Source organism: Cronbergia sp. UHCC 0137 (assembly GCF_034932285.1).
GTDB lineage: Bacteria > Cyanobacteriota > Cyanobacteriia > Cyanobacteriales > Nostocaceae > Cronbergia.
The window spans coordinates 1-55,683 of the sequence record NZ_JAYGHC010000022.1; the positions used below are offsets into that span (position 1 = coordinate 1).

Consider the following 55,683-nt stretch of genomic DNA (forward strand, 5'->3'; position numbering starts at 1 on the left):
GGGGGATGCCCTCTGGGCTTTTGTCAGTTCGCTTTTGGGATGTTGGGGTGCGATCAGATTTATCTATTAACTATTCTTTTCTTCAAGGCAAAATCTCAAAACAATCACAATGCTGCGGTCGAAATAATCTAAAATCTCGCTGATCTAAAGTCAATATTTTTTTAATATCAAAACGTTCAGCTATAGCCATAACACTTGCATCTACAAAATCAATCCGACTATCTGCATATTCATCCAAAATTTCTGCAACACGGACTAAATCTTGATCTATCAAAGCTACTAAAATAAATCTACTTGCAGATAGTCCTTTTAAGAAAGCTACTAATGTTGCTGAACCTGCATTACGTCCTACTAAATAAGCCACTTCTGCTAATACTGTTTGTGGCAATAAAATTTGTTTTTGTTGTGTATATACTGGTCTTACACTATTGTGCATTGTATCCGAACGATTCAACAATGCTACAACAAAGCCAGTATCAGCTACTGCTGGGGTTCTTTCCATGTCCAACCTGATTTTTCTGTCACTTCATTTTGGAGAATATCTTCGGAATTAATAGCTAAATCAGGTGTTGCTGCAAATAAGCCAATTAACGGATCAGATACAGCATCATTAACCGTTTCTTGTAATTGGGTTTCCAGGTATGATCTGACAGCTTCACTAATAATTGATTCTGGTGATTGACCACGTTTACTAGCCAGATTTATCAGTTTTTCCAGTAAAGTCTGTTCTGGATTCCAGTTAAATGTAGATTTCACAAGATAATTTCTCTCTTATTAACCACAAATAATATTATAACAAATAAGTGCAATTTTATTAACTAATTATTTGCTTAGTGTCTTAATGAAGAAGCGATAGCCCGACCTAGTAATCGCTATTTACGAATAAGTTGGTAGAGCGATAGCGCAAGTGCTGTTTCTTGGATGCCCGGAGGGCTTTTGTCAGTTCGTTTAAGATTGGGGTGGTTGTATGCGATCGCAAAAATACACTAATTAGGGCTTGCTTAATAAAGCTAAAACTTAGATATATCAAGAGTTTGAAGGTTGAAAAGGTGAGTCTGGTGCAAGAAATAAGCGTTGAAACTACCAAAAATCTATCACTTGACCAGATTCAAGTATATTCTTCTCTTCTTCTAATTCTTCCTCCTGACTCCTGACTCCTGACTCCTAGCCCTAATGAAAAGACTTTTTCCGCAACCCCTAATTATCTTTTATATGGTTGTATTGTTATTAAACCTGGAAGAACAGCATAATGCTTAACATTAAATGTATGTAATGGTAAACCCAAGGAGATTGATGTCTGACCGATCAAAGCATCAATTAACCCAAGATTATGACTGAGATTATAATCTGCAAATGTTTCTAATGTTTGATCACAAGTTTCAGGTGTTGGCCAAATTACTTCAACATTAGCAATAAATTTGCGAATTTCCTGCAATTCCAGCTTATTCTTACATCCTTGCATCAATTCCATCGCTACATAACCAGGTAAAGCAATTTCTTCGTCTCCCAAAGAACTTAACCAACTAATAGCAGGTGAATATTTACGAAGAAAGTCAATCATAATATCACTATCTAGGAGAATCATAACCTCTCCTTTGTGACTGTTCACGCAACTGACGAGCGTAAGCAAGACTATCTGTAATATCGTCGCGTTCTTCCCATAAACCTATCAAGCTCGAATCAAGTAATTCACGAGCAGTTAATACCTTTTTCCTTGCAGCAAGAACGGATAATAAAACAATTACTTCTACCTCTTGTCCTGCTACCACAGGTAAATTTTGAAAAGAGATTTCACCATTTTTCTCTATGGTTTTTTGTAACCTAATTGCTTCCATAATTTTATCATCCTTACAATATTAATATAATTCTGGTGTTTAATTAAGTACATCTCTAATTATAGAATATCACAAAAAGAGATCGCTGTGTGGGATGTTGGGAGTGCGATAGCGAAGCGCTGTTTCTTGGATGCCCTCTGGGCTTTTGTCAGTTCGTTTTTGGGGTGTTGGGGTGCGATCGCATTTACATTAATCATAATGATATTTACAGGAAATGATAATTAATACATCTTCTTCAACTTTATAAACCAGTCTATGTTCATCCGTAATCCTCCTTGACCAGTAACCCTGTAATTCATATTTTAAAGGTTCTGGTTTTCCTATTCCTGAAAATGGATCTCTTTGGATATCTTTAATGAGTGACAATATTTTTTTAAAGACTTTTTTATCCTCTGTTCCCCATTCTCCCAATTCTTCAAAAGCTTTTAGTTCAAATGCTACTTTTTTCATATTCATCTAAATCAACATAAATTAAATTTCCTTTTGCTACATTTTCCATGGCTTTTAGTAAATGCTTTTTATTAGATTCTGACTTTAAAAGATAATTTGTTTCATCTTCTACCGTTTCTTGATCAACTAACACAATTACTTCTACAATTGTTCCCTCTGGTAACTCAGTTGTAGATAATTCAATCTTGCCATTTTTACCAACAGTTGCTTTTTGTTTAATTCCACTAATCATAGTCTATATTGAGTTACTTCTTTTTTCTCATCATAACATCTATACTTAAATAGATTCATTGGAGCAGACAATTATGAAACCCAACAGATTCTCGTTTATCCACCGATCTTACTTCAGCGATTGAGGTGGCGATAGCGCAAGCGCTGTTTCTTGGATGCCCTCTGGGCTTTTGTCAGTTCGCTATTGGGATGTTGGGGGGGCGATCGTCCCTAAGTTTAAATAAAATAGAATGAGATAACTAAAAAACCTTACTATGACTCCACAACTCGAAGCGGTGATCGCTGCTATCCAACAGCTATCATCTACAGAACGTCAACAACTGTTGCAAATCTTTACCCAAAGCAATTCATCCTCAAACTCTCAAGCCGATCTTAAAAATCTCAGTCATCAGTGGCAAGATACCACACTCAAGGAACTACTCGCCACACAGACCCCTACCACCGTACATAACCTCAAACATCTTGCTGCTGACTTTTGGCCTGAAGAAGACTCCATCGAAGATTTTCTCATTTTCCTACGACAACAACGCCAAGAAGTGATCTAACCAAACGCCATGAGTTTTTACCTCATTGATACTGATATCGCTTCTTTCATCTTCAAAGGTAGTGATTATGCTGACCCTTACTTACCTTATGTAACTGTCCAACAATTAGCAATGTCATTCATGACCGTAGCTGAACTGTTTCAATGGGCAATTTTGCGCCAGTGGGGCAGTCGCCGTTTCACACAACTAGAACAATATCTATCTAACTACTTAATTATTCCAGTAGATCAATCACTTTGTCGAGAATGGGCGTATATTCGTGCCAAACAACAAAACGCAGGACGACCAATATCTCCACAAGATGCTTGGATTGCTGCAACAGCTTTACGCTATGACTTACCGCTAGTTACTCACAACATCAAAGACTTTCTCGATATTCCCAATCTCCGGCTTATTATTCCTTCATCCTAATGGTGAAGATCATCGGGTGATTTTATTAGCTAGGAGAATGGGCGATCGCTATCGCTGTTGGGATGTTGGGAGTGCGATAGCGCAAGCGCTGTTTCTTGAATGCCCTCTGGGCTTTTGTCAGTTCGTTTTGGGATGTTGGAGAGCGATCGCTTTTTAAACTGTCCAATCTTCGAGTAATAATCCGGTCGCCTTACCAAAATCTTGATGATTGCGAGTTAATAAAACCAATCCACGAAAGAGGGCAATTGAAGCAATTCGCGCATCCATCTTGGCCAGTTGAATACGTTGTGATTGTAATTGATTAAATGCCTGGGCTGCTCCCGTATCAAATGAGACTAAAGGTAATACCTTGAAATCGTTAAGGAGTCGCGTCATCATTTCATACCCTTTGACTACATCATTGGCATTACGCGCACGATTAATATAAGCATGACAACCCAGCATCTGCTCATGAAATGTTACTGTTGATACAGCAAAATCTGACAATGGATAGCGATTCATCCGCGTTGAAAGATTGCTGTAATCGTTTCCTGTTTGTCGTTGAAGAATGCTCAGATGATCTGTATCTAATAAATATTTCATAATTCTTCTGGCGTTTCCAGGATGGATTCATCACCTTGACGAATTATTCTCCCATAAGCAAGCACTTCTTCAAAAGCTGAGTCATTCTTAAAAGAACCTGTAATTTGTTCTAGCCAATTCATTGGTTGAGGAGCTACAATTTGCCTTTGTAACTGTGTAAGTGCAATCTCCACTGCTGAAAGTCGTTCTTCTATAGATGTATTGATTGTCATTTGAGTTTTCCGTTAATCATTCATTTCTATCTGAAGCATAATGATTTCAAGAGGATTTGACAACCATTGCTGTTTAGGGGTGTTGGAATGCGATAGCGCAAGCGCTGTTTCTTGGATGCCCTCTGGGCTTTTGTCAGTTCGTTTTTGGGATGTGGGAGGGCGATCGTTTAAAATTGGAGTGGTTGTGGGCGATCGCTCTCCCAAACAGCAATCATCGTCATCTTGTTCATTAAACTTTAAAACTGCCTTATGCCCACCCTATCAAGTTTCTATGGAATAAAAATCACAATGAACTACAACGATCACAATCCGCCTCACATCCACGTTGAGTATCAAGATTGTGAAGCGATTATAATGATTCAAACAGGTGAAGTTTGTGGTCAAATGCCCAAAAGAGGACTAAACTTAATATGGGAGTGGCTTGATCTGCACCAATCTGAACTATTGGAGAACTGGGAAAATGCATGTCAAAGAAAACCTCTTAACAGAATCGATCCCCTTCCATAAAAAGGATATATGGCTTCATGTTGTCTCTGTGAAATATCTAGATAACTATCAATTAAAGCTAATGTTTAATAATGGAATAGAAGGAACTGTAGATTTAGAACAAGAATTGTATGGAGAAATCTTTGAACCCTTGAAAGATAAAAGGTTATTTCAAAAAGTATTTTTGACTAGTCGGACTATAGAATGGCCAAACGGAGCAGACTTTGCCCCTGAGTTTTTATTTGAAATTGCTCTCGATAAAAAATCTGTTAGTAAGTCCGATCTGTAATCCAGATAGTTGTTAACTAGAGCTTGCAATGTTTATTAATCTTTTGCGATCGCTATTGGGATGTTGGAGAGCGATTGCTGTTGGGATGTTGGGTGCGATCGCAGTATGAATGAAATCAATAACCTAGAGTGCGCTACCATTTATTTAGTCATTTTTAGGATCATAATTGATTGTGACTACATCGCTCAACATCAACGAAGCCTTACTAAAAGAGGCATTGGCACTTGACAATCAGGTGAACATTGATTCTTTAGTAGAAACAGCACTGCGCGAATATATTCAACGTCGTAAGCGGCTCAAAGTATTAGACCTCTTTGGGACTATTGAGTATGACGAAAGCTATAACTATAAGCAGCAACGTCATCAAGCATGAGCATTATTGTTGATACTTCCGTTTGGTCACTGGCTCTACGTCGGAGAACATCTGGGCTTTTGTCAGTTCGCTTTTGGGGTGTTAGGAGAGCGATAGCGCAAGCGCTGACTTTTCGGTTCGCTGTTTGGGAATGAATATTAAAAAATTAGTTTATTAAACGATATAATATAAATAAGACTTAAATTTTTCCAACCTAAAGAGAGAGTAAATACCATGCAAGAACAATTAACAGATTATGAAAAAGAACTAACAGAACGCATTTCTGATGTTGTAGATAAACTAGTTCGAGGTAGTAGCTTTTACATGGTGAAATTAGATCAACATGAAATGACTGAAATGTTAATAAAATTATTCAGTAGATTTTCCCCAGAAGAAATGAGAGCAATTAAAGAGCATGATTTAACCAGAAGAATTAGTAAAATATTAACATTAGAGGCTGTTGCTGGGACATTAAACGATTTAACACCAGAAGAAATGGCGATTTTTGATGCAGCAGTAGCCAGAAAATAAAACCATGAATTACTTGCTAGACTCAAATATCGTTAGCTATGCGTTAAAGAAAAATATAACTATAAATAATAAATTAAAAGAGTTAAGTTTTCTCGGTTCAGAAATATTTATCAGTTGTATAACTTACTATGAAATTAAACGAGGTTTGATATCTCTTAATGCTACTAAACAATTAGTAGCTTTTCATGGATTTTGTAATGATTATCCTGTATTATTTTTAGATAATTTAGAAATTATTGAAAAATCTTGTGAAATTCATGCCAAATTAAAAGCCAAAGGTACTCCTATCCAAGATGCTGATGTTTTAATAGCAGCTACAGCAATTATCCACGATTTAATTCTTGTTTCTAATGATTCTGATTTATTAAGAATTGAAAGGCTTAAATTAGAAAATTGGTTATTATAAAATCAGATCCACAATTTATGAGCGATAGCGCAAGCGCTGTTTCTTGGATGCTCAAAGGGCTTTTGTCAGTTCGCTGTTTTGGGGATGTTGGGGTGCGATCGTTTTTTGCGATGTTGAAGAGCGATCATTTTTTGGGATGTAGGAGAGCGATAGCGCAAGCGCTGACTTGTCAGTTCGTTGTTTGGGATGTGGGAGTGCGATAGCGCAAGCGCTGACTTGTCAGTTCGTTTTTTGGATGTTGGGGTGCGATAGCGCAAGCGCTGACTTGTCAGTTCGCTTTTGGGATGTTGGGAGAGCGATCGCCTTAATAATCCGTAACTTGTGGCATAATCATAATGTAAATTTTAGGAATAGAAATTAAAAATTTAGTATAATAATGAATAACTTAGAATTTACTTGGGATGCACAAAAAGCTGAGAGTAATATTCAAAAACATGGAATTTCTTTTGAAGAAGCAAAATCTGCCTTTATTGATGATAATGCTCGTTTAATTTATGATCCCGATCATTCTCAAGAAGAAGATAGATTTATTTTATTAGGAATTAGTGTTTATTATCGCCTTTTAGTTGTTTGTCATTGTTATCGAGAAAATGATTCAATAGTTAGGATTATTTCAGCCAGAAAAGCAAATAAACTAGAACAAAAACAATATCAGGAGTTCCTATGAGAGAAAATTATGATTTTTCTAAATCCGTTAAAAATCCCTATTCTAAACAGTTAAAAGAACAAGTTACAGTTGATTTAGAAAAGGATGTTATTCAATACTTTGAAGAAATAGCTCAAGAAACAGGTATTTCTTATTTGAATTTAATTAATCTTTATTTGCGTGAATGTATGGAAAACAAACGGAAGTTATCTTTAATAAAAAGTAACAATTAAATCTGTATTTCCGTGTGCGATCGTTTTTTGGGATGTTGAGGTGCGATAGCGCAAGCGCTGACTTGTCAGTTCGCTGTTTGGGGTGTTAGGAGAGCGATCGTTTAAAATTAGGGGTTGTGTGCGATCGTTTTTGGGATGTTGGAGAGCGATAGCGCAAGCGCTGACTTGTCAGTTCGTTTTTTGGGAATGTGGGAGTGCGATAGCGAAGCGCTGACTTGTCAGTTCGTTTTGTGGATGTTGGGTGCGATAGCGCAAGCGCTGACTTGTCAGTTCGTTTTTGGGATGTGGGAGAGCGATCGTTTTTGGGATGTAGGGAGAGCGATAGCGCAAGCGCTGACTTGTCAGTTCGTTTTTGGGATGTAGGGGTGCGATAGCTTAAAATTGGAGTAGTGCGGTAGCGTCTTGTAGAGAAGCACTCCGTAGAAATCGCAATTAAACATAGGGAATAATAAAAAAGGCGATCCATATTGTGATATTTTGGTTTTGAGTTGGGCGATCGAGCAAGCGATACCTTTGCTTAGTGCTTGCCTTTTAATTAGTCCGTTGACCGTAGCACATATACATCTCAATGACTCTATAGTAATTATGTTAAAATAAATACCATAACCATAGTTAGCTAAAGATGAAATGTATAAAACAATTGATTTATTTGCTGGCATAGGTGGAATTAGACTCGGTTTTGAAGCCTATCGTTGTGAAAATGTATTTACTTCCGAATGGGATAAAGATGCTCAAATAATGTATGAAGCAAATTTTGGAGAGAAACCTCATGGTGATATTAATTTAATATCGCCTTCTGATATTCCAAACCATGATATTTTATTGGCGGGGTTTCCTTGTCAGCCCTTTAGTATTGCAGGAAAAGGTCTAGGTTTTACTGATACGAGAGGGACTTTATTTTTTAATATCGAAAAAATCCTGGAAGTTAAAAAACCACGGGCTTTTTTATTGGAAAATGTAAAACGACTGACCACTCACGATAACGGTAAAACTTTTTCAATAATTTTAGATAAATTGAAAGCACTAGGTTATACCGTTTATTATAAAGTTCTTAATTCTTTAGATTTTGGCTTGCCTCAAAAAAGAGAGAGAATTTATATAGTTGGTTTTTCAGAGTTTATTGATTTCAATTTTCCAAAACCATTAGGTTATTACCAACCACTTAGTACAATTTTGGAAAATGACGACAATGTACCTCGAAGTTATTTTTTATCAGAAAAAATAAAGAATAAACGGTTAAATGCAGTAAAAAATAATCCTCCTTTTCCTTCTATTTGGCATGAAAATATTGGCGGTAATATTTCTGCATTACCCTATTCATGTGCTTTAAGAGCAGGAGGTAGTTATAATTATCTTGTGGTTAACGGTGTTAGACGTTTAACCGATAGAGAAATGCTGCGATTACAAGGTTTTCCCGATGAATTTAAAATTGTGTCACCTTATTCTGTAGTGCGTAAATTAGCAGGTAATTCCGTCTCTGTTCCTGTTATTAAAGCAATAGCTAGAGAAATGCTCAAGGCTTTAGAAGCTCAAAAAATAGCTACACAATATCCTATCCAAATATCATTATTCAAGTAAAAAAATGAATTTAGAAGAAGCTAAAAAAGCATTAGATAAAGTGATTGATAAAGCAAGAGTTCATCTTTATAAGCCGATACAAATTGCTGAAATACTCTACCGTGATAGAGTGGAACAAGATATTAAGCTTTTAGATATTACTACTTACCGCAATCAATCAAAAAAATGGCGTGATATCATTTGTATTCAGTTTTTAGGAAGAACTAGCACATCCTCTGCGCGTTATCAGGATGATATATTCAATGAAAATGCAATCCCTCCCACTACTTTAGAAGTTTTAGGAAAGGAGAATAGAAATACAAATGGTGGTGTTGAAGCCTATATTTATCGTAAATTCCTACAACGCTTTAGCCAAATGTCTACAGGTCTAGATTATTGCATTACACATAATAAATCAGATTTTGAATTAAATGAATTCTTAGCCTTATTTTGGCGTGAACCAGGATTACGTCGTAGTATTGATAAAATTTATGAAATAATAGTTTATGCCTTATTCTCTGCTTTAGTTGAAGCACTTGAAGTGTCTATTGAAATTAGCATGAATTTTGAGAAAATAGATATTCTTAGAGAATTTGAAGATTTTGCTAAAAGCGTTATTCAATTAACTCCTGAACAAACTACAGTTAAACTGAAAGCAAGAATTAATCGTGTGGGTGTAACCAATGCCGCAGATAGAGGTTTGGATATGTGGGCTAATTTTGGGCTTGCTATACAAATAAAGCATCTTTCTCTGACTGAAGAACGTGCAGAAAATATTGTTTCTTCCGTATCTGCCGACCGCATTGTTATAGTTTGCAAAGCCGCTGAACAGAAAATAATTGTTTCTTTGCTTAATCAAATGGGATGGAAATCTAAAATACAAAGTATTGTTACTGAAGTAGATTTATTAAATTGGTATGAAAAGGCATTGCGTGGTAAATTCTCTAATTCTTTAGGTGATACGGTTTTGCAAAAATTAGCTGACGAAATACAATTGGAATTTCCAACTACTGATAAAAGGGAGTTTTTGCAATTTATAGAAAAACGTGGCTACACTACATTAGTGAATAATGTTTGGATGTAACTATGAAGCACAACATTTCATTGTAATGCGATCGCGTTTAGGGATGTAGGGAGAGTGATAGCGCAAGCACTGACTTGTCAGTTCGCTGTTGGGATGTGTGAGAGCGATCATTTTTTGGGATGTGGGAGTGCGATAGCGCAAGCGCTGACTTGTCAGTTCGCGTTTGGGATGTAGGGAGAGCGATCGCTGTTTAGGAATAAGTTGGGAGTGCGATCGCTAACATAGACTTCATTTACAAACTACCAAACAATAGCAACCAAAGCCGAAGCAGTTATATTTTGATCGCACGTCAATAACCGTACAATTTCACCTTTACTTGCTAAAACTAACGCAGTTGCCGCAATTTGTCTATCGTGCATTTCATTAATACCAGATAAACTCATAGTCATTTCAATAACATCTTGATCAAGGGGATAAATTACTACACGAGGATCAGCTTCTACTGCTAAAATTACATCTTTAGGAGCAGGAATAGACGTTCTACCTCTTTCTACAATCCAAACAGCTTCAGCTAAAGTAATCGCAGGAATAACTAATTGTGAATTAGGATCACAAAGGATATTTTTAGCATTTACACCTAACTTTAAATTACCTTCAAGAAACCAGATTAAAGCATGAGTATCTAGGACATATTTCATAATTTATTATCACCAGTCTAAACCCTCCTCATTACCCCCATGAAATTCAGCAATTTCAAAATCTGCTTCCGTTGACTGCTGATTTCCAGAAAACATACCAAACTGCATTATTTGATCTTTTATGTGATTTTTCTTCGATTTAAAAAAAGTGACAATAACAAGACTTTCTGAAATATCAGATGGTAATTCTTTAAGTTCTACCTTACCATCTTTGTAAATTCCTTCAATTGCTTGTAGCATATTTTTTACTATGAGCAAATTTGGCTGATGTTCTTACTTTAACTATACACTATACATAAGCGATAGCGCAATTGCTGACTTCTCAGTTCGGTGTCTTGGGATGCGATAGCGAAGCTGACCAAAGGTATCGCTGTAGTGAGATGTTAGGAAGTGCGATAGCGTTCACGTAGTGTTCCGCAGGAAAGCGCTGACTTGTCAGTTCGCTATTTGGGGGTTTGGAGGGTGCGATCGCTTGAATATGAAGATAGTCGTTACAATTATTCAGAATCTAAATATTCTTTGTTAACTAAATATTCATCAATATTTTCTAAAATTTGTCTAAGATATTTGATAACTCTTTCACTTATTTTAACAAGATTTTCCGCAGATGTATTTCTACCAACATCTTTAAAAGACATAACACCATGAGCTAAATCATTTCTATGCTCTCTAATTGAAAGTAGATCAGATCCATCTCTTGTATCAAGATCAGTTGTAGCAGAAAATCCATATTGTTTTGCTATTCTCTTGATTTCTTTTGCATCCACATTACCAGAAAACAACTTATCTTGATTAAATCCTGATTGAATAATATCATTGAAAATGGTTTCTATTTTTTCTACAACATCATTAACACCAGATTCTTGCACATTCTTTTTGACATTTTGCAAAATTATCTTTTTAATTTCTTTCTTCAGTTGAATGAAAGCAACTCCTTTCTCACTCATTTCGTCAAAAATACTCTGAATAGCATTTCTCATAGTAGATTCTACAAGATTGTAAAGCAATAAAAATCCGGTAGCTTTTAAACTTTTATCTAATTCAGTATCTATTTTAGAAATAACACCATCGTGACTTAATAGAATTTTCTCCTGTTCTAAATCTCTCAGAAAACAAAGATAATTACTAACATCGTTAGCACGTTCATCAAAATCCTCTAAATTTAATACTCTGTTCACTATACTTAACCTAAAATCTGATCACGGACATATTCAATACGACGAATAACTTTATTTCTAGAACTACTAGCATCGCTGCTAGTGTATTCTCTAAATTCTTTTGAATTTAGGAAATCTACTGATACAGCTTCGAGGTTTTTTTGCTGTCTTAAAGCTAAAGTTACACCAGCAGCAAGAGATTCAAATTTAATTCGAGTTGTAGTTCTATCTTTTTTATTCCCTTGTCTAAAACCTGTTGGAAAGTGTGTTTCAACAAAATCAATCATTGTATAAAATTCATTTTTCATGCTTTGTAAAGTATTTGAATCAGCTTTATTCATATCATCTAAATAATCATCGAGAAATTCATTAATATTTTTATTGAAATCTTGATAATTATTGAGGAATGCGAAAAATCGTAAAACAAATTCTTGGGGTTCTACTCTCTTAATTGACGGTTTTGTAAAATCACAAAGATGGATGAATTTTTTATACTTTGCTAGTTCATCTATTAAATCAAGAAAAGCACCTCTTCTAATACCCCGGCGTTTTTCCATTGGGTTTAATTCAACGCTACCTGTATTAATTCTTTCAAACAAATCTCTACGAGTTTCTTCATCAGCATCTTCTGTTAGTTGAATCATTCTTATGGTTGTTCGCTGAAAACGCCTTTGACGTGCAATAGGTAGATTGGAAAATCGAAACCCTTCCAGCTTATTTAACTTCTCTAAATTTTGTAGTTCTAATTCATTATTAAGAAAATTTGCTAAAGTACGAATTCGTTGTGTTCCATCTATAAGTTCTAAACGAGCTAGATCCTTTGGAGACAAAGGATTTTCGTCTGTTTCTTCCCCTGAAGTATCTGCAACATAAATATAGGGAATAGGTAAACCTAACAAAATAGATTCAATAAATTTAGATTGTCTTTTATCATCCCAAATCATCGCTCTTTGGTAATCTGGAATAAATAATTCATTAGAATCATCATCAAGCCCAGTGAGATATTTTTGAACTATAACTTCAATAGGGTATTCAATTGTGTTATAGTCAACAACTTTTTTCTTTGCACGGATTTGCATTTCTGCTTCTTCCTGCATTTGTTCTGTAATTTTTTCAATTAATAAATTGTTACTCATATTAGATTGGCATATCTAAAGTAATTACAATATTATCTTATTTTGCACTCTTTAGCCATTCTTGTGCTGAAAATGCTGACTTGTCAGTTCATGTGGAGATGTGGGAGAGCGATAGCGCAAGCGCTCCGTAGGAATCGTGTTTGGGGATGTGGAGGTGCGATCGCGTTTGGGGATGTGGGGGTGCGATCGCTGTTTGGGAGATGTTGGGATGCGATCGCTTTTTGGGGGTGTTTGCGTTTGGGGATGTGTGGGATGAGCGATCGCTTTTTGTGGGTGTAGCGAAACTCTCCTTATGAATCGCGTTAGTGATAAAATAACCACTTATCTTTGACTCTTTAGGAGAAAACTTGATTCCAATTAGTATTGAGCAAATCTACAAACTTAAAGAAATTATTGCCAAATATAAGAATCTGGAATGTGTTGAATGCGCTCAAGCTATCCAAGATTACTTGATATCACAGAGAATTTCGGGAAAGCGGCTAAAACTTTATACAGGTTCAGGAATAGGACGCGATAGTTATATCTATGATGAAAGTGTTTCTGGGGATGCAGTCTCTATTAATGGTCGTCATCAAGGCATTATGATTATAATAGATGGAGTAGAAATGATATTTGATAATCATCATCCTGATGGAATTACTAGAAATCAATGGTTAGCCAACTTACTGTTTTATAATAAACTGTATAACGGGCAGCAGTTCCAAATCACAGAAGAAACTTTTTAGGTGTTAAAGATTATGGAAAACAATCATCATAGTATTACTCTAATTCCCGATGAATATTTCTATGAAATGCTCCAAAGAATTAAACAAAGACCAGGAATGTTTCTAGGTCAATGTTCAATTACTCGACTAAGAGCTTTTTTAGATGGATATATGGGTTCTAGGTCAGATTTAGGTTTACCACCAACTCAACAAGAGCTAGAATTTAATCAATTTCAAGAATGGGTACAGACAAGATTTAAAATTAGTTCTTCACATGGATGGGATAGTATTATTCTTTTTTATTCTGCGGATGAAAGAGATGCACTAAATAACTTTTTTGAATTATTTGAGCAATTTTGTAATAGTGAAAGTGCTACAAGAGAGGAGATGAATAAAGAAAAATTTACTGAATCAAATCCTCCACTAACACAGGAAAGAGTTACTGTATAATTACTTGAGGTATCGCTGTTTTGAGGATGTTGGGAGTGCGATAGCGCAAGCGCTCCGTAGGAATCGCTTTTTGGGGTTTGGAGGGTGCGATCACTGTTTAGGGGTTTGGGGGAGTGCGATAGCGAAGCGCTGTTTCTTGGATGCCCAAAGGGCTTTTGTCAGTTCGCTGTTTTAGAGATGTGGAGGTAGTGCGATAGCGAAGCGCTGACTTGTCAGTTCGCTGTTTTGGGGATGTTGGGATGCGATAGCGCAAGCGCTGACTTGTCAGTTCGCTGTTTTGGTGAGGTTGGGAGAGCGATAGCGTAAGCGCTCCGCAGGAATCGCTGTTTTGGGATGTTGGGAGAGCGATAGCGAAGCGCTGACCGAAGGTATCGCTTTTGGAGATGTGGAGGTAGTGCGATAGCGAAGCGCTCCGTAGGAATCGCGTTTGGGGATGTGGGGATGAGATCACGTTTGGAGGTTTGGAGGGTGCGATCGCTTTTTAGACGAGTAACTGTAGATTATTTGTTGACATGATATCATAATGTGATATCTTATATATTAGCTTCTGTTAAAAGTAAAAAAGGATGAATCTTAATAATAAACAGCAAAAGATTTTAGAATTAATTTTTACAAATCCTGTACCAGCAAATATTATTTGGCAAGATATAGAAAATTTATTTACAGCTTTAGGTGCTGATATTAGTCAAGGTAGCGGTTCACGAGTAAGAGTTAAATTAAATGATGTTAGAGGTTATTTCCATGAACCACATCCAGAAAAAGAAACCGATAAAGGAGCAGTGAAATCAGTGAGAGAATTTTTGATAAAAGCAGGAATTGAACCATAAATAGTCTGTTGTAAAATCAATCACAAAAAAACTAAGTGAGGATTATTAAAATTATGTTGACTTACAAAGGATATACAGCATCAATTGAAGTAGATGTAGAAGCAGGAATACTTTTTGGAAGAGTTATTGATATTAATGATGTTATTACTTTTAAAGCTAAAACTGTCGAAGAAGCACGTCAAGAATTTGAAACTTCTATTGATGGTTATCTAGCTTTTTGTGAAGAATTAGGAGAAGAACCTGAGAAACCTTTTTCTGGAAAATTGCCATTTAGAACTACTCCAGAACATCACAGAAAAATTTTTATAGCAGCTAAAAAAGCTGGAAAAAGTATCAATGCCTGGATGGATGAAATACTAATTAATGCTGCTGAAAAATCAGTCAAAGCATAGATTATTATATGGATAATATAATGTTGTATCTACCTCCATCAATTCAAATAACAGATAATCAATTTTTTGAATTATGTCTTTGGTAATGTTTACAATTATTAAATCTATCTATCTCTAAATAGTGATACACTCGATCTAAATTAGTCATATATGGGCAACTTCTTTATACATCTCATTATATAACTATTGATTTTAATAATTGTTGGGAACAAGCATGATAGATGGTAAAGCTATTTCAATTTCCTTATTTACAGGTGCTTTTGGTCTAGACTTGGGTATGGAACAAGCAGGATTTCATACAGTAAGTGTAGTAGAAAAAGACCGTGATGCTACAAAAACAATTGCTCTTAATCGTCCATTTCTGCAAGAAAGTGCTATTCCCAGAGAAATACAAAATGTCAGTTCTCAAGAATTACTTGAAGAAGGGGGAATAGTTTTGAATTTAGGACGTGCTTTACAACCAGGAGAAGTAGATTTAGTAACAGGTGGTCCACCTTGTCAGCCATTTAGTACCGCAGGAAAAAGAGGTTCAGTTATGGACCCTCGCGGTAGTTTATTCATGGACTTTATTCGCATTGTTAAAGAAGTCCAACCCCGTTTTTTCTTAATGGAAAATGTCAAAGGTTTACTTTCTGCTCCTCTTCGTCACAGACCAATTAATCAAAGGGGAAAAGATTACCCACCTTTAGAAGCTGATGAAATAGCTGGTGCTGCTTTGAAAGTAGTATTATCAGAAATGAAGGAAATAGGCTACAACGTCGTTTATAATCTTTTAGAAGCAGCAGATTATGGTGTTCCACAAAATAGAGAGCGTGTAGTATTTATTGGTTCTAGAGATGGTGAATCTGCTACATTTCCTATTCCCAAATATTGTAAAGATGGAAAAAATTTACCTAAATGGCGGACTTTAGGAGATGCTATAACAGATTTAGTTGATACAGAACGAGAATTTATGGCTTATCCAGAAAGTCGCTTAAAATATTTAAGATTATTGGAAGCTGGACAAAACTGGAAACACTTACCGGAAGAATTAAAAAAAGAAGCTATGGGAGGTGCTTATAATTCGGGAGGTGGAAAAGTAGGTTTTTATAGAAGATTATCTTGGAATAAACCTTCTCCAACAATAACAACAAGTCCACATCAAAAAGCTACAGATATGTGTCATCCTGTAGAATTGCGTTCTTTAACTGTACGTGAATCTGCGAAAATTCAAACTTTTCCTGATGATTGGATGTTTTATGGTTCTGTTAGTTCTAAATATAAACAAATTGGTAATGCAGTTCCTGTATTACTTGCTAAAGAACTTGGTAGTTATCTTCTCAACTTAATTCAAGGAAAGAAAGAAAAAGGTAAAGAGATATCCGAACAACTTTCACTTTTTTCTCTATAGAATTTTCACTATTTATTTTGTGGCTAATTCAGCAAATGCTTGATCAATTTTCTGTAACATATCTCGGATATGATTTTCAACTAGATCATAATCCATACAAATCATATTCCAAAATTGTTTACCAGCAATACGAGGAATGTTACTTCTGTTTGAAAAAGTCCATTTACCTAAATCAAAAGCTGCTATAAACAAAGGGCTTTGATGGATACTCAATTCTTTTTTTGCTCTTGGTACTTGAGAACCAGTCAATGTTCCTTTTAGAGTTTTTAGTTGCGCAAACTTAACTGTTTCTTCCGAAAAAACTAGAATATCAATTCCAGTAATTTTAATTCCAAATTCAAATTCCGGGTTAATAATATAAGGACTAATATTAGATATCTTTTCCCAGAGACTTCCCATTGTTGTACTCAGACTTCTTGTCACTGAGTTGCTGGTAACTAGCAATTTAGCTCCGCAGAGTTCAAAAAGATTGGATGGGTGAGGATGATGATCAAGTATTGCACTTTTCTTTTCAAAGTCGAGTTTTAACCACTCAATAAAATCATCTGCAAATTTTTCAGTTTTACTACCAATGAGTTGAGATTGTCTATCTAATTCTAAAACAGATCCATTCTGCTTGTCTTGTGCAATTTGGTATTGAAAGTAAGCTGGTGCTATTGAGGAAATAATTTTTCCATATTTATATGCTATGTGTAAATCTTCATCTGCGATGTGAGTCACATCAATTAATGAAGCATGATGTAAAATTAGTGCTTTCCGTTCGTGGACAGAAAGTGGGATTAAAGTTTCAGCAGTTAATTCAGTAGACATACAAAGCTATATTTAACTTATTGAGTTTTCTTAGTATTACTCAAAATTACCCACTAAATTGTCATATTTACTGAAATTTTATTTAATTGTTGGTGTAAAATCTTAATTAGTATAAAAATACTATACAATAGCGAAGGGCTGTTTCTTGGATGCCCGAAGGGCTTTTGTCAGTTCGCTTGTTGGGTGATGAGGGGATGAGCGATAGCGCAAGCGCTCCATAGGAATCGCTGTTTGGGGGTTTGGAGGGTGCGATAGCGAAGCTGACCGAAGGTATCGCTTTTGGGGTTGGGGATGCGATAGCGCAAGCGCTGACTTGTCAGTTCGCTATTTTGAGGATGTGGGGTGCGATAGCGAAGCGCTGACTTGTCAGTTCGCTGTTTGGGGGTTTGGAGGATGTGCGATCGCTGTTTTGCATTTTGGGTAATTTGTTTGTTATATTGTGGGTAATTTGTTACAAATTACATAACCCACATTTTTATAAATAACAATTTTTCACATTATATGTCAGCAAGGGATACTTACCATGAAGCAATTAAAAATGCCTTAATTAAGGATGCTTGGACGATTATTCGTGATCCTTATACAATTAAGTATGAAGAAATACAGTTATTTGCTAATTTATTGGCTGATCGAACTTTAGAAATTGAACGCAATGGACAACAAATTATTGTGGAAATTAAAAGTTTTATTGGTCGTTCAGCTATGCGTGAATTTGAAACAGCTTTAGGACAGTATATTATTTATCGTATTCTCTTAAAAGATGTACTTCCTCAATCTAAAGTTTATTTAGCTATTAGTCGCAGTATTTATCAAGCATTTTTCTTACAAAAGGCTATTTCTAAAATCATAGCAGAAACAAATTTACTTTTAATTGTTGTTGATTTAAACAAGGAGGAAATTGTCAAAAGGTGTGCGGGAACTTTCTAAACGGTTAGTAAATACCACTGGTTGGAGTGCGACTGCTGGCGCTGTGGATAATTGGATTTATGAGGACACGAATGAGACTTTCATCAAAGACGAGGAAATGCAAAAGCGTCTCATGAATCTCAATCCTCATTCTTTCCGCAAGATTGTTTCTACTTTGTTGGAAATGAATGGACGCGGTTATTGGGAGACTAGCGAAGAAAATTTAGACAAGTTACGTGAGTTGTATCAGCAGGTGGAAAATCGGATTGAGGGTATAGAATAGGATTACATAGGCAGATTTTATACCTGCATATTTTTGATTTTTTTGCACGCAGAGGCGCAGAGAAAGAGAGAGATTGGTTTATGATTTGAGTAAAGTGATAATTTTTGTAATTATGGGATGTGGTTATGAATGCTTTAACATGGACTTTGTTCGCATTGTTAAAGAAGTCCAACCCCGTTTTTTCTTAATGGAAAATGTGAAAGGGTTACTTTCTGCTCTACTGTGTCACTGTGTCACAGACCAATTAACCAAAGAGGAAAAGATTACCCACCCTTAGAAACTGATGAAATAGCTGGTGCTGCTTTAAAAATAGCGAAGCACTGCTGCAAGCAGTTCGCCAGTCCGAAATATCCAAACGACCAATTTTCCTTGTGTGACAGTTTAGGGTGCGGAAGGTGGGATAAATCAAAAGGTAAAGAAATGGCTTAACAATTATCGCTTTTTTCTATAGCAAGCACTTCTTCAAAAGCTGGTTCATTTTTGAAATAACCCGTGATTTGTTCTAGTCAGTTTGTTTGTTGAGGAGCTAGGATTTAATAATCATCTGAGCTACTTTATCGATGACTTTACTAATAGGATGATCGCCAAAACGCAAACAGAAAAGATCACTACTTCCTAATTGAATCATTTCTTCTGAAAGAGGCATAATTCCTGCCACAGGGGCATTGTAAAGTTTTTCTACCTGTTCCTGTAAAGCACCAAAATCTACGGCTGGTAGTGCTTTATTAATTAATAACAACATTTTTGCCACTTCCAACCTCCGCACTACCTCAACTGTTACCGCTGTCCCTTGAAAATCTTGGCGATCAGGACGTAAAATCAGTAATACAACATCTGACATAGCGATAGAAAGCAAAGTCTCTTCATTTAGTCCCGGATGGGTATCAATAAACAAAAAATCTAAATCTCGAGCATCAATTAATTCTTGAAAGCCCTCATTCAAAAGATTAAAGTCCAATCCTTCCCTGAGAACTCTAGTAATGTCTTTGGCTTTAATACTAGCAGGAATCAAGTAAATCTTACTACTAGGCTTTCCGGTTTTACCCAAAACTGAACTAACATCATAGGCAGTTTGTTCAATGGGAAAGTTTCCCCAAAGATAATCATTGAGCGTGTATTGAACTTTCTTATCATCAAAACCGAACAGGACGTGAATTCCTGGTGATTGAATATCAGTATCAACTATCCCAACTTTATACCCATAACGCGCTACAATGGCAGCTAGGTTAGCGGTTAAATTTGATTTCCCTGTACCACCCCGGAATGAGTGAATAGATACAATTTTTTTGGACATGATGGTGATGGCAAAAACTTCAAACGTATAAAGTAAAAAGCAAAATCAAGGTCTAACTAGATATCAAAATTGTAACATACCCTGCATAGTTAAAGAAATCTTGAACCTTCAACCCAAACAAGGAAAAGCCAAAGCATATCAAGTTAAACAAGTCCGTGAAATGTTACTTAAATATCAGCTAGGAGGTTAAGATGACTCTGCGCTATGAAATTAATCTCTATTGGAGTGAAGAAGACCAATCATTTATCGCAGAAGTTCCAGATTTACCGGGATGTGTTGCTGATGGAGAAACTTATCAAGAAGCACTGCAAAATATAGAAATTATTATGCAGGAATGGATAGAAACTGCTCAAGAGTTAGGTCGAAAAATTCCTGAACCTACACAGCGTTTAATGTCTGCTTAATTGATGCTTTTGAGGATGTGCGATAGCGAAGTGCTCCGTAGGAATCGCTGTTTGGGGATGTTGGGAGTGCGATAGCGCAAGCGCTGTTTCTTGGATGCCCGGAGGGCTTTTGTCAGTTCGCTATTTGGGGATGTTGGGGGTGCGATAGCGCAAGCGCTGTTTCTTGGATGCCCGGAGGGCTTTTGTCAGTTCGCTATTTGGGATGTGGGAATGTGATAGCGCAAGCGCTCCGTAGGAATCGCTGTTTGGGATTTTGGGAGGGCGATCGCTTTTACTGAATGCTTTCAATTAATTTAATATTATTTCTCAACCATTCATTGACTAAAATTTGCACATCAATGTTTTTTTCATGAGCAATTTTTTTGAAAAAATTATCAACATCTGGTTCAAGGTAAATCGGATAATGAAAAGTTGCATCAGAATGATAAAATTTACCTTGTTCAGCTTGTGAAAAATCATATTCTACTTTCATAGCTTTCTTCCTTGATAATACTGTTGTTCATTAAAAGTTGCTTTTCGTGCTGAAATAATACGAATCAAACATGAATCTTCATCTGTTTGTTCAAAAGTATGAATAACAACCCTTAAAATACCCGTTTCATCTAAACCTATAGTAATCCATCTGTCTTCATAATCACTATGTTCTTCATCATATAAACTTAATTGATATTGATCACGAAAAACAGTTGATGCTAAACGAAAATTGATTTGATGTTTACGAATATTCTGTTTTTCTTTTGCTGGATTCCAATCAAAATTATAACGCAAATTTATAAAATACAAGAGATTAAAGAAGTTGACATCATAATTATACCATAATTTTATACTTCTACAGTGTTAGCGTTAGTTTAACGTTCACGTAGTGTCTCCGATAGGAGAAGGTATCGCTTTTGGAGATGTTGGGAGTGCGATAGCGAAGCTGACCGAAGGTATCGCTATTTGGGGTTTCGAGGGTGCGATAGCGAAGCGCTCCGTAGGAATTGCTGTTTGGGATGTGTAGAGTGCGATAGCGAAGCTGACCGAAGGTATCGCTGTTTGGGGTGTGGGAGAGCGATAGCGAAGCGCTCCGTAGGAATCGCTTTTGGGATGTGTAGAGTGCGATAGCGCAAGCGCTCCGTAGGAATCGCTGTTATGTTAGAAGATATGGAGGAGATTGTGGTGTAATTAATGATGTTATTCAGGCATAATAACGGGAATAACCTGATTTTTATATTGACGATAAATCCTAAAATCACTATCTAAAGTTAAGACACTACTTCCTCTAATTAATTCACTCATTCTTACTAAACAAGCATCAGCTAAAGACATAGGAACGGATTGATATTGTTTCATTAATTGCTTAATTACTGTTACTTCTTCACTTAAATTAAAAGGTATTTTAATTACTTCTGCTTCCAATAAAGATAAAATAGCACTTTCTCCTCCATGAACATTTTGTAATAAAAAACAAGATTCCGCAATAACCGCTTCACAAGTAAATAAAGGAGGGCGTGAATTTTTCCATTTTTCTACTGTCCATTCATGAAAATTATCACTTTTATCAATAAAAGCAACTAAAGGAGAAGTATCTATAATAATTTCTGATTTCATTATTTACCAAATCCTTGAAGATACCTTTTATTAGTAGATAAATCACCAATACCACTTTCTACAGATCCAGCCCACTCTTTAGCTAAATCATAAACTGAAACTTCTTGATTGTCTTGTGACTTTGGTTTTTTACTGTGCATAAATTCCACAAAATCTAAGATAGTTTGTTGCTGTTCAATAGTTAGATTCCTAAATTTCTCTAACAGTGTATTTTCTTGAATTATAGGTTTATCAATTGCTTGAGACATAGTTTTTCTACAACAATTAAACAATTTTCATTAACATTATATCAATTTTTTAAACCTTCTACAACTTATTTTGTGCGATAGCGCAAGCGCTCCGTAGGAATCGCTGTTTTAGGGGTGTGGGGATGCGATAGCGCAAGCGTTCCGTAGGAATCACTTTTTGAGGGTGTTGGGAGTGCGATAGCGCAAGTGCTGTTTCTTGGATGCCCGGAGGGCTTTTGTCAGTTCGCTTTTGGGGATGTGATCGCTAAATTCAAAAATAATCAACTTATTAAATTATTTAAAACCAAAACCGTTAACCCTGGTAAAGAAGGTAAACGAATATCATTTGTCAAGAAAAAAGATGCACCTCCATAAATAGCAGTAGCCATTTGAATAGCATCTAAAGAATGTAAATTATACACGGCTCTTAATTGTGCAGCTATTTCCGCTATATCTGGAGAAAGTTCTATAACCTTTAAAATTTCTTCATCCTCAAAGAGAATATCACGATATTGTTGAGATAATATTATATCTCCACGTCGCAAAGGATAAACTAATACTTCCAGTAAAGTTACAACAGATGTAATTACCTTAAATTCACGATTATTTAATGCTCTAAAAAACAGCCTTACTCTTTCTATATATTCAGGATTTTGCTCAATAAAGTAAATCAGTAGTGCAGTGTCTAAAGCAACCGTTTGACCCTGTAACTGTTCTATCCATTGCATTTTCCACGTTCCTGATTAACATATTCTTGAGCATCAATACCTTGCCAAATTTCCTTACCTAAACCTTCTAAATCTAGGATACTACGCTTTTTTGATTTATCTATAACACGATTACGAACCACTGAGATTAATTCAGCTACTAATTTAAGTTGTTCTTCAGCACTTAAATTTTTAGCTTGTTGTAACAATTCTTGATAATTAGACATACATTTTTTGCTTATTTTATAGTTATAGTTTTTACCCGAATTGAACTATACATAATAGTACCACTGATTATATCATAATTTTATATCGCTTTTGGGGTATGGGAGTGCGATAGCGTAAGCGCTCCGTAGGAATCGCTATTTGGGATTTTGGGAGAGCGATCGCGTAACTGTAGGCAGAAATTTTGTATAATCTACATAATGATATAAAATTCAAGATGATTCAAACATTTAAAAGTAAAGCATTACAAAATCTATTCAGAGAAAATTTTAATAAAGGAGTTCCTGCAAATTTAGAAAAGAAAATTAGAATTAGGCTTGAAGTTATAGACTCAGCTTTAATAGTAGACGATATAAAATTACCGGGATATGATTTGCATGAATTAAAAGGAGACAGAAAAGGAACTTGGTCAATTAAGGTATCGGGAAACTGGCGAATAACTTTTAAATTTGAAGATGGTGATGCTTATGATGTTAATCTTGAAGATTATCATTAATTCCTGTGTTAATATGATATTAATTGGGTAGAGATTGCTAAATAGCAGTAGCCAAATTTATTAAGGAGTATTGATTATGAATAATTTGCAAGATATTACTCAAGATAGATTAGTAAGACCAATACATCCTGGTGAAGTAATTGCAGATATTTTAGATGATTTAGATATTAATCCTAGTAATTTTGCAGAAATTTTAGGAGTATCTAATCAAACAATTCAGGAAATTATTAATGGTGAAAAATCAATTACTGTAGATGTTGCCATTCGTCTGGGTAAAGCATTGGGAAATGGACCAAGATTGTGGTTAAATCTTCAGCAAAAGGTTGATGTTTGGGATGCTTTGCAAAGTCACAAGGAAGAATATGAGCAAGTTATGACATTGGTTTAGAAGAAATATAGATTTTATTACTCTCTATCTACCTCCATCAATTCAAATAACAGATAATCAATTTTTTGAATTATGTCAAATCAATGAATTAATCAAAATCGAACGTAATGCTGATGGTAGTCTGATATTAAAGCCTTTATTGGGTGGTATATCTAGCAATATTAATGCTGGTTTAACTGCTCAATTAGCAAATTGGAACGATGACAAATCACAAGGTCTAGTTTTTGGTTCTGATGTCGGTTTTATTTTAGCAAATGGTGCGATTCGTTTTCCTAGTGCTGCTTGGATAAAGTTAGAAAGATGGGATGCTTTAACTGATGAGGAAAAGGAAAAGTTTCCTCCTATTTGTCCTGATTTTGTCATTGAGTTACTTTCTCCTATTGATAGTTTGAAGACCACACAGCAAAAGATGAAGGAATATATAGATAACGGTGTGCGTTTGGGTATATTAATTAATCGTAAATCTCGACAAGTGGAGATTTATAGACCAGGAAAAGAGGTTGAGGTTTTGGATTCTCCTGCTAATGTTTTAGGGGAAGATGTTTTAAAGGGTTTTGTTTTGAATCTGGGGATGATTTGGTAATATTAGCGATCGCTGTTTTGGGAGGTGTTGGGAGTGCGATAGCGCGAGCGCTGTTTCTTGGATGCCTGGAGGGCTTTTGTCAGTTCGCTTGTTGTCTGATATCTTCAGTAGCACGATTGCGAACAATTACCTAAATGTTAATTCTGTGAATCCTTGACCCGTAAGACTTCATGCAGGTTCTGTATCAGAAATATTTCCGGATTTAAGATTTCGTCTTTGAGAGAGCATGGAAGAACCGAAAATAGATTCAATCCAAGAAGTAGCATCCATAAAACGAATAGGCTCTGGGTAGTATATTAATTCTGTGTATTTTTGGAGGGATTCTCCCGAAAATTATTGGTGTTACCGTAGTTTACACCAAAAACACTTTAATCTACTCCTGACTTTTGATTTTCAGAAAGATTCCTAATCATCTTCAAATTATTGAGTATTAATATTGAATACTATTGGTGATTTATGTTGTTTATTTAACCATTATTCACTAGATTTTGGAAATCTTATCACATAATAAAGTGGGGAAATTCGGTTATAAGACCAAAGTATTGACCACAGAAGATTTCCCCTCCCCTAATCCTATTAGGTTTATTTGCTTCGCAAAAAACCTACTAAATTTTTTAAAAATGATTCACTAACACCAGATTTTTGTATTGATTGACTAACACCAGACTTTTGTATTGATTGATTAACACCAGATTTTTGTGCTGAATGTGGGACTGTTTCAACTAAAGCCTCTTCTGAGATAGTGTTTTCTAATACAGATGTTGAAGTAGAGGCAGTCATAAATTCTTCTTCTGCTAAACCCACTACTATCAATCGAAAGGCTATTTGCTGTACAGTTACCAAGGGTATTCTTAGTTGACTAGCAATATCTTTGAGAGAAACACGTCCGTCTAAAAATTCCCAAACTTGCCATTCTTGGTTGTTTAGCGGAATATTGGGTTGTTTCACCATCAAACTTGATAAACCTGAACTCGGATCTGGCAGCTTTTCTTCTAGAGAACTCCAATTTCGTAAAGACCGCAAACCTATTAATATAACTTCAGTTGAAGTCATACTCAAACCAGTCATTTCACCTAAAGGAAATGTTCTGGTCGGCTCAAATCTAAAGAAAGCTTCCCTGACTGGAAATAAGCTACATATCGGTTGTAGCACTTGGGTATGAAATAACAGTTTTAATTGTTCTGGTTGCAGTAAACCCTGAGACTTGAGGCATAAACCCATAGGTTCACTGATAAAACAGGAAGAAGTTTGCATGACTCTAGAGATCACACGCTCACTTGCCCATCCTCTTTGAGCAATCATTAATGTTAATCCCTGTTCATCTAAGCGATTGGTTACTGTCATAATCCGGCCTTGATGTACCCAGATATAAGAAGTTTTCTTAGTGCTATTTTTCTCTAGTTCATTTCCTAATTCAATGCAAAGTCGTCCTGTCTTTTTACCTTGGTCTAAAAATTGGAGTAATTCAGGTAAAGAAAAGTCTTCAAAATTACCAGTAATAGTCATAAGGTGTCACCCCACGTCTTTCTAATAATCTACATTATATTTAGTGAATACGCGAGTATCTTTATCGTAATTTTACTTAAAACTATTTTTTTTATAAAGTTCTACCAAAAACAACAAATTTGGTCATTTTTTCGATCTAAAACACAAAATTTGGTGATCAGGATCACAGAAAATTTCAAAATAAGAGGAGCGTTGAAAATGGATAAAAGTATATTTACAGATACTGACTAAATCCTGTAATATAAATGATTTCGTTAGCTAGTTTCTCAGGCTGGGATTACCACTCTAGTATCAAATTCAGGAGTTACGCAAAACATAACAAAAATAGAGGTAACTCATGAATTACCTCTACTCAAGGATCAGGTTTGTATCCCGCATTTCTCACAAGTTACGCGGGCTTATTGTCTACTATAACTATACTTATTAGTCAAAGGGAGTAAACTCAAATACATCGTAAGCACCTCCTCGTAATACAGATTCAGTATGGACACCTTTTAAACGCTTGCCTAACACCACCTCTAAAGCTCCCCAAACTGCACCCAAGGTAAAAGTACATTTACGAGTTGAATTTGGTAGTTCACCGGCCGAACATAGGGTTTCAGAGGTGTAGACTTTAATGATGTCACCTTCAGTAATTGTTTTATCAATAATACACAACCGTGTACCTTCTTTTCCCAGTGCTGCACCTATTTTATGGGTGGCATCCTCTAAAGTAGTACCTACCTGGTTCAAACCCAACTCTTGGGCTAGTTGTTTACCCCGCGCTCGGCCTGCTGTGGTGAGAGCGATCGCTGTTGCTTTTTCTCCCAGAGCATCTTCCATACCTGTAATTACTGCTTTAAAGCAAATAATACTACTAAAATCTGTTAATTCTTTTCTGAGCATATTTGGCATATTGATTACGTTAAGTAGAGTAGCTGTTAATTCCGGCAGAGCAGATGATTGTGTTTTTTTATTTCTGAGTCCTCATTATATATAGACACAACTTTAAAGTAGAGGTCTGTTATCTAAAATTTATACTATATTAAGAGTTACGCAATAATATATAGAACTAATGTTCGATTTTTGAAATGCACATAGGGTAGGCAATGCTCACCACAAGCAGGTTTTAGTGGGCTACACTACTGGGAATCTTTCAAGAATCATGTTATTGCATTGTTTTTATCATGATTAAAGATTAATTACAATAAAACCCTCACGGAGCAAGGTTGATAAACAGTTATAACCATATTTTCAAGGAATAAGGTATGTAATCTTATGCTCAGAATGGAGTAGTATCAATTAATTACGCGATTCTATTTAATATGATCTGAGCCAAAAATTATATATTTTGTTATAGACTTAACAGAAAAAATTGATAATAATCAATCTAATCTCACCAGGCATTATTTAATAATGAAGAATTTCCTAAAATTCTCTAAACAGTTAAAACAAATACTGTTTTGATTATTCAATCCATGATTTTTATTGGATTTAGATAAATTTAATCTTGAATAATTGACTAAAATCAATCCGGTTATTATTTAAGGGTTATAGTTATGAGCAGGAGAGTTTTAATTTATTGTGTAATCCCTATATTTCACAACTAAAAATATATAAATTTCAGGATATGCACTTGCAATTTATGTAAATAGATAAAGTCAAGGAAAGAAGATTATAAAATAAACCAAGTTCTTTCCAATGCTCTACTTGTACTTCTGGCATCCATAACTTTCAAGTTAGATATACATCATATTGTTGAGCAACTAAATAACTCAACAAACTGTTTTTTCTGCACATTTTATTTGGAGATTTAGCAAAATGAGTAATCAATACCATAATCTAGCTCAAGAAGCTTTTAAGCAAGATTGGACAAATATATCCCTAATCAATACCAACAATGATTGGAGTAGTGTTGCCAGTATTATTGGTTATCGGGGAGATAATCTCAATTCTTCAAATAATACAGATCCACAAACAATAATTAGTGATGGTACAAATACTCCTCTAAGTATCAATGCTAATCAGAACAATCCCAATATTTTCTCTGGTAGTGGAATAACTGAATTTGAACTCTCTAACCCAGTGGTTGCCTTAAATACTTCAAATTTAACCGATTCTCCCTTTTTATTACTTCATCTCAACACTTTAGACACAAATAAAATTTCAGTTTCTTATACACTGAAAAATCTTGATCAATCTGTCGCTCAAACTACTGAATCAGTTGCTTTACAATATCGTATTGGCAACAGTGGAGACTTTATTAATGTCCCTACTGCTTTCGTTACCGATACCACAATTACTTCAGATATCAATATCAATGCTATCCTACCAAGAGCAGCAGAAAATCAATCAGAAGTGCAGGTACGCATTATTTCAACAAGTACAACTCCAATAGGAATTGATGATATTCATGTATCAGCTAAAGTTCCCGAATATAGAATTGGTGACTTTGGTTGGGATACAGAAAATATTATTACTGATGGTTCAATCATCAATCCAACCCAAGGTGTATTAGGATTTTCTTCTGGCTTTTTAGGTAGTAGTAATACACCTTTAGCCGATAAGACAGTAGGAGCAATATTAAATATTCAAGGTGATGGCAAATCTAAGAATAATTCTGTTGTTTTAGGTGAAGAACCAGCTTTAGATATTATAGACAACAGAGCGCAAATAGAATTAACTTGGGGTGGTTCTCGTTTAGCCAATGAAGTGGGAGATGATCTTGTTATTTATGAAAATGGCAATACTAATTTCTATGAAGGTTATGCTGTAGCAGTGCGTCGAGTATCTGATGGTGAATTTACTTCATTCTTGTACCAATTCAGCGACAGTTTTGATGATAGTGCAGTTAATGGGATTAATGATGATGCCGGTGTGTTTGCTACGGGTTTTGATTTAAGTGATTTTGGATTGAGTTTTGGCGAACAAATTGACGCTATTCGCATTGTCAACTTAATTGAAGCTGATAAAGTTAGCGGTGCAGATGGACAGGGGTTTGTTGATTTAACTGGTATAACTGGATATACTCCATTAAGTGAAGTCGGTGGATCTGCATTTACACGATTTAACCTTGATCCAGATATTACAATGGTAGCAGGACTCCACAATTTACAGAAACCTACTACGAAAATTCACGATATTCAAGGTAGTGATACAACCTTTAATTCTGACTTTGGTGGTGTCCGAACAATTGAGGGTATTATCGTTAATAATCCTCTTGGTTCAAATCAATTGGATGGTTTCTATGTTCAGGAAGAAAACGCAGATTTTGATGATGATCCTCATACCTCAGAAAGAATCTTTGTTTACAACCCATCAGAGTTTTTCTTTGGCAACATTGGTGATAAAGTTCGAGTAACTGGAACTGTTGGAGAAAGCCACACTATTAGGGATATCAACGGTGATACAACTCAAATTAAAGACTTGAGTAGTGTGATAGTTTTAAATGATAATTATGTGCCTGTTGCAACTGATATTCCATTACCTTACTACAACAGTGAGTTACCTTTAGAAAGCAGTTTAGATGAGACTGATTCTTTCTGGATGTGATGGTAGCTTGATAATTTGATTGTTTAGGTAGGGGTTTAGCATTGCTCATTGGTGTCAACTTAGGCTCAAATCGTTGTCCCACAGCCGTTTTACCCCACCCCTTAATCCCCTCCCCTCTTGAGGGGCTACCGTGTACACACAAGTCTTATCAAGATTAAATCGGCGGTTAGAAACCGCAACTACACAGGCAAAACCCACCTCCGTGGGTTAAAAATAAGTAGTTTTTCTTCAGTCCACGCAGGTGGACTTTGTTTGTGTAGCCAAGCCACTGCGTTGGGCGGGTTTCCCGACTTAAAGCAAGTGGCGCGTGATTTCTAATCGCCAGGGCTTGTTTTGGGTAATCAGATCACTTGTGTGTACACCGTAGCTCTTGAGGGGAGGGGAGATTTTGCTTTAGCAAAAGCGGGGGTGGGGTTCTTCTTGATTGTTGGGGAACTGAATAAGTTTGATCTAACGGCATTACAAGAGTTTCATGTTAAGTTGACACGTATGTTGCGTAGCTGCTGAACCCTTACCAGTCTGGGGTTTTCATTGTTGAGTATATTGCTAAGACTACAAATCAAAATTCACATCTTCATACAATTGACTCATCTTCCCCTCAAAGTTAATGCTGTGGAAATGAAAAGATGTTTGTTCTTCGGTGTAATACTGTAAAAGCCACTGTCCATCATTTTGACGACGGAAGCATTCAATCCGTTGTTTTTTGGTATTAATTAAAATATATTCTTGTAAAGTATCGAGTTTTTGATAATCAGTAAATTTATCTCCTCTGTCAAAACCTTGGGTAGAATCAGAAAGCACTTCAATAATTAAACAGGGAAATTTCTTGTATCCAGATGTTTCTTGATTTCGTCGATCGCAAGTAACCATCACATCAGGATAATAAAAGCGATTTAAGGATTCAATTCGGGCTTTCATATCAGCAATGTAGACACGACAGGCAGAACCACGTACATGATTACGCAGCAGTGTTGCTATATTCAGAGCTATAGTAACATGAGAATCGAGTGCGCCAGCCATTGCATAAATATATCCATCAATATATTCGTGTTTGATGGGACTGTTTTCTTCTAATTCTAAGTATTTTTCTGGAGAAATGTAGATTTGGGGGGAAGCAACCATTTTAAGTCCTTTAGTTTTTTTAGTAAAAATCAATCAGGATTAAAAGATGAACAGGATTAAGAATTATTTTTGCCTTTCTTACTCCTGTTATGTGTAAACTTCAGTTTTGTCTATGGAATTTCATCTGGATCAACCCCGATAGATTTTAAGTATGCTATGAGTCTTTCCTTTTGTTGTCGTTCCTGGTTAGTCCGTTGTTGTTCTTGTAAAGCTAAAGCCTCAGCTTCTTGTTTTGCTAGGCTTTCCTGGTCTGCACGTTGTTTTTCCTGGTCTGCACGTTGCTTTTCCTGGTCTGCACGTTGCTTTTCTTGGTCTGCACGCTCATTACCAGTCAATAATATTTCACCATCTTGACTCCACCACCGCAACCACGGTATTTCTGTATCCTGTTGGATGCCTAACTCTACACCCATTTGCGGTATCGGATAATGCCCCCGTTCATTGGCTGCTATTCTCTCATATTTACCGCCTATAAGCTCATAAACCTCGACACTGGCTTTCTTCACTTCATAAATTGCATAAAAAGGGATACGAATGGCTTGTTCATATACCCAAAACTTACCAGCTTTCTTTTTTTCTCCTGTTGTTTCATCAATCTCATTTAATGATGAAGTGTCTCTTTCTTCTGAACCATTGCCTGAGACAAATTCTATGGCAATAAATGGGGCGACAATCTCTTTCCACATTACATAAGAACGGCGATATTCCCCTGCTAATAATGGGTCAACATTAGGCACATAAAACCAATCTGGTGCTTCTGCTCCCTTGATTGCTGGTTCTGTGATTTGCCAATAAATACCACTATCTTGTCCGATGCAATAACGTCCGTCGGGGTGCAGTTTTTGTAAAATTGGTTCTATAGAAGTTGTGAGAATTATGCTTTGAGGTAATTCTTGAAAGTTTTTCACAAAAGTCCCATCTGATTCTGGCAGTTGTGTGTGGTCAGGAAGTGTCTGTTGACTGTATTCGGATGTAGTTGATGTTGGTGGTGCAATAATGGGTTTTGTTAATACCATGGCAACTTCATCAATATAATTTATTTTTTAATTTTAACACAGTTGTTTTATCTGCAAATTTATACGATCGCTCTGTCAACTCTCATTTTAATATAGTGTTGTAAAATCATTATCTCAGTAAATATAATTGTCAACTGCAATACTAAAACTTTGATATTAATGAAAATCACAGAAAAAATTTGTGAGATTTTCGCTAACCATTAAGTAACCTTAATCTTTAGACTCTATACTGTTGATTGTTTGAAATGTATAAGTGTATTCATGTGTAATCACGTAGCAACGTGTTTCTATAAATGATTACTAGACAGTAAAGCGATCGCGCTCGACAACTCTCTATAAGTACCTTTACTATTGGGTAAATGGGAAACTACCAAGGGTGATCACCTTCTGAACTCAATTAATGACGTTTTCAACTCAAGCGATCGCACTTTGTTTTCTTTCGCTAGGATAATGCGATCGGGGACTTGACGGGTAATAACTTTGCTGACATTAATGACACTTCTATCTTAGAACTTTACAACAAATACTACAGGAGGTTTGATCGTGGCAACACTGTTTGAAGAGAATTTACAGGAATTTACAGGAACTGGTTTTGCACCTACTCCCACTGCTGGGCAACTGGACTCTGATGTCTGGCGCATTTTGGGATTGAGTGATGGAAGTGGCTCTTTTGGTGGTACACATACCAGTGGCGATTTTGCGAGGGGACTTGATGAAAATGGATCTGTCAGTACAGGTGGAACTTACGCCTTTAAGACGGACAGTACCAATATCATTCTAGGTGTACAACCAGCAGGAAGCGACTTTACTCCCGGAACAATTACCCTCAAGTTAACTAATACAACAGGTTCAACTATCACGAACCTAGATGTCGTCTACGACATTTTTTACAATAACGATCAAGCTAGGAGTAGCAGCCTAAACTTTGCCTACTCCACGGATGACACCAGTTATATTACCGTTGCTGCTCTAAACTTTACAACCCCAGAAACCATTGATACCATTGGCTTCCAAAGTGTAAGCCGTTCTACCACAATTACAGGTCTTGATATTGCTACTGGGGCTAATTTTTACTTACAGTGGCAGAGTGATGATGTGGGTGGCAGTGGTTCCCGTGATGAGTATGGAATTGATAATGTTGCGGTCACTACGGGAATAGCATCAGTAACACCTACAGTTAACTTATCTGTTAGTGCCAACACTGGTTCAGAAGCAGGACAAACAGTAATTACCGTTACTGCTACAGCCTCCAGTACAGTTAGTGGCGACCAGACTGTTGACTTAGCTGTAACTGGAACTGGTATTACCGCAGGCGATTACACCCTCGACACTAACACAATCACCATTCTTGATGGAGAAATCACAGGTACAACTACCTTCACTGTTCTTGATGATGCCTTACCAGAGGAAACAGAAACCGCTACTTTAACCATCTCTAGTCCTTCGGCTGGTATTACCCTTGGTAGTCCTGCTTCTCAGGATATTACTATTACCGATAATGATGCCATTGCTAGTAGCCCCGACTACACAATTGGTGGTTTCGGTTTTGATACAGAAAATATCGTTAGTGCTGGCTCAGTCATTAACGCCACTCAAGGCACATTTGGCTTTCCTTCCGGCTTCTTACAAAACAGTGGTACACCCCTAGCCACCAAGACCGTAGGAGCGATATTAAACCTTGATTTTTCTGGTAACACTGCAAATAATTCCGCCGTTTTAGGTGAAGAGCCAATTGTAGGAGGCGTTGTAGATAACCGGGCAGAAATTGAGTTAACCTGGGGTGGTTCTCGTCTAGCGAATGAGGCGGGAAATGACTTTGTGATTTACGAAAATGGAGTCACAAATGAACAGGAAGGTTACGCCGTATCAGTGCGCCCTGTATCTACTGGTCAATTTACTCCATTGTTGTATGAGTTCCCTGATAGCTTTGATGATACCGCAGTTAATGGTGTTGATGATGGTGCGGGAGTATTTGCCACAGCTTTTGACCTGAGCGACTTTGGACTTAATCCCGGAGAATTGATTGATGCAATTCGTATTGTTAACCTAATTGAAAGCGATTTAGTTAGTGATGCTGATGGACAAGGTTTCGTTGACACGACTGGCTTTGCTCCACGCAAAACATCTAATGGAGATATACTTCCCCAAGCAAACTTAGACCCCGATATTACATTGGTAGTTAGTCTCCGGGATTTAGAACCTGCTCCCACCAAAATCCATACCATTCAAGGTAATGCAGCCAATCAATTAGCAAATATTACTGGTAGTGGAGTTCATGACGATCGCAGTCCCCTAGAAGGGCAAACAGTGACCATTCAAGGTGTAGTAGTTGCTGTTCATCCTCAACTCAACGGCTTCTTTGTCCAAGAAGAAAATGCAGATATAGATGCAGATCCCACCACATCGGAAGGGATCTTTATTTTCCAAGGAAGTACACCCACCGTTACCGAAGGCAACATAGTCACGATTACAGGTGCAGTCGATGAATTTTTCGGCATGACCCAAATCGACAACGACAATGGCAACTTCTCCATTACCGTCAACGATGCTGGCAACAATCTGGGTCTAGTATCTCCTGCCACCATTGATTTACCAGTAACGGGCGATCTTAATGACTTCTACGAACAGTATGAAGGAATGCTGGTTGAGTTTGCAGACAAACTTTATGTCTCCGAATACTTTGAACTGGCCCGTTACGGTCAAATTGTTCTGACTGCCGATGGTCGTCCTTACCAATATTCCCACACCGACAACACACCCACTGCTGCGGAATATACAGCCTTCCTTGACGACCTCAACCGCAAACGGATTATTCTCGACGACGACGATAACACTCAAAACTCACCTTTAAATGATGGCGTTGGTAAGTTATTCTATCCCCAACCAGGTGGCTTGAGTACAGGAACACAAGGAACCAACTACTTCCGGGGTGGCGATACCGTTAGCGACCTCACAGGTGTGCTGCACTGGTCTTTTGCCGGTCAAGGAGGTACAGATGCTTGGCGGATTCGTCCCACAACAGCCAACCCAGTCACCTTCACCGTTGAAAACCCCCGCCCCATAAATCCTCCCGATGTGGGTGGTAATGTCAAAGTTGCCAGTTTTAATGTCCTTAACTACTTCAACTCCATTGATACTACAGGCGGTAATGGTTCTCCCAGGGGCGCTGACAGTGCTAGTGAATTTGATCGCCAAAACGAAAAACTCATTGCGGCACTGATTGCTCTTGATGCCGATATTGTTGGTTTAATGGAGATTGAAAATAACGGTAGTGCAGCCACATCAGCAGTTGAGGAGTTGGTTAATCGCTTAAATACTCAACTGGGTACAACAACTTACGACTACATCAACACTGGCAATGTTGGAACAGACCAAATCACCGTCGCTTTTATTTACAAACCTGCTGTAGTAGAAGCTAAAGGTAATGCAGCAATTTTAGATGATGCTGGATTTACTGATCCCAATAACACCGGAGTAGCACGCAGCCGTCCAGCGATCGCCCAAACCTTCACTGTAATTGATAACAATAACGCAGACGTTGGTGAATCCTTCAACGTTGTAGTCAATCACCTCAAATCAAAGGGTGCTAATGGTGCAGCAGGGGCAGACTTAGATCAAAATGACGGACAAGGGGCATGGAACGATACCCGCACCAAAGCCGCCAATTACCTAGTAAATACCTGGATTCCTACGGACCCCACAGGTCAAGGTGACTCTGACTTTTTAATTATTGGTGACTTAAACGCCTACAAAGGTGAAACCCCAATCACCACAATTAAAAACGCTGGCTACACCGATTTAGTAGAATCTTTTGGTGGTAACGAAAGCTATGGTTATGTCTTCAATGGTCAACTCGGCTATTTAGATCACGCCCTAGCTAATAGCTCCCTGACTCCTCAAGTCACTGGTGTGGCAGAATGGCATATTAACGCCGATGAAGTACCAGTATTCGACTACAACGACGGTGTTCTTGACAGTCCTGGTGAAGCTAGTTTTGAAGCCGAGCCAACCGGTAATAACCTGTACGAAGCCAACGCCTTCCGCACCTCTGACCATGACCCAGTATTGATAGGATTGAACCTCAACAGCGCACCTCTGTTAGGAACAAAAACAACTCTTTACGATGCGAGTCTAAATACAACACCATTTGCTCAAAACTGGAATTATGCCCAAGCAACTCGCAGTGGAGATGTAATCACACCAGTTGTTACTCCTCCTAGTCCTCCTATTTCAGCCTTTGTAGCCAGCAATGGTGTGACAACGTTCCTTTCCACCATTAATTTTCCTAATACTACAACATTAGGAACTAATACAGCCGTCTATGCTGGCTTTGGGCGAGTTACCAATCCCCTACCAGGGAATATCACCCTTCCCCAAGGAGTTACCTACGATCAGTCTTTGAGCTTGCCTTTAGATGCTACCAATGGCTATACACTGAGCTTTACCGCCCAGATACTGAGCGAAGTTCACAACCCAGACGATCGCAACGGTGACACAAAAGATGACCGGGCTGGTTTTAGTGTAATTGCGATCGGTAACGACCCCACCAAATCCATTGAGCTTGGCTTCTTCCAAAATCAAATTTTTGCCCAAGAAGGTGGAACAGGTGCAAATCTGTTTACTCAAGCAGAGTCTATTAACTTTGACACCACACAATTAACCAACTACTACCTCACAGTTCTAGGTTCAACCTACACCTTACGAGCAGTTAGTGGTGCAAACACTGCGACCCTGACCGGACAGTTAAGAGACTACACTGCTTCTCAAGTTTCCCTGTTAGGACTCGATCCTTACGAAGTTCCCAACTCGTTGTTCTTTGGAGATAGTACCGCTTCTGCTTATACAGCCGTGAATATTGGCTCGATCGCTCTCACCAATGGACTGAATGCTCCCCAAGCGATCGCAGTTGAGGAAAACACCACCTCAGTGGTTGATTTAGATGCCACAGACGTGAATGGTGATACTGTTAGCTTTAGTATTGGTGGTGCAGATGCCAGCAAATTCAATATTGATTCCTTAACTGGTGTGTTGAGCTTCATCTCTGCACCCAACTTTGAAGCTCCCAACGATACCAACGCTGACAATGTGTATGTTGTAGATGCGATCGCTAACGATGGCCAAGGCGGAATTACCACTAGAACCTTGAATGTTGCTGTCACCAACGTCAACGAAGCCCCCATTATCAACACACCAATACCCAGCCAATCAGTTGATAACGGCAGCGTCTTCAACTTCACCATTCCTAACGCCATCTTCTCCGACCCAGAAAGTGATACTCTCAACTACAGTGCCACAGGAACACCAGGCTGGTTGAACTTTGCCCCCGCCACCAAAACCTTCACAGGTACAGCTAGTGGTATTGGCACCACAACCATTGCAGTTGCGGTCAATGATGGGAATGGCAACACCATCAGCACCAATTTTGATGTGATTGTCAAAGCCCCCACTACAACTGTAACCAATGGTAGCGGCACTATCGACCAGAGTGGGAATACTGGTACTACTAATGTTATCGCTGGTGCAACTGCCGACACAATCTCTGGTGGCTCTGGTAATGACAAACTCCAAGGTGGTGATGGTAACGATATCATCAATGGTAATGCTGGTAGCGATCGCCTCTTTGGTGAAGGCGGAAACGACACCCTCAAAGGTGGATTAGGAACAGATTACCTTTACGGCGATGCACTGCTATTAGGGGGAGCTAGTGGTATAGATACATTTGTTTTAGAACCAGGCAACGGTTTGGATATTGTCTATGACTTTAGCAATGGTGTTGATAAGTTAGGGTTGCCAACTGGAGTCTTAACTTTCGGTACTAGCACACCTGCCACAGATGTTACCGTAGCTGATTTTGGCTCCCATACTAAAATCCTTGCTCCTGGTGGTGTAGAGTTGATGCGGTTACTCAACTTTGACCACAATCTAATTGATGCTTCTGATTTTGTCACCATCTAAAAACCGAGTATAGAAGGGAGAGATTGACTCTCCCCTCAAAAAAATCATTGTTAACCATACCTTTCAGGAGATCTTGTTGTGTTGTTAAATCATCGCTTACTTGGAGTTTCACTGTTGACCTTTGTACTAGGATTTGGTGTTTCCCGTCCAGCCTCAGCCTTAGACTTTACCCTAAATTGGACAGGTACTGATGCTTTTGGTAATGGCATATCTTCTTTGACTGGAACATTTACTGGTACTGACCTTAATAGTGATGGAATTATTAGGGGAGGGACTTTATTTGGAGCCAATGAAGTAACGGCTTTTAATGTTAGTTTCACTAATGCCAATCCAGGTTCAGTTTCTTTAATCAGCTACAACCTCGGACAACTGCAAAGCTTCAGTCCTGCTTTTAATTTCAACTACGATATTACCAGTTCTACTGTACTTCAGTCTGGTAATGCTGGTGATAATAATGGGTTTGCTATTGGTGATAATTCTGGATATTTGTTGGACACCACATTAGGCTCTGGTATTACTTTTACAGATTTTGCTAATTCTGCTGCCGATGATGCTGGTGGTACATTGACTGCAACCCCTGTACCCTTTGAGTTTTCCCCTACTTTGGGTTTATTGGCTTTAGGTGGTTGGTTTGGCCGCAAAAAAGTGGCAAATAAAATTAAAGCTTGGCGCGGTTAATTACGATTAGGCTGATGGGTGGGGAATTTATTTCCCCATCTATGGGATTTCGTTGGGATTAATCCCGATAGATTGCAGATATGTAGCTAGTTTTTGAGCGATCGCCTCAGCTTGCTCCTTTGCAGTACGTTCCTGTTCTTTTTCTTGTCGTTCTTGAACAGCGATCGCCTCAGCTTGCTCCTTTGCAGTACGTTCCTGTTCTTTTTCTCTTCGTTCTTGAACAGCGATGCCTTCGGCGAGCGCAGCTATCGCCTCAGCTTGTTCTTTAGCAGCACACTCCAAATCAGCCCGCTCATTGCCCGTCAACAACATCTCACCATCTGCACTCCACCAACGCAACCAAGGTATTTCCGTATCCTGTTGAATCCCCAACTCTACCCCCATCTGGGGAATTGGATAATGTCCCCTTTCATTGGCTGGCATTTTTTCATACTTGCCATCTACCAAGTGATATACTTCAACACTGGCTTTTTTTACTTCATAAATCGCATAAAAAGGAATACGAATTGCCCGCTCATAGACCCAAAATTTACCTGCTTTTTTTATTTCCCCTGTTTGTTGATCAATATCATGTAATGATGTCCTATCTCTTTCTTCTGAACCATCACCAGAGACAAATTCTATGGCAATTAAGGGGGCGACAATTTCTTTCCACATTACATAAGAACGTCGATATTCTCCAGATAAGAGGGGTTCAACATCAGGTACATAAAACCAGTCTGGTGCTTCTGCTCCTTTTGTTGGTGGTTCTGTAATTCGCCAATAAATGCCGCTATCTTGGCCAATACAATAACGTCCGTCTGGGTGTAGTTTTTTTAATATTGGTTCTATCGAAGTTGTGAGAATTATACTTTGGGGTAATTCCTGAAAATTTTTCACAAAAGTTCCATCTGAATCTGGTAGTTGTGTGTGGTCGGGCAGCGTGATTTGGTGATCTTCAGATGTAGTTGGTGGGGCAATTATTGGTTTTGTTAATACCATGACAACTTCATCGCCTTAATTTATTTTTTCTAGTTTAACACTATTTTTACCACAGGTATTAGCAGTGCTCATTGGTGTCAACTTAGGCTCAATTCGTTTTCCCACAGCCGTTTTACTCCACCCCTTAATACCCTCCCCTCAAGGCTACGGTGTACACACAAGTCCTGTTAACATTAAATCGGCGGTTAGAAACCGCAACTACATAGACATGGCGCGTAGCGGCTTCCCGTAGGGAAGGCCACCTCCGTGGGTTAAAAATAAGTAGTTTTTCTTCAGTCCACGCAGGTGGACTTTGTTTGTGTAGCCAAGCCACTGCGTTGGGCGGGTTTCCCGACTTAAAGCAAGTGGCGCGTGATTTATAATCGCCAGGGCTTGTTTTAGATAATCAGATCACTTGTGTGTACACGGTAGCCTCGCAAGCGGGGAGGGGGTTGGGGGTGGGGTTCTTGTATCTCACTGGAAATATCTCTTAACTTGCTGCGTTCCAACCATTCATACTAGGTGGAAAACCTCGCACATTGTCATAACCCAAAAGATGTAATGACATAACTGCCATTGCAGCACGATAACCAGAAGAACAATAAACTACTACAGACTGTTTTTTAGGAATTTTGTCCAGGTTTTGCACCAATGTCCGCAGGGGAATATTAATTGCATGATCAATATGACCCAATGCGTACTCAGAAGGTTCTCTCACATCCACTAAAAAAATATCTTCTTGTTTTAGCATCTGTTTCAATTGTGCTACTTTCCCCACAGTGTAATAGTCTCCAGGAATGGACTTGAGATAACTATCCACCATCGTTTTCAGGTCAGTATTAACAGTAGAAACTACAGCAATTTTTTGAGTCGCTGCTAAGGCTGATGCTTCATAGCTAACACCAAGAAAGGCATAAATAAATATGCACAAACTCGATAGAATTACAGTTAAAAAACGTCGAATTTTCATGATTATTAATCCTTGCTAATAACATAACTTTGCTTTTTAGAATTAGTATAGAGAAGAGACTCTCAATCAAATCAAACTACTAAACCCACCAGGGTTTTTCCCCAGTCCGGGGATCATTTTCTATCCAGGGAGAGAAGCGGATATACTCCTCTTCAACTTTTACCTTAACAAGCTTGAGAGGAAGAGGTGCAGGACCCCTTACTACTCTCCCCTCAGCATCATAGCGAGAACCGTGACAAGGACATTGGAATTGATTTTCATTGGCATTCCAAGGAAAGGTACAACCTAAATGGGTACAGTTATCAACAATTCCCCAAGGATGCAAAGTACCATCTGACTCGACTATTATATAAGTAGGTTCTGCGTTCAAACCTGCCACTAAAGCACGAGTTCCCACCGGTTCAGCTAAAATCTGTTTCGCAGGAATGAGATTTCCATGAACGTCTTTAGCAAGGATAGAACCATCTTCACTGACTTCTGAGGGGGCAATAAAGAATTTAGCCGCAGGATACAGTAAGGTGCTGGCTGTAGTGGCTACAACTGCACCAGTGAGAAAGTTTAATAGTTGTCGTCTTGACATTGAAGGACTTTCTAAGGCAAGATTCTCTGACATGAATTTACTCCTTTTAATTTGTTCTTCTCTTCTTCTAATTCTTCGTCCTGACTCCGGTTTGAGCTTTTGCTTAAAGAAAATATATGGATTTAAAAGCGAAAGTTATTATATCGAACCACAGAGGACGCAGAGGACACAGAGAAATAAGAGTTTGAGTGGTTACTGAGCTTGTCGATAGCGTAGCGTGGCGTTATACTAAAAACGGTTGAGACATGGACTTTTGCAAAATTACGAAAAACCGAGATTTGTAGGGGTTTAGCAGTGCTAAACCCTTAACCACAGAATCAAATAATTAAGCCGTATTTAGTATAGCCATAGTGAGGTTTTTTGCTTTAGCCAAGATTCTTTATGTTTCTATAATATCACTATTTAGTAATTTAGTCAAATAGTCGATTAATTTTCTCAAAGATAAAATCTCGGTCTGTCAAGCTTTCTCTGTGTGAGACTTCATAACTTTGTAATTTCTAACTCCAAATTCCTCCATGTCACACCTGCTAAACTAGATAAAACCACATCAGCACACCCCACCCTTTCAATTGGTCCTAGTCCTACCGCGTACATTCCCCCAGCTTTTGCAGCTTGAATACCTGCGGCCGCATCCTCAAAAACTACACATTCCCTTGGTGTAATTCCTAACTGTTGGGCTGCATAGAGAAATAAATCGGGGGCAGGTTTGGGTTTTTGCACACTATAACCATCAGCAATAATATCTACTTGATCACCAATACCTAAACGTTTAATTACTTCACGGGCATTTTTACTCGCTGAACCAATGGCGATTTTTAACCCAGCTTGACGGATATCATCTAGCAAAGAAACCGCCCCTGGTAACAAATCTTTAGGTGTAATATTTTGAATTAACTCTATATAATAGTCGTTCTTACGTTCCATCATCTCTTGAATTTGGATATCCGAATATCTCCTATTGCCAATAATCAGCATCAGGGAAGCACGACGAGATATCCCCCGCAAGGCTTCGTTGGCTTGACGGTTAAAAGGTATACCTTCCTCATCTGCTAATTTTTGCCAAGCTTGATAGTGATATTCGGCTGTATCGGTCAAAACGCCATCTAAATCAAAAATCACCCCCCGGATGTTGGGAAGATGGGTTGGTGGCGCAAGGGGACGCAAATCAAATTGATGCCATTTACCGCGCCAGAAGAGTTTAAACTTGAGACGTGTCCAGTTTGGGGGGAGATGGGGATTGGCTACGGGGGCATTTTTTTGAAGTTGGATACCACCAAAACCGAAGACTACGGACTGCCAAACACCTCCAGCACTAGCAGCATGAATCCCATCTTGGGTGTTTCCGCGTTTATCCTCTAAATCTACCATTGCCGCTTGGATGAAGTATTTGTAAGCTTGATCTAATTTACCTAAATCTGCGGCTAAGATAGCGTGAATGGCTGGACCGAGGGAAGAACCATAGGTGATATCTGTGCGGGGTGCGTAATAGTCCCAATTTGTGGCTAATGTTTTGTGATTGTAGGGAAAACAAGCAGATTCTCGCATCAGATAAAGCAGCATTAAGACATCTGGCTGTTTGATTACCTGGGATTTATTGGTTTTTTCCATTCCCAACACAGCTTGAATGGATTTTTGGCGTGGTTCGTGGTCTGCTAAATTAATATCCTCTAATTGAAAAAATCCCTCAAATTGCTCGATTAATCCGGTTTCTGGGTTGTAGGGAATCCAGATTTTTTTGATGATTTCTGACCAATGGGTGCGGATTTCGGGGGTAAGTTGCCTTTTTTGCTCTAATTCTACTATTTTTTCGGGAAAGGTGCGCTGTAACCAGTTATAAACTAAGATCGCCTTTTCTAAGTGCCATTGGACTATGCGATTGGTGAAGCTGTTGTTGTGTACTAATTCGTGATATTCATCTGCACCAATGACATTGTTAATTTCGTATCTGTCTGCTTGGGGATTAAATTCAACTCGACTATGCCAAAAAATAGCAGTGTCTAAAATGATCTCTGCACCATAGTCGCCCATCCATTGATCATCGGCTGTGACTTGCCAATAGTACCACACTGCATAGGCAATATCAGCACTAATATGAATTTCGCGATCGCGGCACCAAATCCGCACATCTTCACCATAAAAATCACTCGGTAATGACCACCGGGGTGTTACTTCATCCCCAGTTACAGCACTTTCCCACGCATACATCGCCCCCTGATACCCGTAATGAGCGGCTTTGCGTCGCGCCCCATCTAAGGTATGATAACGATAACTGAGTAGATTCTTAGCTAAAGCTGGTTGAGTGAAGATAAAAAATGGCAAGATGAAAATTTCTGTATCCCAAAAAATATGTCCACGATAGCCAAATCCAGATAGGGTTTTAGCAGGAATACTTACCCGTTGATCATTACGGGGTGCAGCAATTAACAACTGAAAAATATTATAACGAACTGCAAAAGCGGCCGTATTATCTCCTTCAATTAATATATCACTATCCTGCCAAACCTGATCCCATGCTGTTTGATTAGACTCAAGTAAAGTTCTATAATCTGGTAAATTGCTGAGTTTTTGTTGTGCTGCAAAAACTGGTTGTTCAACTTCTTTTGAGGTGAAAACTGTGACGATTTTCTCGATAGTGACCGTTTGTTCTGGTTGAGCGAAAAAAGTCATACTAATTGCAGGATAGCCCGGTGCAGTGCTAACTTGCAATGTTGCTTCAGTCCCTAAAATGGTAATTTTTGCAGCTATCCCCAGATCAATTTGAGAAGAACGGGTGCGAGTATGTAACCAAAATCCTTGTTCAGTTTTACCTTGATCTAATATTTCCCAATGATTGAAACCTTGATTTTCAGGATAACCGTTAATACTAGCTTGAATTTCAATTAATCCTGAAAAATCAACTGCTGTTAATTGGCAACGTTGCCCTAAAACCTGTTGATCTGCTAAACTAGCAAAACGTTCAAAATTAATATCTATCGTCTTTCCACTCGGACTACACCAACGCAAAGAACGACTAAGAAGACCTTGACGCAGATCAAGTTGGCGATGATATTCTAATATATTACCTTGATCAAGACGAAAGCGTTCGCCGTTAATAATTACTATTAATGGTAGCCAATCTGGGCAATTTGCTAATTCAGTATAAACTACAGGAACATCATCATAAATACCATGAATAAAGGTGGCTGGTAATGCGCGGGGGTAACTTTCTTCAAAACTACCTCTTGTGGACAAATACCCGTTACCAATAGTAAAAATAGTTTCTCTGACGTGTAATTGAGCAGGATTGAACTGAGTCTCAATTAATATCCAATCTGTGTAAATAAAATCTTGAAAGTAACTTGTTTTTTCCATCATTTTAACCTTTATAGTAAGTAAAAGTAGTTGTAGGTTGGCTTGACGTAAAAAAAACCAACTTCTTTGCAGTTTTATTAACGTAAGTTGCTAGTTAGATGAAATAAGGTGCGTCAGAAACTTAAAATTAATAATTTTAGTCTAAATTGTTATGTCTGACGCACCCTACAGACTACAAAATATCCGAAAAATTAATAACTAGCAACTTGAGTTATTAGATTCTGAAACTACACAAAATATCGCTCAAATTCTGATTTCTCTGCGTCCTCTGCGTCTCTGCGGTTAGTTATTCCATGACTCTTGTATAAGTCCTAGAAATCATGCCATTTTATTTAAAATACTTTCGGCTCTAGGTTTAAAAACCAGATGGAATAAAGTTTCCATATAACGATCTCTGGCTTCATTATCTTCAGGTTCAACGAAATTCCAGAAACTAAATATTTTAGCCAGCAATAATAATTGATTAGTGTGGGAATCCCATGTGTATTTATGACGAATCCTTTGGATCATTGATTGAGAAATCTCATGCCAATACTCTGTTTTAGTATCACATTTATGAACAAATTCAACAATTTTATTAGCTGCTCCTGCCAAATCCATAGGATTAATATAAAAACCATTACCATGATTTTCAATTATTTCTAAAGCACCACCAAATTGAGTTGCAAATGTTGGTAAACCAGAAATCATTGCTTCTAAAATACTGCGTCCAAAAGATTCAAATCGGGCAAAATGCACGAAAATACCTTGATTATCGGCAATTATTCGGTAACATTCGCCAATATCACGACTAGGAAGACGCATACTTAACCAACGGATTTTATCGTTGAGATTATATTGGTTAATAATTTGATGGAGTTTTTGGATTTCCGTTGCTTCTTCTAAATTAGTGGCTGTATCTGGATGTAATTTACTGGTTAATAAAATCAAATTACAACGGTCTTGTAATGCCTGACTTTGACCAAAACATTCTGCTAATCCTGTAATATTTTTAATTGAAGTGATTGGGGTAAGAGCAAAAATTGGTCTTTTATGAGGATGTTCTAAATGACCAATAATATATTCATTTTGATGGGTAAATAATAAATTGCGGATATTTTGGGTTTGTTTGGCATTTCTTTTTTCTGTTTGACTGTAGGGGAAAAAGATATTTTCGCTGACTCCAGGGGGAATCATGTTGAATTTAGAACTACATAAGTCAATTCCATCAATTACATGATATAATTCTGGCATGGTAAAACATTTATATGATTCATATTGTCCCATGCTATCTGGTGTACCCACAATTTCTTGATAAGATGAAGTAATAATAAAATCCGCTGCATTCATGCTAATTAAATCAGCCGTAAATTGGGCAGAGAAATGATATTTATCTTCTAAGTCTTGCCAATACAAGTTACTAAATAGATACTTGGGTTTTTCTAGAGAATGGGCTATATTACATTGGGTGACTTTGAGCCTACGAGAGAGGAGAGCAGCAACTAAATTACCATCACTGTAATTGCCAATAATTAAATTAGGTTTACCTTTAAATTGTGTTAATAGTTCTTTTTCGGCATCAATAGTAAAGGTTTCTAAATAAGGCCAAATTTCAAATTTAGAAATCCAGTTGTCAGTGATTTCTGGATTAAATCCTCTGAAAGGGACACGCAAAATCCAAGCATTTTCTGTATTGTCAAGTTTTTCTAAAGGTAAATCACAAGATGTTCCTTGGCTGGGAGAGGCTACATCATTACAATTGGGGATAAGACGGGTAAGAATAATGACGTGAGGTTTAATTTCCAAGGAATCAAGACCGGCGAGTTTAATTTGTTGTTGGAGTTTATTTTCTAGGCTACGTGCTTGTTCTAGAACGTAAATAACTTGACTTAATGTTTCATCTCTTCCTAAAACATCTTCTTGAGCAACCCAACCGTGTATGGAGATAAGAACGACTCGAAAAACGGCAGGAATACGTGCAACAAAGGCTTCAAGAATGGCTGGCTGAGGGGTGTCAATGAGTCTTTGTAGCAGTTCTAGGGTTTCGCGGACTCTTGCTGCATTGTTACCCCAACCTGGCTCAAAACCGAGTTCTTGGAGTTGGGTGCGAAATTTTGCGTAAGGTTCCTTGGGAGGTAGTTGATTTAAAAAGTTGAGGGCTGGTTTGATTTGTTTGGCTAATTCGATACCAGAAGACAGGCGATCGCTCACTAATAATTGTATTTCATTATATGCTAATTTCTGTAATGCTTTAAATAATAATTCTAACCAATATTTGGGTTCAGTGATAAATTGATTGCATAGATAATGGTTGAGAAAGGTTAAACCTTGACCAATATTTCTAGGATCGTTGATTTTGGGGGAATTTTGATAAAATGGCTGGAGGTCAATTTCTAAGATATTCGGTTGGTAACGGTTGACTAAGCGATCGCTCACATCTAATAATGATTTTGGTGTCATTAAATCGAACTGTGTCAAATCTGCTGTTAGTCTCCACACCTCTTGATTCCCAATTTTAGGTCGCAGCACAAACCAAGTATTTTCCTCTTCCAGAATCATTTCGTGGGTATAATGTATCAATGCACCCAAGGAAGAAGAATGATAGAAATAGGCGGGTTTTTCAATTTGATGACAATAATCTCCGAAAACTTGCAATATCTCATTTCTTAAAAAGTAATTTTTACCTGTACTACCCAAGCAAGAGATAAACTGACGTAAGGTATTCTTTTCTTCACTGTTTAAAACACTTGGCACTAATTCATACATATAAATCTCCCGTTTTTGAACCCAATTCCCACTTTGATTATTCTGTGTTCGGATTATGTAAAAATTCAAGATGGGTGAATAAAACCCCTGATAAAGATGTTACTCATGCTACTTTACTAGATTTCTAGCCGTATCACTTCTAACCACAGGATGAATCATGGGTGTGATTTCCTGGTTTTGATCTAACACACAGAAGAAATTTAAATCCTGACTTGTGCAGAAGACATCTCTAGAAAAATAGATATTCTCTGTGTTCTGTTTATCTAGGAAGCACTCTGCGTTCTCTGCGTCTCTGCGTGAGAAAAAAAACGATATTGGGAACTTGAGGGAGTGCGATCGCGAAGGAATAATTTCTCCTAGTGATAGTTGAAAAACTACACAAAAAAGATGTAGATAATGGTATACAATAATTAAGCATTGTTGAAAAAGTTAATTTTTTTAACTTGTATTCAACTGTATAGAAAACTGATCACCAATAAACTATTTTAAGATCGAATGTCTGACCTAATTTTGTTTTGGCATCGCCGGGATTTACGCATTGCAGATCATACAGGATTAGTAATAGCAAGAACACAAAGTGCAAAAGTAGTGGGTGTGTTTTGCCTAGATCCGCATATTTTAGAACGGGATGATGTAGCTCCAGCTAGGGTGACATATATGATTGGCTGTGTGCAAGCACTACAAGAGCAATATATCCAAGCCGGTAGCCAGTTATTAATTCTCCATGGTGATCCAGTTATAGCAATTCCAGCCTTAGCTGAGGCATTACAAGCTAAGGGAGTGTTTTGGAGTTGGGATGTAGAACCGTATTCGCAGGTGCGCGATCGCGCTATAGTTGAATCACTAAACCAAAAAAACATTCAAATTCTTAATCAAAATTGGGATCAATTACTCCACTCACCAGATCAAATTTTTAGTGGTGCAAAAACTCCCTACACAGTTTATACGCCCTTCTGGAAAAATTGGAGCAGTAAACCCAAATTAAAGCCAGTGGAAACCCTGCAAAATCTTGAGAATTTGACAGCAAATGAACAAGAAATAGCTGAACAAACAGGCGTAATTAATTTACCCTCTGCCAAAGATTTAGATTACATTTGGGATAGCGACTTGATTATTGCCCCTGGAGAAACAGCCGCTCAGGAAGTATTGCAAACATTTACTAATTCTGCCATTAACCAATATCAAGAACAGCGTAATTTCCCGGACATTGATGGAACATCTAAACTAAGCGCCGCTTTAAAATTTGGTGTAATAGGTATTCGCACAGTTTGGCAAGCGACAATAGAAGCATTAGAAAATAGTAACAGCGAAGAAGCAACAGCAAGTATTCGTACATGGCAACAAGAATTAGCTTGGCGAGAATTTTATCAACACGCCATGTATAACTTTCCAGAATTAGCTGATGGTGCATATAGAGATACATTTAAAGCCTTCCCCTGGCAAAATAATCAAGCATATTTTCAGGCTTGGTGTGAAGGCAAAACAGGTTATCCCATCGTTGATGCAGCGATGCGTCAGTTAAATGAAATTGGCTGGATGCACAACCGATGTCGAATGATTGTTGCTAGTTTTTTAACTAAAGATTTGATGATCAATCCCCAATGGGGAGAGAAATATTTTATGCAGAAATTAATTGACGGTGACTTATCTGCTAATAATGGTGGTTGGCAATGGAGTGCTTCTAGTGGTATGGACCCCAAACCATTACGGATTTTTAACCCAGCTAGTCAAGCACAGAAATTTGATTCAGATGGGGAATATATTCGTCAATGGGTATCAGAATTACGGTCTGTAGATGCTGAGTATTTAGTAATCGGTAAAATTCCCCCCATAGAGTGTCATGCGTTAGGTTATCCTACCCCAATTGTCGATCATAAAAGACAACAGGCTTTGTTTAAGCAATTGTATCAAGAGCAAAAAAATAATATAGGGTAAGTAGGTAAGCAAAAAATTACAGCTTTGCAGACAGAAACCTTTGAATTGTGTCTAATAAATTAGTCTTAAAAACTTGACTTTATCTGATTATCATCAAGAATATAGAAAAAGAATTTGAACTTTTTTGTTTAAATTGATCCCAGTTTGCTTTTTAGGGAGATAACTAAAATGGTCAATATAACAGTTTCTGATTTACATCCTAGTATTACCCAACAGTTTATTTATGAACTTAGTCCTGGGCAAATGAAGGCTGTAGTAGGTGGTTATGGAATAAGAAGAAGACCAAGAAGATCAAATCAAGTAAATACTAATGAGATATCAACGATCATAGAAAATGCTGATCAAATGTATGACAATTTGATGGCTAATATCTATCAAACAATTGGTGATTTTCGTAGTCAATTTGATTGATGTGTATCCATAAATAATGGTCTTAGATCAAACTTGGGACTTACGCATTCAGAGGCTTTAGTAAATATGGGGTTGGGGTTTTTTGGTTTTCAAATAAGGACTTAACTCAATAATTAATGTCTTTTTAATAACGCTCAACCCCTTGATTTTTCTAATTCATCAGCATAAAAATAGTAGTAACGGTTAAGCCACTCAATGCTCAATCGTTCACACAATCCACTCACTGAAAACAAGTTTATTAGGAGAAAATCATGGCTAATATTACTCTCTCTGAATTACACGTTGCTGGTTCTGAATTTTTCCAAGATTCCGAAAGCTTTCTTAATGATATGAGCGATGCTGATAACGTTGTTGGTGGTAGTTATCTTGGTTTCAGTGACATGAGTTTATTTAGTAAGTTGACTGAATCCTTTGTAATTACATACGGAATTGGTCACATTGGATATTTAGCAAAATCATTCTCAGCTAGTGCAGCAGGTGTCTATTACTAATAGCTTTGTAGTCAACTACTAGGCTAATTGGCTCTCCTGGGAAAAATAACCTATCTAATTAACAACTGTTAACTAGATTATTAATAAACCAGGAGAGCCAATCAAACCATTTAAATCTTTTAATTCATTTGTACTTTGCTAGAATTTTATGGCTAATTTAATATTATTTCAACTAATACTTATTATTGGTTAATTTACCTAATTTACAATGGCTTAATAAATTTGAATTAAAATATGTGTATTTTTAGATATGCAAATTAATTTGAGGGTTTATCAAAAAGAGTTAAGCCTGATAAGTTGATTTTATTAAGCAACACTTTTGTATTCATCTGAAAATATATGGCAAAAATAATAATTTCTGATCTTGTTCTTAGTAATTCAGAAAACTTGATTGAAGACCTAGATGAGATAGAAGCTATGTCTGTATTTGGTGGTGAAAGAGATCCATTTTATATATTTCAGTTTGCAATTAAACTTATGGAATTTATGTTGATAGCTTATGCTATTGATTCTATTTCTGATTTAGTGACTTATTTCAGCTTTAGAAATAAGTATTAATTAAAAATCAGAGCGATCGCTAATCGAATAACCTCATAACTAGCAATATTTAATGCCATGAAGTTTCTATTGAGTGATAAAAATGTTTTCGAGTATCTCATTTCCCAAGGAATCTGTACTCAGGAAGAGCAGTCTTTGAGCGAAATAGAACTAAAACCCGCAAAGAACTTTAACTTACTTGTCAGTTTTCCAGATGGCCATAAAATTTTAGTTAAGCAAGAACGTATTAACCGAGAAGGTAAAACTTTAAATGAATTTGCTGATGAATGGCAAGTGCATAAATTTTTTCAGCTATTTCCAGAAATTAGCCATTTGCGGTCATCGTTATCAGAAGCGATTCATTTTGATAGCGAAAATTCTATCATTGTTTTCAATTATCTGCAAGAATATCGTGATCTATTAGACTTTTACCATAGTGAAAGTTTTTTTCCACCGCAGATATCTCGGTTAATTGGCACAACTTTGGCATCTATTCATCGCTTAACTATAAATCGTCAAGATTATCAGGAATTTTTTCAAAAAAATAAGATTGGGGTCGATCTTGAAACTCATGATCTATCAAGGGGATTGGAGAGAATTAGTCCAGCAGTATTTGGTTTATTACCTGCTGATGGGTTGAAATTTTTTACTCTTTATCAAAGATACGATCATTTAGGGAGAGCGATCGCTGATTTGAGTAATGCTTTCAATGCTTGTTGTTTTACTCACAATGACTTGAAGTTAAATAATATTCTTCTCTCTTTAAATTGGGAAGCGGCTATTTTTAAAGAATCATATTCCGATGAAAAAATAATTCGCTTCATTGACTGGGAACAGGGTAATTGGGGAGATCCGGCCAATGATTTAGGAACAGTAATTGCTAGTTATTTACAAATTTGGCTTCATAGTATGGTTACTAGCAGAACAATACCAATAGAAGATTCTTTGCGTTTAGCAGCAATTCCCTTACAATCTCTGCAACCTTGCATAGCAGCATTAGTTAGTGCTTATTTGGCTCAATTCCCAGAAATTTTAGAGTATCGTCCTAATTTTTTTGAATTAGTTATACAGTTTGCTGGGTTGGCATTAATTAGGTCTATTCAAGCAACTCTACAACATCAAAGAACCTTTGGGAATGCGGGTATTTGTATTCTCCAAGTTGCTAAGAATTTATTGTGTCGTCCTCAAGCATCTATGGTTACAGTTTTTGGGATGGAAGTATCAGATTTGATTCCTATTGGTTTACGAACTTCACAATATCCTGGGGGTATCTACAAAACTCCAACTTCAAAATGAACAGGACTTACGCAAAATATCTCCCAAAACCTCATTTCTCTGTGAACTCTGTGCCTCTGTGGTTAGTTTTTCAGTGACTTGAATGAAATCAATATTCCCTTACACTCTAGACAATTATGCAACTATTAAATTTAACTCATACTCAACTTTTGGACTTACCAGAAAGATTGCAGACATCACTACAAGACATTGTTCATCAAGTGCAAATTGAGTCTTATCATTGTATTAAGCATCCAGAATATAAGTCTTTAGAACTACCAGAATCAGTAATTTCTCGCTTTGAACAATTACCGTTAGAGATTCAAAATAGACATTTAACTAAACAGTTAAGTGGGTTTCTGTATAGTGTGTATTATAACGGTTCACAAACAGTAGCGATCGCTAATGATGCTCAAGATAAAAATTGGGTGAATGATACTACCTTCGGCATAGATTTTGACTTTTATGAACGGCTGCATTCTCGGAACAAAAGTGAAGGTTATTGGAGTCATGATTGGCTAGTAATTAAAGAAGAAAGGGACGGTAATTTGGTAGTACATAAAAATGGCTTAAATTTACATATTGAACGAGATATATATTTGTCACCAGCAGATAAAATGGCGACAGTTGGTAATTTGGTGGCAATCAAAATGCCTAAAAATTTGGTGCAAAACGGATTTTATATGGCAATATCTAATGCAGGTTATCAAGATCATCTTGATATCACTCGAATCTACTTTAATTTAATCCCAGAAGGGTCTGTAGAACTGATGGAAAGCTTAACAGCAAGGCTTAACGCTATTTCAATTTCTTTTTGCTTTAAAGCTTTGTATAACCCATCTGATTATCGGCGTTATGACTCGGCAGTGTTGTATTTTAATAAACAACATTATCCAGTTGTACACCAAGTATTAAAATCTGTATATTTTGAAAATCAATCGTATTTTTTGGAAAACGTACCATTGTTTACGAAGTTACTAGCTCCAGGTTTGGCTTGTGCTGAAGAACCACAAAAAAAGTTTACTCAACAAGAAAGTTTTGGCACAAATCGCTGTCAAATTATTGCTAATGGGTTAATTAATGCCTGGCATCAAGGTAATGATACTCCAGAAGGACGAATGATGTCAATTTTTCAAAGTTTTTTATCTGAAGGAATTTCGTTAAAATATCCTTATCTCAATGCCAATTCTGAGGATATTTATACTCCTTTGTAATCGTTTTTGCTAATTTGTAAGTTTCACGATGACAGAATCTATTATTGTAGGGTGCGTCAGACCCGATAATTGAGCATCTAACAGATTTTCTCTATCTGACGCACCACACTAATATGGGATGACAAAAGCCTGAAAATAGGCAATTTTCTTCATATATATCATCTGCATTTTGTACAGTTTTTCAGATAAAATAAGGTGCGTCAGAAACCTAAAATTAGTGATTTTATCCTAAATTATTCTGTCTGACGCACCCTACAGACTACAAAATATCCGACAAATTCATAGTAATGGAGTAAGCTTATGACGGAAGAAAATTTTGAGCAAAATGAACAATTAAATAAAATCTTGAAGCGTGAAGAATTGCAAAAAATTATCAAGGCTATTATTTTGGGTAAGTATTCATGGGCTTGTACTTTACTTCTGCACTTTATAGGTTATAATCCTTTAGAGTATATACCATATCGTACTTACAGCCGATTAATTAAAAATAATAGTCCTTTGGGTGAAACCAATGATCTTCCCAAAAATAAGCAGAAATTAGATGTTGTTAAGTTTGAAACAAGCTGGAATCTCTCGGAAGATTATAAGCATACTTCCAATTAATTTCTACCATATAAGGCTTACTTTATGCGGGTTTTGGTGGGCAATGCCCACCCTACATATTTTATTTAAAACTTACACGCTATACAAATTAGATATAATCTAATTCTTTAGTATAACGCACCGATTTTATTTAGAATTAACGGTGCGTTAATATTTTAGCTGACTTCACTCAACATTTGTTGTGAAGATGGGGAATTGGTATCTTCTGCTAAATTAAGTCCAATTTCTAATGTGTTAATTTGCTGCTTTAACCAATTTGTAAATAATTCACCCATAATTGTTGCACGCATTTGTTCATTTAACTGTGGTTTAATGATTTCTTCAACCAAAATTATATGTACTCCTTTCGGTGTAGTTATTGGTTTGAGAAGTTGTGGTGGATTTGCTGCAAAAACCGCTGCGGCAATTTCTGGTCTAAAATCCCTACGTGGACGGATACCTTGATACCCTCCTGCACGACGAATTTCGGGATTTTTAATATATTGACGAGCGATTTCTTGAAAACTAATTTCTCCTTCTTTCAACGCATAAAATATTTCTAAAGCTAAGTCTTCATCATCTAATATAACTTCATAAGTTACGGCTGTGGTGTAATCGAGTTGATGGGAGTAAAAAAACTGTTCAACTTTGTTTGCAAATAGATGATTAGCTAACTTAGCAGATAGTAAATTTATATGGGCTATTTCTTCAAAGTTATCTAGGGAAAGATAATGTTTTTCTAACCATGTCCAAGTCTCTTCTGCCCTGATTAAGTTTTGGGCTAATCTGAGACTATCTGCTGCTTTTTGTAGTTCTTCTATTTCGATGATAACACCTTCTTTTGCAGCAGTGTCAGTAATTATTTTTTTAGTAGCGATCGCTTCGAGTAAACTAGGGATTTGACAAGATATTTTGACATGATAAATAATTTCTTCCGGGGAAACTTTCAAGATATTTGACATAAGGCAATCCCTCTAGTTGTTAAACTCATTTTAAATTACTTATTTGAGTTCGTTTAGACAAATTACTAGCATATATATCATATTCACCTGAGATATATTTTTTTATCTCTACCTAATGGTACTTTTAATTTTTTAATTAATTGCTAGAGGTAAAAATTTCGTGATTATCTTGGGGTTTAACAGTGCTAAACCCCAAGCTTAAAAGGGATTAATTACTAAAGCTCTAAACCGCCTTTTTGCAATTTTTTAAATGGATCTAAGATAAAGTCAATTACTCGACGTTGACGGACAATAACTTCGGCTGTTGCTGTCTGACCTGGTATAATCGGGATGCGTTTATCACCTGATGATATATAAGGTTGTTCTAAGGAGACTTCTAGTTCATAAACTTCGATGGGATTTTGGCTATTTTCCTGAATTTTAGAATCTGGAGAAATCCAAGTAACACGTCCTGATGTTACACCATATTCTTGGAAAGGATAGGCATGAAATTTGATTTTTACTGGCATTCCTAACTTAACAAAACCACTTTGTTGGCTAGGCATTTGAGCTTTGAGAATTAAAGTTGCATTTTTGGGTGCAATTTGAGCAATCATTTGTCCTTGTTGGAGAACTGATCCTGGTTTTTTAATTGGTAATTCAAAGATAATACCATCAATGGGAGATCGCACTATTCTTTGTTGTAACTGAAACTGTAAGGATTTGATCTGGCTTGTGGTTTGGGTGATTTCTGATTTGAGGGAAGTAACTTCTCTTTGCAGGTTTTTGAATTGTTCTTGATTTTTGAGTAAAGCTAGTTTCCCCGCTTGCAATACTGCTTGATAGCTATTTTCTTCTTCTTCTAACCGGAGTTTTGCTTGTTCAATATCTGATTGGGCTTGACTAATAATTAATTGATAGCGACTCTCCTCTTCTTGTAATCGTAGATAAGCCTGTTCAATATTAGATTTTGCTTCTTCTTGCAAACGTTGACTATCTTCAGCTATCTTTTCTAATTCCCCAACTTTAGTTTCAGGAATTGCACCTTCTTGTAAAAGTGAACGATAGCGTGTAACTTCTGAAACGTCTCGATTTAAACGGCTTTTGGTTAATCTGTGGGCTACTTTTGTAGATTTTATATGTTGTCGAGCCTGATTAACTTGTGCTAGTTTTTCCAATTTTTGCAAGTTGTACACACTTTCTCTACTATTCAAGTTTTGCCGGGCCTGATTAAGTTGTGCTGCCTTTTCTAATGCTTGAGATTGGTTTTGCTGTTCTTGGATATTAATGGCCAATAAAACTTGGTTTTTAAGCAGTTCTAGTTGACCTTGACGACTGATTAATTCTTCTAATTTAGTCTGTGTTTGTTGGAGTTCTGTTTGCAAAACATTAGACTCCATTTGCACTAAAATTTGTCCGGCTCTAA

69 protein-coding genes and 1 pseudogene (1 of these 70 only partly in view) are annotated in these 55,683 nt (G+C 37.1%); 37 read left to right on the forward strand and 33 right to left on the reverse strand.

What is annotated here, in order from left to right; genetic code table 11:
- Window positions 1–82: 82 nt before the first annotated feature.
- The 7 genes from VB711_RS13070 to VB711_RS13100 all read right to left on the reverse strand — a co-directional run bounded on the left by VB711_RS13070 (window position 83) and on the right by VB711_RS13100 (window position 2,517).
- The gene (locus VB711_RS13070) at window positions 83–502 is read right to left on the reverse strand and encodes a type II toxin-antitoxin system VapC family toxin (RefSeq protein ID WP_323286504.1); all 420 of its coding nucleotides are present in this window, start codon (window positions 500–502) and stop codon (window positions 83–85) included.
- On the reverse strand, window positions 481–756 hold the full coding sequence (locus tag VB711_RS13075; protein ID WP_323286505.1) for a CopG family transcriptional regulator: 276 nt from the start codon (window positions 754–756) through the stop codon (window positions 481–483). Before VB711_RS13075 ends, VB711_RS13070 begins: the two co-directional genes overlap by 22 nt.
- Before the next feature lie 445 nt (window positions 757–1,201).
- On the reverse strand, window positions 1,202–1,585 hold the full coding sequence (locus VB711_RS13080) for a type II toxin-antitoxin system VapC family toxin (RefSeq protein WP_323286507.1): 384 nt from the start codon (window positions 1,583–1,585) through the stop codon (window positions 1,202–1,204).
- Window positions 1,569–1,835, reverse strand: coding sequence for a hypothetical protein (locus VB711_RS13085; RefSeq protein WP_323286508.1), 267 nt, complete (start codon window positions 1,833–1,835; stop codon window positions 1,569–1,571). Before VB711_RS13085 ends, VB711_RS13080 begins: the two co-directional genes overlap by 17 nt.
- 59 nt (window positions 1,836–1,894) lie before the next feature.
- Entirely contained in the window at window positions 1,895–2,032 is a 138-nt protein-coding gene (locus VB711_RS13090) for a hypothetical protein (protein ID WP_323286509.1), read from the reverse strand.
- Window positions 2,025–2,285, reverse strand: coding sequence for a Txe/YoeB family addiction module toxin (locus VB711_RS13095; RefSeq protein WP_323286510.1), 261 nt, complete (start codon window positions 2,283–2,285; stop codon window positions 2,025–2,027). The genes VB711_RS13090 and VB711_RS13095 overlap by 8 nt, the downstream gene beginning before the upstream one ends.
- On the reverse strand, window positions 2,266–2,517 hold the full coding sequence (locus VB711_RS13100; RefSeq protein WP_323286511.1) for a hypothetical protein: 252 nt from the start codon (window positions 2,515–2,517) through the stop codon (window positions 2,266–2,268). Before VB711_RS13100 ends, VB711_RS13095 begins: the two co-directional genes overlap by 20 nt.
- 253 nt (window positions 2,518–2,770) lie before the next feature.
- Here VB711_RS13100 and VB711_RS13105 point away from each other — a divergent pair, with 253 nt between their 5' ends.
- On the forward strand, window positions 2,771–3,061 hold the full coding sequence (locus VB711_RS13105) for a hypothetical protein (protein WP_323286512.1): 291 nt from the start codon (window positions 2,771–2,773) through the stop codon (window positions 3,059–3,061).
- A gap of 9 nt (window positions 3,062–3,070) precedes the next feature.
- The gene (locus tag VB711_RS13110) at window positions 3,071–3,472 is read left to right on the forward strand and encodes a type II toxin-antitoxin system VapC family toxin (RefSeq protein ID WP_323286513.1); all 402 of its coding nucleotides are present in this window, start codon (window positions 3,071–3,073) and stop codon (window positions 3,470–3,472) included.
- A gap of 25 nt (window positions 3,473–3,497) precedes the next feature.
- Here the strand turns inward: VB711_RS13110 and VB711_RS13115 are convergent, their stop codons facing one another.
- The 3 genes from VB711_RS13115 to VB711_RS13125 are packed head-to-tail and all read right to left on the reverse strand — an operon-like array spanning window position 3,498 to window position 4,266.
- On the reverse strand, window positions 3,498–3,638 hold the full coding sequence (locus VB711_RS13115; protein ID WP_323286514.1) for a hypothetical protein: 141 nt from the start codon (window positions 3,636–3,638) through the stop codon (window positions 3,498–3,500).
- A complete protein-coding gene (locus VB711_RS13120; protein WP_323286515.1) occupies window positions 3,626–4,054 on the reverse strand; it encodes a type II toxin-antitoxin system VapC family toxin in 429 nt (142 codons plus the stop codon). Before VB711_RS13120 ends, VB711_RS13115 begins: the two co-directional genes overlap by 13 nt.
- Window positions 4,051–4,266 carry a hypothetical protein gene (locus VB711_RS13125; RefSeq protein WP_323286516.1) on the reverse strand — a complete coding sequence of 72 codons (216 nt, stop codon included), beginning with the start codon at window positions 4,264–4,266 and terminating at the stop codon, window positions 4,051–4,053. The genes VB711_RS13120 and VB711_RS13125 overlap by 4 nt, the downstream gene beginning before the upstream one ends.
- A 115-nt stretch (window positions 4,267–4,381) precedes the next feature.
- On the opposite strand from VB711_RS13125, the gene VB711_RS13130 reads away from it, so the two are divergent.
- The 11 genes from VB711_RS13130 to VB711_RS13180 all read left to right on the forward strand — a co-directional run bounded on the left by VB711_RS13130 (window position 4,382) and on the right by VB711_RS13180 (window position 9,850).
- Window positions 4,382–4,546, forward strand: coding sequence for a hypothetical protein (locus VB711_RS13130; protein WP_323286517.1), 165 nt, complete (start codon window positions 4,382–4,384; stop codon window positions 4,544–4,546).
- Window positions 4,547–4,554: 8 nt separating this feature from the next.
- The gene (locus tag VB711_RS13135; RefSeq protein ID WP_323286518.1) at window positions 4,555–4,773 is read left to right on the forward strand and encodes a DUF4160 domain-containing protein; all 219 of its coding nucleotides are present in this window, start codon (window positions 4,555–4,557) and stop codon (window positions 4,771–4,773) included.
- Complete coding sequence (locus VB711_RS13140; RefSeq protein WP_323286519.1) at window positions 4,727–5,041, forward strand: DUF2442 domain-containing protein; 315 nt, start codon at window positions 4,727–4,729, stop codon at window positions 5,039–5,041. Before VB711_RS13135 ends, VB711_RS13140 begins: the two co-directional genes overlap by 47 nt.
- A 172-nt stretch (window positions 5,042–5,213) precedes the next feature.
- Window positions 5,214–5,414: a type II toxin-antitoxin system VapB family antitoxin gene (locus tag VB711_RS13145; protein WP_323286598.1), complete on the forward strand. Its 201-nt coding sequence runs from the start codon at window positions 5,214–5,216 to the stop codon at window positions 5,412–5,414.
- 213 nt (window positions 5,415–5,627) lie between these two features.
- The gene (locus VB711_RS13150; RefSeq protein WP_323286520.1) at window positions 5,628–5,924 is read left to right on the forward strand and encodes a hypothetical protein; all 297 of its coding nucleotides are present in this window, start codon (window positions 5,628–5,630) and stop codon (window positions 5,922–5,924) included.
- Between the two features lie 4 nt (window positions 5,925–5,928).
- Entirely contained in the window at window positions 5,929–6,330 is a 402-nt protein-coding gene (locus VB711_RS13155) for a type II toxin-antitoxin system VapC family toxin (RefSeq protein WP_323286521.1), read from the forward strand.
- Window positions 6,331–6,706: 376 nt separating this feature from the next.
- Entirely contained in the window at window positions 6,707–6,997 is a 291-nt protein-coding gene (locus tag VB711_RS13160; protein WP_323286522.1) for a BrnT family toxin, read from the forward strand.
- Complete coding sequence (locus tag VB711_RS13165) at window positions 6,994–7,209, forward strand: antitoxin (RefSeq protein ID WP_323286523.1); 216 nt, start codon at window positions 6,994–6,996, stop codon at window positions 7,207–7,209. The genes VB711_RS13160 and VB711_RS13165 overlap by 4 nt, the downstream gene beginning before the upstream one ends.
- A gap of 165 nt (window positions 7,210–7,374) precedes the next feature.
- Window positions 7,375–7,572 (forward strand): hypothetical protein, encoded by a 198-nt coding sequence (locus tag VB711_RS13170; RefSeq protein WP_323286524.1) that lies wholly within the window; start codon window positions 7,375–7,377, stop codon window positions 7,570–7,572.
- Between the two features lie 264 nt (window positions 7,573–7,836).
- Entirely contained in the window at window positions 7,837–8,787 is a 951-nt protein-coding gene (locus VB711_RS13175; RefSeq protein ID WP_323286525.1) for a DNA cytosine methyltransferase, read from the forward strand.
- Between the two features lie 4 nt (window positions 8,788–8,791).
- Window positions 8,792–9,850, forward strand: a complete 1,059-nt coding sequence (locus tag VB711_RS13180) for a HaeII family restriction endonuclease (protein ID WP_323286526.1) — start codon at window positions 8,792–8,794, stop codon at window positions 9,848–9,850.
- A gap of 239 nt (window positions 9,851–10,089) precedes the next feature.
- Here the strand turns inward: VB711_RS13180 and VB711_RS13185 are convergent, their stop codons facing one another.
- The 4 genes from VB711_RS13185 to VB711_RS13200 form a co-directional block, all read right to left on the reverse strand.
- Complete coding sequence (locus VB711_RS13185; RefSeq protein WP_323286527.1) at window positions 10,090–10,488, reverse strand: type II toxin-antitoxin system VapC family toxin; 399 nt, start codon at window positions 10,486–10,488, stop codon at window positions 10,090–10,092.
- Window positions 10,489–10,497: 9 nt separating this feature from the next.
- Window positions 10,498–10,728, reverse strand: a complete 231-nt coding sequence (locus tag VB711_RS13190; RefSeq protein ID WP_323286528.1) for a hypothetical protein — start codon at window positions 10,726–10,728, stop codon at window positions 10,498–10,500.
- Window positions 10,729–10,985: 257 nt separating this feature from the next.
- Window positions 10,986–11,666 (reverse strand): MAE_28990/MAE_18760 family HEPN-like nuclease, encoded by a 681-nt coding sequence (locus VB711_RS13195; RefSeq protein ID WP_323286529.1) that lies wholly within the window; start codon window positions 11,664–11,666, stop codon window positions 10,986–10,988.
- Between the two features lie 5 nt (window positions 11,667–11,671).
- Window positions 11,672–12,781, reverse strand: coding sequence for a DUF262 domain-containing protein (locus VB711_RS13200; protein ID WP_323286530.1), 1,110 nt, complete (start codon window positions 12,779–12,781; stop codon window positions 11,672–11,674).
- Between the two features lie 72 nt (window positions 12,782–12,853).
- On the opposite strand from VB711_RS13200, the gene VB711_RS13205 reads away from it, so the two are divergent.
- The 6 genes from VB711_RS13205 (at window position 12,854) to VB711_RS13230 (ending at window position 16,544) form a co-directional block, all read left to right on the forward strand.
- Window positions 12,854–13,060 carry a hypothetical protein gene (locus tag VB711_RS13205; RefSeq protein ID WP_323286531.1) on the forward strand — a complete coding sequence of 69 codons (207 nt, stop codon included), beginning with the start codon at window positions 12,854–12,856 and terminating at the stop codon, window positions 13,058–13,060.
- A 68-nt stretch (window positions 13,061–13,128) separates the two neighbouring features.
- Complete coding sequence (locus VB711_RS13210) at window positions 13,129–13,506, forward strand: papain fold toxin domain-containing protein (protein ID WP_323286532.1); 378 nt, start codon at window positions 13,129–13,131, stop codon at window positions 13,504–13,506.
- Window positions 13,507–13,518: 12 nt separating this feature from the next.
- On the forward strand, window positions 13,519–13,935 hold the full coding sequence (locus VB711_RS13215) for a hypothetical protein (RefSeq protein ID WP_323286533.1): 417 nt from the start codon (window positions 13,519–13,521) through the stop codon (window positions 13,933–13,935).
- 566 nt (window positions 13,936–14,501) lie between these two features.
- Window positions 14,502–14,762, forward strand: coding sequence for a type II toxin-antitoxin system HicA family toxin (locus VB711_RS13220; RefSeq protein ID WP_039203745.1), 261 nt, complete (start codon window positions 14,502–14,504; stop codon window positions 14,760–14,762).
- 53 nt (window positions 14,763–14,815) lie between these two features.
- A complete protein-coding gene (locus tag VB711_RS13225) occupies window positions 14,816–15,154 on the forward strand; it encodes a type II toxin-antitoxin system HicB family antitoxin (protein WP_323286534.1) in 339 nt (112 codons plus the stop codon).
- Between the two features lie 214 nt (window positions 15,155–15,368).
- On the forward strand, window positions 15,369–16,544 hold the full coding sequence (locus tag VB711_RS13230) for a DNA cytosine methyltransferase (protein ID WP_323286535.1): 1,176 nt from the start codon (window positions 15,369–15,371) through the stop codon (window positions 16,542–16,544).
- 12 nt (window positions 16,545–16,556) lie between these two features.
- On the opposite strand, the gene VB711_RS13235 is transcribed toward VB711_RS13230, so the two are convergent.
- Window positions 16,557–17,354, reverse strand: a complete 798-nt coding sequence (locus VB711_RS13235) for a hypothetical protein (protein WP_323286536.1) — start codon at window positions 17,352–17,354, stop codon at window positions 16,557–16,559.
- Window positions 17,355–17,855: 501 nt separating this feature from the next.
- Here VB711_RS13235 and VB711_RS13240 point away from each other — a divergent pair.
- The 3 genes and pseudogenes from VB711_RS13240 to VB711_RS13250 all read left to right on the forward strand — a co-directional run bounded on the left by VB711_RS13240 (window position 17,856) and on the right by VB711_RS13250 (window position 18,820).
- Window positions 17,856–18,281: a XisH family protein gene (locus VB711_RS13240; protein WP_323286537.1), complete on the forward strand. Its 426-nt coding sequence runs from the start codon at window positions 17,856–17,858 to the stop codon at window positions 18,279–18,281.
- Window positions 18,259–18,543, forward strand: a pseudogene (locus VB711_RS13245) (cobaltochelatase subunit CobN); the annotation flags it as partial. The gene VB711_RS13240 and the pseudogene VB711_RS13245, both read left to right, overlap by 23 nt.
- A 139-nt stretch (window positions 18,544–18,682) precedes the next feature.
- Complete coding sequence (locus tag VB711_RS13250) at window positions 18,683–18,820, forward strand: DNA cytosine methyltransferase (RefSeq protein ID WP_323286538.1); 138 nt, start codon at window positions 18,683–18,685, stop codon at window positions 18,818–18,820.
- A gap of 249 nt (window positions 18,821–19,069) precedes the next feature.
- Here VB711_RS13250 and VB711_RS13255 read toward each other — a convergent pair whose 3' ends face one another.
- Window positions 19,070–19,837, reverse strand: coding sequence for a MinD/ParA family protein (locus tag VB711_RS13255; RefSeq protein WP_323286539.1), 768 nt, complete (start codon window positions 19,835–19,837; stop codon window positions 19,070–19,072).
- Window positions 19,838–20,028: 191 nt separating this feature from the next.
- On the opposite strand from VB711_RS13255, the gene VB711_RS13260 reads away from it, so the two are divergent.
- Window positions 20,029–20,241, forward strand: coding sequence for a type II toxin-antitoxin system HicB family antitoxin (locus tag VB711_RS13260; RefSeq protein WP_323286540.1), 213 nt, complete (start codon window positions 20,029–20,031; stop codon window positions 20,239–20,241).
- A 271-nt stretch (window positions 20,242–20,512) separates the two neighbouring features.
- On the opposite strand, the gene VB711_RS13265 is transcribed toward VB711_RS13260, so the two are convergent.
- The 6 genes from VB711_RS13265 to VB711_RS13290 form a co-directional block, all read right to left on the reverse strand.
- The gene (locus VB711_RS13265; RefSeq protein WP_015212918.1) at window positions 20,513–20,713 is read right to left on the reverse strand and encodes a hypothetical protein; all 201 of its coding nucleotides are present in this window, start codon (window positions 20,711–20,713) and stop codon (window positions 20,513–20,515) included.
- Window positions 20,710–21,009: a BrnT family toxin gene (locus VB711_RS13270; RefSeq protein ID WP_015212917.1), complete on the reverse strand. Its 300-nt coding sequence runs from the start codon at window positions 21,007–21,009 to the stop codon at window positions 20,710–20,712. The genes VB711_RS13265 and VB711_RS13270 overlap by 4 nt, the downstream gene beginning before the upstream one ends.
- Before the next feature lie 405 nt (window positions 21,010–21,414).
- Window positions 21,415–21,831: a type II toxin-antitoxin system VapC family toxin gene (locus VB711_RS13275; protein WP_323286541.1), complete on the reverse strand. Its 417-nt coding sequence runs from the start codon at window positions 21,829–21,831 to the stop codon at window positions 21,415–21,417.
- A complete protein-coding gene (locus VB711_RS13280) occupies window positions 21,831–22,079 on the reverse strand; it encodes a hypothetical protein (protein ID WP_323286543.1) in 249 nt (82 codons plus the stop codon). The genes VB711_RS13275 and VB711_RS13280 overlap by 1 nt, the downstream gene beginning before the upstream one ends.
- Window positions 22,080–22,339: 260 nt before the next feature.
- On the reverse strand, window positions 22,340–22,786 hold the full coding sequence (locus tag VB711_RS13285) for a type II toxin-antitoxin system VapC family toxin (RefSeq protein ID WP_323286545.1): 447 nt from the start codon (window positions 22,784–22,786) through the stop codon (window positions 22,340–22,342).
- The gene (locus tag VB711_RS13290) at window positions 22,774–22,992 is read right to left on the reverse strand and encodes a hypothetical protein (RefSeq protein WP_323286546.1); all 219 of its coding nucleotides are present in this window, start codon (window positions 22,990–22,992) and stop codon (window positions 22,774–22,776) included. The genes VB711_RS13285 and VB711_RS13290 overlap by 13 nt, the downstream gene beginning before the upstream one ends.
- Window positions 22,993–23,207: 215 nt before the next feature.
- On the opposite strand from VB711_RS13290, the gene VB711_RS13295 reads away from it, so the two are divergent.
- The 3 genes from VB711_RS13295 (at window position 23,208) to VB711_RS13305 (ending at window position 24,457) form a co-directional block, all read left to right on the forward strand.
- Window positions 23,208–23,486, forward strand: a complete 279-nt coding sequence (locus tag VB711_RS13295; RefSeq protein WP_323286547.1) for a type II toxin-antitoxin system RelE/ParE family toxin — start codon at window positions 23,208–23,210, stop codon at window positions 23,484–23,486.
- Between the two features lie 76 nt (window positions 23,487–23,562).
- Window positions 23,563–23,874: a HigA family addiction module antitoxin gene (locus VB711_RS13300; protein WP_323286548.1), complete on the forward strand. Its 312-nt coding sequence runs from the start codon at window positions 23,563–23,565 to the stop codon at window positions 23,872–23,874.
- 7 nt (window positions 23,875–23,881) lie between these two features.
- The gene (locus VB711_RS13305; protein ID WP_323286599.1) at window positions 23,882–24,457 is read left to right on the forward strand and encodes a Uma2 family endonuclease; all 576 of its coding nucleotides are present in this window, start codon (window positions 23,882–23,884) and stop codon (window positions 24,455–24,457) included.
- Window positions 24,458–25,039: 582 nt separating this feature from the next.
- Here the strand turns inward: VB711_RS13305 and VB711_RS13310 are convergent.
- Window positions 25,040–25,963 (reverse strand): DUF4388 domain-containing protein, encoded by a 924-nt coding sequence (locus tag VB711_RS13310; protein WP_323286549.1) that lies wholly within the window; start codon window positions 25,961–25,963, stop codon window positions 25,040–25,042.
- A 423-nt stretch (window positions 25,964–26,386) separates the two neighbouring features.
- Window positions 26,387–26,857, reverse strand: coding sequence for a hydrocarbon-binding protein (locus tag VB711_RS13315; protein ID WP_323286550.1), 471 nt, complete (start codon window positions 26,855–26,857; stop codon window positions 26,387–26,389).
- A 906-nt stretch (window positions 26,858–27,763) separates the two neighbouring features.
- Between VB711_RS13315 and VB711_RS13320 the strand changes: the two genes are divergently transcribed.
- The gene (locus tag VB711_RS13320; RefSeq protein WP_323286551.1) at window positions 27,764–29,494 is read left to right on the forward strand and encodes a hypothetical protein; all 1,731 of its coding nucleotides are present in this window, start codon (window positions 27,764–27,766) and stop codon (window positions 29,492–29,494) included.
- Window positions 29,495–30,046: 552 nt separating this feature from the next.
- On the opposite strand, the gene VB711_RS13325 is transcribed toward VB711_RS13320, so the two are convergent.
- Window positions 30,047–30,616, reverse strand: coding sequence for a Uma2 family endonuclease (locus VB711_RS13325; RefSeq protein WP_323286552.1), 570 nt, complete (start codon window positions 30,614–30,616; stop codon window positions 30,047–30,049).
- 110 nt (window positions 30,617–30,726) lie between these two features.
- Window positions 30,727–31,632, reverse strand: a complete 906-nt coding sequence (locus VB711_RS13330; protein WP_323286553.1) for a Uma2 family endonuclease — start codon at window positions 31,630–31,632, stop codon at window positions 30,727–30,729.
- Between the two features lie 543 nt (window positions 31,633–32,175).
- Between VB711_RS13330 and VB711_RS13335 the strand changes: the two genes are divergently transcribed.
- Window positions 32,176–37,587, forward strand: a complete 5,412-nt coding sequence (locus tag VB711_RS13335; protein WP_323286554.1) for an ExeM/NucH family extracellular endonuclease — start codon at window positions 32,176–32,178, stop codon at window positions 37,585–37,587.
- A 78-nt stretch (window positions 37,588–37,665) separates the two neighbouring features.
- Window positions 37,666–38,265, forward strand: a complete 600-nt coding sequence (locus VB711_RS13340; protein WP_323286556.1) for a hypothetical protein — start codon at window positions 37,666–37,668, stop codon at window positions 38,263–38,265.
- A 39-nt stretch (window positions 38,266–38,304) separates the two neighbouring features.
- Here the strand turns inward: VB711_RS13340 and VB711_RS13345 are convergent, their stop codons facing one another.
- Window positions 38,305–39,246, reverse strand: coding sequence for a Uma2 family endonuclease (locus VB711_RS13345; protein ID WP_323286557.1), 942 nt, complete (start codon window positions 39,244–39,246; stop codon window positions 38,305–38,307).
- A 64-nt stretch (window positions 39,247–39,310) separates the two neighbouring features.
- Here VB711_RS13345 and VB711_RS13350 point away from each other — a divergent pair, with 64 nt between their 5' ends.
- The gene (locus VB711_RS13350) at window positions 39,311–39,478 is read left to right on the forward strand and encodes a hypothetical protein (protein ID WP_323286558.1); all 168 of its coding nucleotides are present in this window, start codon (window positions 39,311–39,313) and stop codon (window positions 39,476–39,478) included.
- A 237-nt stretch (window positions 39,479–39,715) separates the two neighbouring features.
- Here the strand turns inward: VB711_RS13350 and VB711_RS13355 are convergent, their stop codons facing one another.
- The 4 genes from VB711_RS13355 to VB711_RS13370 form a co-directional block, all read right to left on the reverse strand.
- Window positions 39,716–40,195 (reverse strand): rhodanese-like domain-containing protein, encoded by a 480-nt coding sequence (locus VB711_RS13355; RefSeq protein ID WP_323286559.1) that lies wholly within the window; start codon window positions 40,193–40,195, stop codon window positions 39,716–39,718.
- Between the two features lie 79 nt (window positions 40,196–40,274).
- Complete coding sequence (petC, locus tag VB711_RS13360; RefSeq protein WP_323286560.1) at window positions 40,275–40,808, reverse strand: cytochrome b6-f complex iron-sulfur subunit; 534 nt, start codon at window positions 40,806–40,808, stop codon at window positions 40,275–40,277.
- Between the two features lie 447 nt (window positions 40,809–41,255).
- Window positions 41,256–44,126, reverse strand: a complete 2,871-nt coding sequence (pgmB, locus tag VB711_RS13365; RefSeq protein ID WP_323286600.1) for a beta-phosphoglucomutase — start codon at window positions 44,124–44,126, stop codon at window positions 41,256–41,258.
- A gap of 318 nt (window positions 44,127–44,444) precedes the next feature.
- Window positions 44,445–46,871: a sucrose synthase gene (locus VB711_RS13370; RefSeq protein ID WP_323286561.1), complete on the reverse strand. Its 2,427-nt coding sequence runs from the start codon at window positions 46,869–46,871 to the stop codon at window positions 44,445–44,447.
- Between the two features lie 495 nt (window positions 46,872–47,366).
- On the opposite strand from VB711_RS13370, the gene VB711_RS13375 reads away from it, so the two are divergent.
- The 7 genes from VB711_RS13375 to VB711_RS13405 all read left to right on the forward strand — a co-directional run bounded on the left by VB711_RS13375 (window position 47,367) and on the right by VB711_RS13405 (window position 53,337).
- Window positions 47,367–48,806 (forward strand): FAD-binding domain-containing protein, encoded by a 1,440-nt coding sequence (locus VB711_RS13375; protein WP_323286562.1) that lies wholly within the window; start codon window positions 47,367–47,369, stop codon window positions 48,804–48,806.
- A gap of 168 nt (window positions 48,807–48,974) precedes the next feature.
- Entirely contained in the window at window positions 48,975–49,217 is a 243-nt protein-coding gene (locus VB711_RS13380) for a hypothetical protein (RefSeq protein ID WP_323286563.1), read from the forward strand.
- 251 nt (window positions 49,218–49,468) lie between these two features.
- The gene (locus VB711_RS13385; RefSeq protein WP_323286564.1) at window positions 49,469–49,708 is read left to right on the forward strand and encodes a hypothetical protein; all 240 of its coding nucleotides are present in this window, start codon (window positions 49,469–49,471) and stop codon (window positions 49,706–49,708) included.
- Window positions 49,709–50,047: 339 nt separating this feature from the next.
- On the forward strand, window positions 50,048–50,266 hold the full coding sequence (locus VB711_RS13390) for a hypothetical protein (protein ID WP_323286565.1): 219 nt from the start codon (window positions 50,048–50,050) through the stop codon (window positions 50,264–50,266).
- A 57-nt stretch (window positions 50,267–50,323) separates the two neighbouring features.
- Window positions 50,324–51,541, forward strand: coding sequence for a phosphotransferase (locus VB711_RS13395; RefSeq protein ID WP_323286566.1), 1,218 nt, complete (start codon window positions 50,324–50,326; stop codon window positions 51,539–51,541).
- 116 nt (window positions 51,542–51,657) lie between these two features.
- Window positions 51,658–52,734, forward strand: a complete 1,077-nt coding sequence (locus tag VB711_RS13400; RefSeq protein WP_323286567.1) for a T3SS effector HopA1 family protein — start codon at window positions 51,658–51,660, stop codon at window positions 52,732–52,734.
- Window positions 52,735–53,034: 300 nt separating this feature from the next.
- Window positions 53,035–53,337: a HetP family heterocyst commitment protein gene (locus tag VB711_RS13405; protein ID WP_323286568.1), complete on the forward strand. Its 303-nt coding sequence runs from the start codon at window positions 53,035–53,037 to the stop codon at window positions 53,335–53,337.
- Between the two features lie 155 nt (window positions 53,338–53,492).
- Here the strand turns inward: VB711_RS13405 and VB711_RS13410 are convergent, their stop codons facing one another.
- Window positions 53,493–54,278 carry a peptidylprolyl isomerase gene (locus VB711_RS13410; protein ID WP_323286569.1) on the reverse strand — a complete coding sequence of 262 codons (786 nt, stop codon included), beginning with the start codon at window positions 54,276–54,278 and terminating at the stop codon, window positions 53,493–53,495.
- A gap of 215 nt (window positions 54,279–54,493) precedes the next feature.
- Window positions 54,494–55,683, reverse strand: partial view of an HlyD family efflux transporter periplasmic adaptor subunit gene (locus VB711_RS13415; protein ID WP_323286570.1) — the 3' portion only. It continues 346 nt past the right edge of the window; 1,190 of the gene's 1,536 nt are visible here — the last part of the coding sequence; its start codon lies beyond the right edge, outside the window; it ends in the stop codon at window positions 54,494–54,496.

Bases quoted from the DNA above. Each gene is read 5' to 3' on its own strand.
- VB711_RS13070 (WP_323286504.1), bottom strand. From the start codon at position 502: ATGGAAAGAACCCCAGCAGTAGCTGATACTGGCTTTGTTGTAGCATTG.
- VB711_RS13080 (WP_323286507.1), bottom strand. From the start codon at position 1,585: ATGATTCTCCTAGATAGTGATATTATGATTGACTTTCTTCGTAAATAT.
- VB711_RS13085 (WP_323286508.1), bottom strand. From the start codon at position 1,835: ATGGAAGCAATTAGGTTACAAAAAACCATAGAGAAAAATGGTGAAATC.
- VB711_RS13090 (WP_323286509.1), bottom strand. From the start codon at position 2,032: ATGATTAATGTAAATGCGATCGCACCCCAACACCCCAAAAACGAACTG.
- VB711_RS13095 (WP_323286510.1), bottom strand. From the start codon at position 2,285: ATGAAAAAAGTAGCATTTGAACTAAAAGCTTTTGAAGAATTGGGAGAA.
- VB711_RS13100 (WP_323286511.1), bottom strand. From the start codon at position 2,517: ATGATTAGTGGAATTAAACAAAAAGCAACTGTTGGTAAAAATGGCAAG.
- VB711_RS13105 (WP_323286512.1), top strand. From the start codon at position 2,771: ATGACTCCACAACTCGAAGCGGTGATCGCTGCTATCCAACAGCTATCA.
- VB711_RS13110 (WP_323286513.1), top strand. From the start codon at position 3,071: ATGAGTTTTTACCTCATTGATACTGATATCGCTTCTTTCATCTTCAAA.
- VB711_RS13120 (WP_323286515.1), bottom strand. From the start codon at position 4,054: ATGAAATATTTATTAGATACAGATCATCTGAGCATTCTTCAACGACAA.
- VB711_RS13125 (WP_323286516.1), bottom strand. From the start codon at position 4,266: ATGACAATCAATACATCTATAGAAGAACGACTTTCAGCAGTGGAGATT.
- VB711_RS13130 (WP_323286517.1), top strand. From the start codon at position 4,382: ATGCCCTCTGGGCTTTTGTCAGTTCGTTTTTGGGATGTGGGAGGGCGA.
- VB711_RS13135 (WP_323286518.1), top strand. From the start codon at position 4,555: ATGAACTACAACGATCACAATCCGCCTCACATCCACGTTGAGTATCAA.
- VB711_RS13140 (WP_323286519.1), top strand. From the start codon at position 4,727: ATGCATGTCAAAGAAAACCTCTTAACAGAATCGATCCCCTTCCATAAA.
- VB711_RS13150 (WP_323286520.1), top strand. From the start codon at position 5,628: ATGCAAGAACAATTAACAGATTATGAAAAAGAACTAACAGAACGCATT.
- VB711_RS13155 (WP_323286521.1), top strand. From the start codon at position 5,929: ATGAATTACTTGCTAGACTCAAATATCGTTAGCTATGCGTTAAAGAAA.
- VB711_RS13160 (WP_323286522.1), top strand. From the start codon at position 6,707: ATGAATAACTTAGAATTTACTTGGGATGCACAAAAAGCTGAGAGTAAT.
- VB711_RS13165 (WP_323286523.1), top strand. From the start codon at position 6,994: ATGAGAGAAAATTATGATTTTTCTAAATCCGTTAAAAATCCCTATTCT.
- VB711_RS13175 (WP_323286525.1), top strand. From the start codon at position 7,837: ATGTATAAAACAATTGATTTATTTGCTGGCATAGGTGGAATTAGACTC.
- VB711_RS13180 (WP_323286526.1), top strand. From the start codon at position 8,792: ATGAATTTAGAAGAAGCTAAAAAAGCATTAGATAAAGTGATTGATAAA.
- VB711_RS13185 (WP_323286527.1), bottom strand. From the start codon at position 10,488: ATGAAATATGTCCTAGATACTCATGCTTTAATCTGGTTTCTTGAAGGT.
- VB711_RS13190 (WP_323286528.1), bottom strand. From the start codon at position 10,728: ATGCTACAAGCAATTGAAGGAATTTACAAAGATGGTAAGGTAGAACTT.
- VB711_RS13200 (WP_323286530.1), bottom strand. From the start codon at position 12,781: ATGAGTAACAATTTATTAATTGAAAAAATTACAGAACAAATGCAGGAA.
- VB711_RS13205 (WP_323286531.1), top strand. From the start codon at position 12,854: ATGCTGACTTGTCAGTTCATGTGGAGATGTGGGAGAGCGATAGCGCAA.
- VB711_RS13215 (WP_323286533.1), top strand. From the start codon at position 13,519: ATGGAAAACAATCATCATAGTATTACTCTAATTCCCGATGAATATTTC.
- VB711_RS13220 (WP_039203745.1), top strand. From the start codon at position 14,502: ATGAATCTTAATAATAAACAGCAAAAGATTTTAGAATTAATTTTTACA.
- VB711_RS13225 (WP_323286534.1), top strand. From the start codon at position 14,816: ATGTTGACTTACAAAGGATATACAGCATCAATTGAAGTAGATGTAGAA.
- VB711_RS13230 (WP_323286535.1), top strand. From the start codon at position 15,369: ATGATAGATGGTAAAGCTATTTCAATTTCCTTATTTACAGGTGCTTTT.
- VB711_RS13235 (WP_323286536.1), bottom strand. From the start codon at position 17,354: ATGTCTACTGAATTAACTGCTGAAACTTTAATCCCACTTTCTGTCCAC.
- VB711_RS13240 (WP_323286537.1), top strand. From the start codon at position 17,856: ATGTCAGCAAGGGATACTTACCATGAAGCAATTAAAAATGCCTTAATT.
- VB711_RS13250 (WP_323286538.1), top strand. From the start codon at position 18,683: ATGGACTTTGTTCGCATTGTTAAAGAAGTCCAACCCCGTTTTTTCTTA.
- VB711_RS13255 (WP_323286539.1), bottom strand. From the start codon at position 19,837: ATGTCCAAAAAAATTGTATCTATTCACTCATTCCGGGGTGGTACAGGG.
- VB711_RS13260 (WP_323286540.1), top strand. From the start codon at position 20,029: ATGACTCTGCGCTATGAAATTAATCTCTATTGGAGTGAAGAAGACCAA.
- VB711_RS13265 (WP_015212918.1), bottom strand. From the start codon at position 20,713: ATGAAAGTAGAATATGATTTTTCACAAGCTGAACAAGGTAAATTTTAT.
- VB711_RS13275 (WP_323286541.1), bottom strand. From the start codon at position 21,831: ATGAAATCAGAAATTATTATAGATACTTCTCCTTTAGTTGCTTTTATT.
- VB711_RS13280 (WP_323286543.1), bottom strand. From the start codon at position 22,079: ATGTCTCAAGCAATTGATAAACCTATAATTCAAGAAAATACACTGTTA.
- VB711_RS13285 (WP_323286545.1), bottom strand. From the start codon at position 22,786: ATGCAATGGATAGAACAGTTACAGGGTCAAACGGTTGCTTTAGACACT.
- VB711_RS13290 (WP_323286546.1), bottom strand. From the start codon at position 22,992: ATGTCTAATTATCAAGAATTGTTACAACAAGCTAAAAATTTAAGTGCT.
- VB711_RS13295 (WP_323286547.1), top strand. From the start codon at position 23,208: ATGATTCAAACATTTAAAAGTAAAGCATTACAAAATCTATTCAGAGAA.
- VB711_RS13300 (WP_323286548.1), top strand. From the start codon at position 23,563: ATGAATAATTTGCAAGATATTACTCAAGATAGATTAGTAAGACCAATA.
- VB711_RS13310 (WP_323286549.1), bottom strand. From the start codon at position 25,963: ATGACTATTACTGGTAATTTTGAAGACTTTTCTTTACCTGAATTACTC.
- VB711_RS13315 (WP_323286550.1), bottom strand. From the start codon at position 26,857: ATGCCAAATATGCTCAGAAAAGAATTAACAGATTTTAGTAGTATTATT.
- VB711_RS13320 (WP_323286551.1), top strand. From the start codon at position 27,764: ATGAGTAATCAATACCATAATCTAGCTCAAGAAGCTTTTAAGCAAGAT.
- VB711_RS13325 (WP_323286552.1), bottom strand. From the start codon at position 30,616: ATGGTTGCTTCCCCCCAAATCTACATTTCTCCAGAAAAATACTTAGAA.
- VB711_RS13330 (WP_323286553.1), bottom strand. From the start codon at position 31,632: ATGGTATTAACAAAACCCATTATTGCACCACCAACATCAACTACATCC.
- VB711_RS13345 (WP_323286557.1), bottom strand. From the start codon at position 39,246: ATGGTATTAACAAAACCAATAATTGCCCCACCAACTACATCTGAAGAT.
- VB711_RS13355 (WP_323286559.1), bottom strand. From the start codon at position 40,195: ATGAAAATTCGACGTTTTTTAACTGTAATTCTATCGAGTTTGTGCATA.
- petC (WP_323286560.1), bottom strand. From the start codon at position 40,808: ATGTCAGAGAATCTTGCCTTAGAAAGTCCTTCAATGTCAAGACGACAA.
- pgmB (WP_323286600.1), bottom strand. From the start codon at position 44,126: ATGGAAAAAACAAGTTACTTTCAAGATTTTATTTACACAGATTGGATA.
- VB711_RS13370 (WP_323286561.1), bottom strand. From the start codon at position 46,871: ATGTATGAATTAGTGCCAAGTGTTTTAAACAGTGAAGAAAAGAATACC.
- VB711_RS13375 (WP_323286562.1), top strand. From the start codon at position 47,367: ATGTCTGACCTAATTTTGTTTTGGCATCGCCGGGATTTACGCATTGCA.
- VB711_RS13380 (WP_323286563.1), top strand. From the start codon at position 48,975: ATGGTCAATATAACAGTTTCTGATTTACATCCTAGTATTACCCAACAG.
- VB711_RS13385 (WP_323286564.1), top strand. From the start codon at position 49,469: ATGGCTAATATTACTCTCTCTGAATTACACGTTGCTGGTTCTGAATTT.
- VB711_RS13390 (WP_323286565.1), top strand. From the start codon at position 50,048: ATGGCAAAAATAATAATTTCTGATCTTGTTCTTAGTAATTCAGAAAAC.
- VB711_RS13395 (WP_323286566.1), top strand. From the start codon at position 50,324: ATGAAGTTTCTATTGAGTGATAAAAATGTTTTCGAGTATCTCATTTCC.
- VB711_RS13400 (WP_323286567.1), top strand. From the start codon at position 51,658: ATGCAACTATTAAATTTAACTCATACTCAACTTTTGGACTTACCAGAA.
- VB711_RS13405 (WP_323286568.1), top strand. From the start codon at position 53,035: ATGACGGAAGAAAATTTTGAGCAAAATGAACAATTAAATAAAATCTTG.
- VB711_RS13410 (WP_323286569.1), bottom strand. From the start codon at position 54,278: ATGTCAAATATCTTGAAAGTTTCCCCGGAAGAAATTATTTATCATGTC.